At 51.2% G+C, this 47243-nt stretch carries 39 protein-coding genes (1 of these 39 running past the window's edge); 3 read left to right on the top strand and 36 right to left on the bottom strand.

Annotated elements, in window-relative coordinates; all coding sequences use genetic code 11:
• The 3 genes from B5F07_RS05110 to B5F07_RS05100 all read right to left on the bottom strand — a co-directional run.
• A partial coding sequence (locus B5F07_RS05110; protein ID WP_140397983.1) for a helix-turn-helix domain-containing protein occupies positions 1-203 on the bottom strand: 203 nt, incomplete at its 3' end.
• A gap of 309 nt (positions 204-512) precedes the next feature.
• Positions 513-992 (bottom strand): 23S rRNA (pseudouridine(1915)-N(3))-methyltransferase RlmH, encoded by a 480-nt coding sequence (gene rlmH, locus B5F07_RS05105; RefSeq protein ID WP_087160194.1) that lies wholly within the window; start codon positions 990-992, stop codon positions 513-515.
• Between the two features lie 13 nt (positions 993-1005).
• A complete protein-coding gene (locus B5F07_RS05100; RefSeq protein ID WP_087160193.1) occupies positions 1006-3084 on the bottom strand; it encodes a HelD family protein in 2079 nt (692 codons plus the stop codon).
• A 308-nt stretch (positions 3085-3392) separates the two neighbouring features.
• Between B5F07_RS05100 and B5F07_RS22985 the strand changes: the two genes are divergently transcribed.
• Positions 3393-3965, top strand: coding sequence for an FKBP-type peptidyl-prolyl cis-trans isomerase (locus B5F07_RS22985; RefSeq protein ID WP_242972435.1), 573 nt, complete (start codon positions 3393-3395; stop codon positions 3963-3965).
• A 63-nt stretch (positions 3966-4028) separates the two neighbouring features.
• Here the strand turns inward: B5F07_RS22985 and B5F07_RS05090 are convergent, their stop codons facing one another.
• The 15 genes from B5F07_RS05090 to B5F07_RS05015 form a co-directional block, all read right to left on the bottom strand.
• The gene (locus tag B5F07_RS05090) at positions 4029-4742 is read right to left on the bottom strand and encodes a DNA alkylation repair protein (protein ID WP_087160192.1); all 714 of its coding nucleotides are present in this window, start codon (positions 4740-4742) and stop codon (positions 4029-4031) included.
• 15 nt (positions 4743-4757) lie between these two features.
• Entirely contained in the window at positions 4758-6152 is a 1395-nt protein-coding gene (gene gltA / locus B5F07_RS05085) for an NADPH-dependent glutamate synthase (RefSeq protein ID WP_087160191.1), read from the bottom strand.
• Positions 6152-7039 (bottom strand): sulfide/dihydroorotate dehydrogenase-like FAD/NAD-binding protein, encoded by an 888-nt coding sequence (locus B5F07_RS05080; RefSeq protein WP_087160190.1) that lies wholly within the window; start codon positions 7037-7039, stop codon positions 6152-6154. Before B5F07_RS05080 ends, gltA begins: the two co-directional genes overlap by 1 nt.
• 206 nt (positions 7040-7245) lie before the next feature.
• Positions 7246-8427: an iron-containing alcohol dehydrogenase gene (locus tag B5F07_RS05075; protein WP_087160189.1), complete on the bottom strand. Its 1182-nt coding sequence runs from the start codon at positions 8425-8427 to the stop codon at positions 7246-7248.
• Between the two features lie 157 nt (positions 8428-8584).
• Complete coding sequence (locus B5F07_RS05070) at positions 8585-9850, bottom strand: chitobiase/beta-hexosaminidase C-terminal domain-containing protein (protein WP_087160188.1); 1266 nt, start codon at positions 9848-9850, stop codon at positions 8585-8587.
• Complete coding sequence (folD, locus tag B5F07_RS05065) at positions 9847-10701, bottom strand: bifunctional methylenetetrahydrofolate dehydrogenase/methenyltetrahydrofolate cyclohydrolase FolD (RefSeq protein WP_087160187.1); 855 nt, start codon at positions 10699-10701, stop codon at positions 9847-9849. The genes B5F07_RS05070 and folD overlap by 4 nt, the downstream gene beginning before the upstream one ends.
• Positions 10702-10712: 11 nt before the next feature.
• Positions 10713-12383, bottom strand: coding sequence for a formate--tetrahydrofolate ligase (locus tag B5F07_RS05060; protein ID WP_087160186.1), 1671 nt, complete (start codon positions 12381-12383; stop codon positions 10713-10715).
• A gap of 82 nt (positions 12384-12465) precedes the next feature.
• Positions 12466-15054 (bottom strand): FtsK/SpoIIIE family DNA translocase, encoded by a 2589-nt coding sequence (locus B5F07_RS05055; protein WP_087160185.1) that lies wholly within the window; start codon positions 15052-15054, stop codon positions 12466-12468.
• A gap of 47 nt (positions 15055-15101) precedes the next feature.
• On the bottom strand, positions 15102-15752 hold the full coding sequence (locus B5F07_RS05050) for a ClpP family protease (protein WP_442911409.1): 651 nt from the start codon (positions 15750-15752) through the stop codon (positions 15102-15104).
• A gap of 299 nt (positions 15753-16051) precedes the next feature.
• The gene (locus B5F07_RS05040; RefSeq protein ID WP_087160182.1) at positions 16052-17326 is read right to left on the bottom strand and encodes an O-acetylhomoserine aminocarboxypropyltransferase/cysteine synthase family protein; all 1275 of its coding nucleotides are present in this window, start codon (positions 17324-17326) and stop codon (positions 16052-16054) included.
• Positions 17327-17343: 17 nt separating this feature from the next.
• Positions 17344-18075, bottom strand: coding sequence for a YebC/PmpR family DNA-binding transcriptional regulator (locus B5F07_RS05035; protein WP_087160181.1), 732 nt, complete (start codon positions 18073-18075; stop codon positions 17344-17346).
• Positions 18076-18187: 112 nt separating this feature from the next.
• Positions 18188-18535 (bottom strand): type II toxin-antitoxin system PemK/MazF family toxin, encoded by a 348-nt coding sequence (locus B5F07_RS05030; protein ID WP_087160180.1) that lies wholly within the window; start codon positions 18533-18535, stop codon positions 18188-18190.
• 77 nt (positions 18536-18612) lie between these two features.
• Positions 18613-19776, bottom strand: coding sequence for an alanine racemase (gene alr / locus B5F07_RS05025; protein WP_087160179.1), 1164 nt, complete (start codon positions 19774-19776; stop codon positions 18613-18615).
• Positions 19773-21278, bottom strand: coding sequence for an NAD(P)H-hydrate dehydratase (locus B5F07_RS05020; protein ID WP_087160209.1), 1506 nt, complete (start codon positions 21276-21278; stop codon positions 19773-19775). The genes alr and B5F07_RS05020 overlap by 4 nt, the downstream gene beginning before the upstream one ends.
• Before the next feature lie 117 nt (positions 21279-21395).
• Positions 21396-22043 (bottom strand): redox-sensing transcriptional repressor Rex, encoded by a 648-nt coding sequence (locus B5F07_RS05015; protein ID WP_087160178.1) that lies wholly within the window; start codon positions 22041-22043, stop codon positions 21396-21398.
• Between the two features lie 181 nt (positions 22044-22224).
• Between B5F07_RS05015 and B5F07_RS05010 the strand changes: the two genes are divergently transcribed.
• Entirely contained in the window at positions 22225-24240 is a 2016-nt protein-coding gene (locus tag B5F07_RS05010) for an ABC-F family ATP-binding cassette domain-containing protein (protein WP_087160177.1), read from the top strand.
• Between the two features lie 176 nt (positions 24241-24416).
• Here the strand turns inward: B5F07_RS05010 and B5F07_RS05005 are convergent, their stop codons facing one another.
• From B5F07_RS05005 to B5F07_RS04950, 11 genes are all read right to left on the bottom strand, one after another.
• On the bottom strand, positions 24417-25613 hold the full coding sequence (locus B5F07_RS05005; protein ID WP_087160176.1) for an NADP-dependent isocitrate dehydrogenase: 1197 nt from the start codon (positions 25611-25613) through the stop codon (positions 24417-24419).
• Between the two features lie 52 nt (positions 25614-25665).
• The gene (locus B5F07_RS05000) at positions 25666-26331 is read right to left on the bottom strand and encodes a GntR family transcriptional regulator (protein WP_087160175.1); all 666 of its coding nucleotides are present in this window, start codon (positions 26329-26331) and stop codon (positions 25666-25668) included.
• 19 nt (positions 26332-26350) lie between these two features.
• Positions 26351-27739 carry a 2-isopropylmalate synthase gene (locus B5F07_RS04995; protein WP_087160174.1) on the bottom strand — a complete coding sequence of 463 codons (1389 nt, stop codon included), beginning with the start codon at positions 27737-27739 and terminating at the stop codon, positions 26351-26353.
• A gap of 244 nt (positions 27740-27983) precedes the next feature.
• Positions 27984-29144 carry a phosphoglycerate dehydrogenase gene (locus B5F07_RS04985; protein ID WP_087160172.1) on the bottom strand — a complete coding sequence of 387 codons (1161 nt, stop codon included), beginning with the start codon at positions 29142-29144 and terminating at the stop codon, positions 27984-27986.
• A 1-nt stretch (position 29145) separates the two neighbouring features.
• The gene (gene serC, locus B5F07_RS04980; RefSeq protein ID WP_087160171.1) at positions 29146-30228 is read right to left on the bottom strand and encodes a 3-phosphoserine/phosphohydroxythreonine transaminase; all 1083 of its coding nucleotides are present in this window, start codon (positions 30226-30228) and stop codon (positions 29146-29148) included.
• Positions 30229-30268: 40 nt separating this feature from the next.
• On the bottom strand, positions 30269-31945 hold the full coding sequence (gene ilvB / locus B5F07_RS04975) for a biosynthetic-type acetolactate synthase large subunit (protein WP_087160170.1): 1677 nt from the start codon (positions 31943-31945) through the stop codon (positions 30269-30271).
• 22 nt (positions 31946-31967) lie between these two features.
• On the bottom strand, positions 31968-33641 hold the full coding sequence (gene ilvD, locus B5F07_RS04970) for a dihydroxy-acid dehydratase (RefSeq protein WP_087160169.1): 1674 nt from the start codon (positions 33639-33641) through the stop codon (positions 31968-31970).
• 28 nt (positions 33642-33669) lie between these two features.
• A complete protein-coding gene (gene leuB, locus B5F07_RS04965; RefSeq protein WP_087160168.1) occupies positions 33670-34761 on the bottom strand; it encodes a 3-isopropylmalate dehydrogenase in 1092 nt (363 codons plus the stop codon).
• 150 nt (positions 34762-34911) lie between these two features.
• Entirely contained in the window at positions 34912-35187 is a 276-nt protein-coding gene (gene yajC, locus B5F07_RS04960; RefSeq protein WP_087160167.1) for a preprotein translocase subunit YajC, read from the bottom strand.
• Positions 35188-35287: 100 nt separating this feature from the next.
• Positions 35288-36427, bottom strand: a complete 1140-nt coding sequence (gene tgt / locus B5F07_RS04955; RefSeq protein WP_087160166.1) for a tRNA guanosine(34) transglycosylase Tgt — start codon at positions 36425-36427, stop codon at positions 35288-35290.
• A gap of 95 nt (positions 36428-36522) precedes the next feature.
• The gene (locus tag B5F07_RS04950; RefSeq protein WP_087160208.1) at positions 36523-38202 is read right to left on the bottom strand and encodes a L,D-transpeptidase family protein; all 1680 of its coding nucleotides are present in this window, start codon (positions 38200-38202) and stop codon (positions 36523-36525) included.
• Positions 38203-38440: 238 nt separating this feature from the next.
• Here B5F07_RS04950 and aroC point away from each other — a divergent pair, with 238 nt between their 5' ends.
• The gene (gene aroC / locus B5F07_RS04945) at positions 38441-39541 is read left to right on the top strand and encodes a chorismate synthase (protein WP_087160165.1); all 1101 of its coding nucleotides are present in this window, start codon (positions 38441-38443) and stop codon (positions 39539-39541) included.
• Between the two features lie 8 nt (positions 39542-39549).
• Here the strand turns inward: aroC and B5F07_RS04940 are convergent, their stop codons facing one another.
• From B5F07_RS04940 to pap, 7 genes are all read right to left on the bottom strand, one after another.
• Positions 39550-41220: a nucleoside kinase gene (locus B5F07_RS04940; RefSeq protein WP_087160164.1), complete on the bottom strand. Its 1671-nt coding sequence runs from the start codon at positions 41218-41220 to the stop codon at positions 39550-39552.
• Positions 41221-41256: 36 nt separating this feature from the next.
• Positions 41257-42039 (bottom strand): Nif3-like dinuclear metal center hexameric protein, encoded by a 783-nt coding sequence (locus B5F07_RS04935; RefSeq protein ID WP_087160163.1) that lies wholly within the window; start codon positions 42037-42039, stop codon positions 41257-41259.
• Positions 42029-42742: a tRNA (adenine(22)-N(1))-methyltransferase gene (locus B5F07_RS04930; RefSeq protein ID WP_087160162.1), complete on the bottom strand. Its 714-nt coding sequence runs from the start codon at positions 42740-42742 to the stop codon at positions 42029-42031. Before B5F07_RS04930 ends, B5F07_RS04935 begins: the two co-directional genes overlap by 11 nt.
• Before the next feature lie 26 nt (positions 42743-42768).
• The gene (rpoD, locus tag B5F07_RS04925; RefSeq protein WP_087160161.1) at positions 42769-43896 is read right to left on the bottom strand and encodes an RNA polymerase sigma factor RpoD; all 1128 of its coding nucleotides are present in this window, start codon (positions 43894-43896) and stop codon (positions 42769-42771) included.
• 57 nt (positions 43897-43953) lie between these two features.
• A complete protein-coding gene (gene dnaG, locus B5F07_RS04920; RefSeq protein ID WP_087160160.1) occupies positions 43954-45732 on the bottom strand; it encodes a DNA primase in 1779 nt (592 codons plus the stop codon).
• A 73-nt stretch (positions 45733-45805) separates the two neighbouring features.
• Positions 45806-46807, bottom strand: coding sequence for a deoxyguanosinetriphosphate triphosphohydrolase (locus tag B5F07_RS04915; RefSeq protein ID WP_087160207.1), 1002 nt, complete (start codon positions 46805-46807; stop codon positions 45806-45808).
• A 2-nt stretch (positions 46808-46809) separates the two neighbouring features.
• A protein-coding gene (gene pap, locus B5F07_RS04910; protein WP_087160159.1) for a polyphosphate:AMP phosphotransferase crosses the window boundary here: on the bottom strand, positions 46810-47243 show its 3' end. It continues 1135 nt past the right edge of the window; 434 of the gene's 1569 nt are visible here — the last part of the coding sequence; the start codon falls outside the window, past its right edge; the stop codon is at positions 46810-46812.

Genomic DNA, 47243 nt, shown 5'->3' with positions numbered 1-47243 from the left:
ATTTGTTTGTCCTCCTTCAATAATTTATCCAGAGAAATTTCAAACATATCACTCATAGTTACTAACGTATTCAAATCTGGATAGTTTTTTTCATTCTCCCAATTTGATATCGTCTGTCTTGTAACATGGAATAATCCGCCGAATTCCTCCTGTGACATTCCTTTTTCCTTTCGAACATTTAATATTGTTTTTCCAATACTCATCGTTATACCTCCTAAGGACATTATCAGTGGAATGTTACAAACAGAAAAGCAAACATTCTTTTACAGTCCGTTATTTTAAACGCAAAGATTCTTTGACAAGGAAATTTTTATTAGTTTATAGCCTTGAGTCCTGTAAATTCCAATCTGTCGACCTATTTTTACTTCATTATACCATTCGTTTATTTCCCTGTCATTGTCTTTCTTACCCATACGAAAAGAGAGCGGAACATCATCGTCCACTCCCTTTCAAATACTCCACATGATTCATTACTTCATACCATATTACAACTAAATGCGAAAAAACCGCACTTACTTGTGATACGGCTCCCCATTGATTATCCGATACGCCCGATACACCTGCTCCAACAGCACCACCCGCATCAGCTGATGGGGGAACGTCATCTTTGAGAAACTCAGCGCAAAGTCAGACCGTTTCAGCACTTCCTTCCCCAAACCGATGGAACCGCCGATGACAAAGGCAATACTGCTCTTCCCCTGGATTCCGAGCGTCTCGACCTTTTCGGCAAACTCCTCGGAGGAGAGCATCTTTCCTGCGATCTCCAGAGTGATCACATACATATCATCCCGGATATATTTCAGGATGCGCTCTCCTTCCTTCGTCCGAATATTCTCCTCCACAGTCCCGCTTGCCTGGTCAGGCGTCTTCTCATCCGCCACCTCGATGATCTCCAGTTTACAGTACTTGTTCAACCGTTTCGTATACTCTGCGATGGCGTCCCGCAGATATTTTTCTTTGATTTTTCCTACTGTGATTAATGTGATCTTCAAAATAAATCTCCTCTCAGATCGTCTCATACATATACAGCTCGTGCAGTGCCCTCGTAGCACAGATATATTCTGCCTGTTCTTTCAGCGGATTTCCTTCTTTTCCTTTCACCGCAAATACCTGATCGAATTCCAGTCCCTTTGCCAGATAAAATGTAGTCACAGTAAGCCCTTTCTTAAACGCCGAGCTGTCCCTGTCCACATAAGCTGCATCCACACCCATATTCAGCAGAAGACGGTAAATGTCATAAGCCTCCTCTTCCGTCATGGTGATCACTGCGGCGGTCTCAAAGCCGTCTGCTCCCAGATTCAGATGAGCGCGGATTGCCTCAAGCATCGCATCTTCTGTGGAAAATGCCTGCTCAACCACTTCTTTTCCATGCCGCTCCAGAAGTTCAAGCCCTGTTACACCGCTGATTTTCTCTGCGTACTTCGCGATCTCGTAAGTATTCCGGTAGCTCTTGTTCATCACAATTTTCCGGATGTTCTTTCCGAAAATCTTCGGAAGGAATGTAAGCACATCCTGCTGTTCGCTGTCCAGTGTCTGCGCCCGGTCCCCGAGGATTGTCATGCGGCAGTCAAAGAGAGTCTGAAGTACCAGATACTGGATATAAGAATAATCCTGCATCTCATCGATCACCAGATGCTTGATATTCTTGTTACGGCTGCGTCCGGTCAGGCGGTATTTCAGATAAAGCATGGGGAACACATCCTCATACTGAAGCTTTCTGCGCTCATAGGGAACTTCCGGAAGCGGCTCATACCCATATTCTTCCAGGAAACGGCTGTAGATCTCATAGATGTCTTTTGTAGTGTACATCGCATCAAACTTTTTCTGCAGCACTTCCCGGTCTTCATCAGAAATGTCTTTTCCCCGCAGCGTCTCATACTCATCGATGAAATACTCCATCACCGCATCCATTCTTGCAAGGAGCGGCGTTCCAGGAAATTTGAAGTAAAACAGGCGGATCAGTTCCTCCTCGGAGAGCTTCATCCCATGGAAACTGATCTCCCGAAAATCCATCAGGCTGTCCTCGGAAACCGCCAGGAATCCCTCGATCAGTCCTGCAAAATCTGCCGACTGTTTCATCTGGAACTGCTCACGCATCTCAGGATCCGGAAATTTCATCATCCTCTCCAGATGGTCGTAACGGTCCTCGCAGTCAGCGACAACGGTTTTCAGTTCCCGGTACGCAAAGAGATCAAAACTCATCTCCTGAATATTTTCCTCCCCCAGCTCCGGCAGGATATGGGAGATATAATCCGCAAACACACTGTTCGGAGAAAGGATCAGCACATTGGATGATTTCAGGTTTGCCCGGTCGTGATAGAGAAGGTATGCGATCCGGTGCAGGGCGATGGATGTTTTCCCGCTTCCCGCAGCCCCCTGGATAACGAGAATCTTATCCTTCGTGTTGCGGATAATGGCATTCTGCTCTTTCTGGATCGTCCGCACAATGTTTTTCAGGCGGACGTCGCCGTTATTCCCCAGTTCCTGCTTGAGGATCTCGTCATCAATCTTCGTATCGCTCTCAAAGGCATAGACCATCTTTCCGTCCCGGATCTTGTACTGCCATTTGGAGCAGATCTCTCCTTCAATCTGTCCCGCAGGAGCCTCATAGGAAGCAGGGCCCTTATCATAGTCATAGAACAGTCCGCTCACCGGCGCCCTCCAGTCATAGATCAGAGGCGTCATCCCCGCCCGCTCCGCGAAATTCCCGATGCCGATATAAAACGGTTCCGCCTCATCCTCCCCGTCAAAACAGAAATCTACCCTGCCAAAGAACGGGGAATCCAGCATTTTCTCAAACCGGTGTTTCAGCGCAAGCTGATCCTGGTTGGCATTCACCTGATGCAGGAGCGCCTGTTGGTTATCATAGTCCTCGTAGCCGTACTGATCCATCTCCGTATAGTTTTCCCAGTAGTACTCCTGCATGTTTGCAATTTCCTTTGCACCTTCATCCAGTGTATTGTTGATGTCTTCAAGACGCTTCTTCAGTTTTGTCTCTACATTTTCAAGGAATTTTTTTCCTCCCGGATCTGCCGGAGTATCTGTTTCGTTTTCTCTTACTTCTGTATTTATTTTTTCTGTCATCGTTTCTTACTCCCCAAAAATCAATCTATTGTCTGCAATTCTAAATCTTTCTGCTGTTTCTTGTTTGTCTGCTGCTTCTTGTTGGTCTGTAATTTCACATCTGCCGGAAGCAGCCAGGTCACAGTATATAACAGTATACCATGATTTTCCGGTCCGCGAAAGCCCTGCCGAATGTTCAAAGCATACAGGCAGAACAAACCGTTCACGGCATACCATGTATTTTTCGAAAAAAGATCACAGTTTAGTCATACTTTTTCATTAAAATATCAGGTGTTATAACAGTATATATGAAATGAGGGTTGATTGCAATGAAAAAGGAAAACAGAAAAATGGCACAGGAGCGCCGGGCAAAAGAGAGAAGAAAACGGGAGTTCCGCAGGAAATTAAGCAAGATCCTGGCAGTGGTAATTCCTCTGCTTGTCGTTGTTATTATTGTTGTGGCGATCATCGTCTATAACAACTCGCAGTCCGGCAGCGGCGACACTTCCGGAAATGGCACAACCACAGAAAGCAATACCGGAGCAGACGATACGTCAGGCACAGACGATTCTTCTGACGGATCATCCGCAGACAGCACAGATAACAGCAGTACAGCATATTCCACTGACACCTCCCTCACTGTCGAGGACGGCGACACGGTCAATATCGATTATGTCGGTACCGTGGACGGCGTGGAATTTGACGGCGGCAGTACCAACGGCGCAGGTACAGATCTGGTAATCGGTTCCGGAAGCTACATCGATGATTTTGAAGAGCAGCTTATCGGCGCCCACCCGGGAGATACCGTTGAGGTAAACGTCACCTTCCCGGACGATTACACAGCAGATCTTGCCGGACAGGACGCGGTATTTACGGTTACGATCAACGGTATTTACGAATAAAATATATATGCCCTGATGTCGATCCTATATGGGACCGCTATCAGGGCTTTTCGTTTTGTAATATTACCGCGTTTTTCTTTTCAGGAGATTCAGGGCGTCTTTCTCCTCCCGGCTCACCCGGTAGGATTCCCGGATCTTCTGAATCGATTTATTATGGGTAAAATCATCCATTCTATCATTTTCCAGAAATATTCCGGTCTTTTCCGGGAACTTTACATAGCACACGGACACAGCCCATGCGACGCCCATCTTCACATAATAACCATCGTGCCGGATACGGTTACAGTAATCCAGAATGCGGTCAATGTGCTCCTCATCGATAAAATGGGACATCATCGCCACAATCATAAACCGGAGATCGTATTCCTTATCACTGTCCCGGTATTTCTCCAGGTAGGCGAACCAGTAATCGGGATCTTCGGGCATGAACTTACAGCTTGTGACACAGGTGTCGCAGATCGCCCAGTTGCGGATCAGCGGCACAAATCTGTCAAGCCGGATACTGCGCTGCTCCCGGTCCATCTTAAGGCATGAAATTACCAGTCCGTAAAGTGTAATCTCTTCATGCAGCGACTCTGCGTTCAGCGACTTCTCCGCATCATCCAGATAAGCTGTCCCAAACCTCTTCGCAGTCTCCCGAGCCAGTTTCCGGAGCGCTGGGAGACGTACTCCCAGGATCCGTTCCTCTCCCGGCACAATATTCCTGTTAAAACTTTTGTAATCTTCCTCTGCAAGCCCGTAGAGGTGCTCGCGGATCTCTTCTGTTATCCTTCTCATAAAGTGTGATGTGGTTTATTTCTCTTTATTTTTCAGGTACTCGTCGATTCCCTTTGCACCTGCTTTTCCTGCGCCCATGGCAAGGATAACCGTAGCCGCGCCTGTCACAGCGTCTCCACCGGCGAATACGCCCTCTTTCGAGGTCTGTCCGTTCTCTTCATCAGCAACGATACATTTTCTGCGGTTCGTCTCCAGTCCCTTTGTAGTGGAGGAGATCAGCGGGTTCGGGGATGTACCGAGGGACATGATAACCGTATCCACTTCGATATCATATTCAGATCCCGGGATCTCAACCGGACGTCTTCTTCCGGAAGCATCCGGCTCGCCAAGCTCCATCTTGATCACTGTGACGCTTGTGATATTTCCATTCTCATCCACGTTGATCTTCTTCGGATTCCGGAGCAGATCAAAGACAACGCCTTCTTCCTTCGCATGGTGAACCTCTTCCACACGGGCAGGAAGTTCCGCCTCGCTTCTTCTGTAGATAATATGTACGTCAGCGCCAAGACGCAGTGCTGTTCTCGCCGCATCCATTGCCACGTTTCCACCGCCTACGACAGCAACTTTCTTTCCGGCAGCAATCGGAGTATCGTAAGAATCATCGAACGCTTTCATCAGGTTGCTTCTTGTCAGGTACTCGTTTGCGGAGAACACTTCGTTCGCATTCTCTCCCGGGATTCCCATGAACATCGGTAGACCTGCACCGGAACCGATGAACACAGCCTCGAATCCTTCCTCTTCCATAAGCTGGTCAATGGTCGTAGACTTTCCGATTACCACGTTGGTCTCGAACTTCACGCCCAGTTCTTTTACTTTTTCGATCTCTTTTGCCACGACTTTCTGTTTCGGAAGACGGAACTCAGGAATACCGTATACAAGAACGCCGCCCAGCTCGTGGAGAGCCTCAAATACTGTGACATCATATCCCATCTTTGCCAGGTCTCCCGCACATGTCAGGCCGGACGGACCGGAACCGATGACAGCTACCTTGTGTCCGTTCTTTGTCTCAGACACTTCCGGTTTGATATCATGCTCAAGAGCATAATCCGCAACAAATCTCTCCAGCTTTCCGATAGATACCGGCTCGCCCTTGATTCCGCGGATACATTTGCCCTCGCACTGGGACTCCTGCGGGCAGACACGGCCGCAGATTGCCGGGAGCGCACTTGATTTTCCAATTACTTTATAGGCTTCCTCGATATTTCCTTCTTTCACCTGATGGATGAAAGCCGGAATATCGATGGAAACCGGGCATCCCTGCACACATTTTGCGTTTTTGCAGTTCAGACATCTGGTCGCTTCATCCATAGCCTCTTCCAGATTATATCCAAGACAAACTTCGTCGAAATTTGTCGCACGTACTTTCGGATCCTGTTCTCTTACAGGAACTTTCTTTAACATATCTGCCATTATTCGTCACCTCCACAATGTCCGCATCCGCCGTGATGTGTATCGCCCTCCTGGAGTTTAAGCATTGCGCGTCCCTCCTGGGTCTTGTACATCTGGCTTCTCTTCATTGCCTGGTCAAAATCTACCAGGTGTCCGTCAAACTCCGGACCGTCAACACATGCAAACTTGATCTCATCTCCGACCTGGAGACGGCATGCGCCGCACATTCCGGTTCCGTCCACCATGATGGGGTTCATACTGACAACAGTGGGGATCTCAAGTTTCTTTGTCAGAAGGCAGACGAACTTCATCATAATCATTGGTCCAATCGCGATGCAGACATCATATTTCTTTCCTTCATTTACAAGCTCCTCAATCATGCTTGTAACCATTCCTGCGTGTCCGTAGGAACCGTCGTCTGTACACGGATAGTAATTTCCGGACACGGCTTTCATCTCATCCTCAAGAATCAGCATGTCTTTCGTCTTGGCTCCGACGATCACATCCGCCGCAACACCTCTCTTGTGAAGCCATTTTGCCTGCGGATAAACCGGAGCTGCTCCCACGCCTCCGGCAACGAAAAGGATCTTCTTGTTTTTCAGTGTCTCAGGATCCTCATGGACAAGCTCGGAAGGACATCCAAGAGGTCCGACGAAATCGCGGAAGCTGTCTCCTTCCCTGAGCTCTCCCATCTTTGTTGTGGAAGCGCCGACTTCCTGAACAACAATCGTAATCGTTCCTGCCTCTCTGTCGTAATCGCAGATTGTCAGCGGAATACGCTCGCCTTTCTCGTCAATTTTCACGATAACAAACTGACCGGGCTGACAGTGACTTGCGACACGCGGCGCATGTACATCCATCAGAAAAATTCTGTCCGCCAGTTTTTCTGCTTTTAATATCTTATACATGTTTCTCCTCCTTGTAAAAAATCGCCCTTTTTTTATAATACGCCATAAACAGGACATTGGCAAGCACTGATTGTGCTCTTTTGCACTTTCTGCCTGACCGCAGAACGGGCAGGCACCTTAATCAGTGTCTGCCCGTTACTGTTATTTTAAGATATCCTTCAAAGAGCGTTTTTCGTTTCGAAATATTCCTCCCGGAAATCCGTCTCTTAGAAGTCTACCTCTGTTCCGTAATATGTACATGTGAGAAGTTTCTCCATCGTTGCCGGATCGATCGGACGCGGGTTGGAACCTGTACATGCATCACCGACTGCAAGTTCAGCGATCTCCGGAAGTTTCTCCTTGAACTCCTCCTCGTTTACGCCGAAGTCCTTCAGTGTCTTCGGAATGTTCATCTTTGCGTTGAACTCGTTGATCTTCTCTCTTAAGCTGTTGATCAGAGCCTGCTCGGATGTTCCCGGAAGTCCCATTCTGCGTGCGATCTCTGCATATCTGGAAGCAGCTACCGGATCTTTTGCGTTATACTGAATTACATAAGGAAGATAAATTGCGTTTGCGCATCCGTGCGGAATATGTCCTGTGGAGAACGCGGCGCCTGTCTTGTGAGCCATGGAGTGAACGATACCGAGCAGTGCGTTGGAGAATGCCATACCTGCAAGGCACTGTGCGTAGTGCATCTGCTCTCTTGCCTCCATGTTGCAGTCATAAGATGCCGGAAGGTAATCCAGTACCATCTCGATTGCCTGCAGTGCAAGGGGATCTGTAAACGGTCCGTGGAGTGTGGATACATATGCCTCAATCGCATGTGTCAGTGCATCCATTCCTGTGTAAGCGACCTGTTTTACCGGAAGTCCCGATACAAGATCCGGATCGACGATTGCAACATCCGGAGTAATGTTGAAGTCAGCAAGCGGATATTTTACACCTGTCTGATAGTTGGTGATAACGGAGAAAGCTGTTACCTCTGTTGCTGTACCGGATGTGGACGGAATTGCAGCGAATTTTGCTTTCTGTCTCAGTTCCGGGAAGCTGAACGGTGTGATAAGATCCTCAAATGTGATATCCGGATACTCGTAGAATGCCCACATAGCCTTTGCAGCATCGATCGGTGATCCGCCGCCCATGGCAACGATCCAGTCCGGCTCGAAAGCACGCATAGCCTCTGCACCCTTCATAACGGTCTCAACAGACGGATCCGGCTCAACCCCTTCAAAAACCTGTACTTCCATGCCGGCTTCTTTCAGGTAGTTCTCAGCCTTTGCAAGGAAGCCCTGACGTTTCATGGAACCTCCGCCAACAACGAGAATGGCTTTTTTACCCTTCAGGTTTTTCAGTTCCTCCAGGCTTCCTTTTCCATGATAAATGTCCCTTGGTAAACAAAATCTGCTCATCTCAAGCATCTCCTTTATGTATATTGTTATTTTTTTAACGCTTATATTATAGCTCTATATATACAAGAAAGCAACCCTGATTGTGTTAAAATCTGATAAAATTTTAACGCAGACAGGGCTGCTCTGAAAACCGGCGGAAAACGCCTTTTTATCTTCTTTAATCTATTCTGGAAATATAATTTCTCGTCGTAACTGCGGTTGCTTTTCCATTGTTATTATTAATCAGAACTGCGCTGAATATGATCTGCTGGTTCTGGGGCATATCGACAGGTCCGGTGTACTGTGTGGAATCCGCAGTCGGCGTACTTCCGTCTGTCGTATAATATGCGGTATACCCTTCCGGAACAGTAATCGTAATCTGGGTCGGCTCCGTATACTGTCCGGTTGCCGGATTCACAGCCGGCGCGTCAACAAGAGGAAATTCAATGGTGTATTTCGCCGTGGACACTACACTGGGAATATCATTTGCATTGACAGCAATCGCCCGGATCTCTGTAGTTTCTTCTTTCTGCAGAAGGATCGGCTCCGTATACTGAGTGCTCGCCGTCGTCGGATCCGTACCGTCTGTAGTGTAGTAAATGGTTCCTCCCGTCTCGGAGGTAATGGACACCTCCTGCACTTCTTCATAAGTCCCGTCCGCCAGACTGAACGTGGGCGCAGCGGAAACATAATCCGCAACAGCATCCAGCACGCCCTGATCATCGCAGGAAGCAAGGAGTACCGAGATCTTCTCCTGCTGCTCTGTGTCCATATAAAAATCAATGACTGCCTGATAGATCGCCGTGTTTGTAGGCTGGCTCTCAAGCGCTGTCAGAAATACATCTTCCGCACCATCCAGATCATCCTGATCCCGGTATATCTCCGAAAGGCCGATGTAAGCTTCCGCTCTCGAACGGTCCTTTACCACGGCACGGTTGAAATATTCCTCCGCCGTCTCGTAATTTCTCTCCTGCAGGGCACGGTAACCGCTCTTCATCACTCCTGTATAGGAGTTTATGTAGGCGACATAGATCACCACAACAATGAGAACAAGAAGGACAAAAAGAGTAATCAGAAGATTCCTTCTCTTTCTCCTGGCTGCTTCCAGCCGCTTTGCCCTCTGCTGCTGCCGCCGCAGTTCCGTATTTCTCCCGGCGTTTCTGGAGCGCCGGGCCTGCTCTCTTCTCTTTTCCCGGAGCCGGTCCATCTCTTCCTGACTCAGCACCCGGGTCGAATTCCCGTTCTGTGTTCCGCTTTTTCTCTGGTACTTTCTGATATCGTCAGTCTGAATCTGCCTTGTCGCCCCCTCGACGGATCCTCTGACTTCTCGTGTAAGGACATCATCCAGAGGATTGTAGTCCGGTACGATCTGTACTTCCGCGCCACATTCGGGACAAATCATCTGGTCATCCGGAATATTTGCTCCGCAGCGTGTACATCTCATAGCGTATCCTCCCGCCTCCTGACCGTCTCAACACAGTTGTTCATCAGCATGGCAATCGTCATGGGACCGACTCCTCCCGGAACCGGAGTGATCGCCGATGTCTTCGGCGCCACACTGTCAAAATCCACATCTCCGCAGAGGTGGTTGTTCTCGTCCCGGTGCATTCCCACATCGATCACGACAGCCCCTTCTTTTACATAGTCTGCGGTAATGAACTGCTTTTTCCCGATGGCAACAACAAGAATGTCCGCTCTTCGCGTTACTTCTCTGAGATCTTTTGTTCTGGAGTGAGTCACGGTAACTGTTCCGTTCTCACGCAGGAGCAGCGCGGCCATCGGCTTTCCTACGATATTGCTTCTGCCGACAATCACACATTCTTTTCCCTCGATTGCAATGCCGGAACGCTTTAAAAGCTGGATGATCCCCGCCGGCGTGCAGGAGAGGAAGCCTCTCTCTCCGATCCAGAGCCGGCCCACACTGACCGGATGGAATCCGTCCACATCCTTATCCGGGGAAATGGTCCGGATGATCCGGTCTTCATCGATATGCGCAGGAAGGGGAAGCTGAACGAGGATCCCGTTTACTTCCCTGTCCTCATTCAGCCGTTCTACCAGGGCAGTCAGCTCATCTTCTGTCGTCTCTTCCGGCAGCTCATAAGACCGGGATTCGATTCCGATATAGGCGCAGGCTTTCTTTTTATTGTTTACATAGATCGTGGAAGCCGGATCATTTCCGACCTGTACGACTGCAAGACATACGCGGATTCCCGCTTCCTTTAATTTTGCTGTTTCTTCTTTCAACTCGTCTTTGATCTGCTGTGATATCCGTTTTCCGTCGATTAACTGTGGCATTGATTTCTCCTTTAAAACAGTCCTGTGATCTTTCCGTCTTCTGTGACATCGATTCCGTTTGCAGCCGGTACTTTCGGCAGTCCGGGCATGGTCATAATCGCGCCGGTAAGCGCCACCACGAATCCGGCTCCCGCACTCACATACACCTCACGGATATGAATATCGAAATTCTCCGGTCTGCCAAGTTTCTTCGCGTCGTCAGACAGGGAATACTGGTTCTTTGCCATACAGACCGGGAAGGAGGCGAATCCCATTGCCTCAATCTTTGCAATCTGACGCTCTGCAGCCGGCTCATAGACAACGCCCCGGGCACCGTAGATCTCCTTTGCCACTGTCTCGATCTTCTCCTTAATGGAGAGATCATCCGCATAGAGCGGCGCGAAATGGCTCTCTTTGTTTTCCAGAGTATCAAGCACTTTTTCTGCCAGCGCAATACCGCCTTCTCCGCCTTTTGCCCAGACTTCGGAAAGCGCGAACTCGCAGCCTCTCTCCTCACAGAATCTGCGGATAAACTCATTCTCCGCATCCGTATCTGTCACAAATGAGTTGAGGGTGACGATCACAGGAACACCATATTTCTGTATATTTTCTATATGCTTTTCAAGATTGACAATTCCTTTTGCAAGAGCATCCAGATTCTCCTCTGCCAGATCGCTCTTTGCAACTCCTCCATTATACTTCAAAGCACGGACAGTTGCAACAAGAACTACAGCGTCAGGCTTGAGTCCCGCCATCCGGCATTTGATATCGAAGAATTTCTCCGCTCCCAGATCGGCACCGAATCCGGCCTCTGTGATCGTGATATCACTGAGTTTGAGGGCCATCTTTGTGGCACGGACGCTGTTGCATCCATGGGCGATATTGGCAAAAGGCCCGCCGTGTACCAGAGCAGGCGTATGCTCCAGTGTCTGGATAATATTCGGTTTGATGGCATCCTTAAGAAGTGCGGTCATGGCGCCTGTGGCATGGAGATCATCTGCAGTGACCGGCTCTCCGGCGAAGTTATAAGCCACTATGATCCTGCCGAGCCGCTCCTTCAAATCTGCCAGGTTATCTGCCAGACAGAGGATTGCCATGATCTCTGAGGCAACAGTGATCACGAAGTGATCCTCCCTGACCATTCCGTCCGTCTTGTTTCCCAGGCCTACCACAATATTTCTCAGCACCCGGTCATTCATGTCAAGACAGCGTTTCCATACAACCTGGCGCGGATCGATGCCAAGTTCATTTCCCTGCTGGATATGATTGTCCAGCATTGCCGCAAGGAGATTGTTGGCTGATGTAATGGCATGGAAATCTCCGGTGAAATGCAGGTTCAGATCTTCCATGGGAACTACCTGGGCATAGCCGCCACCGGCAGCCCCTCCTTTGATTCCAAAGCAGGGTCCCAGGGAAGGCTCTCTCAGGGCAATCAGTGCCTTTCTGCCGAGCTTTGCCATCGCCTCGCCGAGTCCCACCGTAGTGGTTGTCTTTCCCTCACCTGCAGGAGTGGGATTGATCGCTGTCACAAGGACCAGCTTGCCGTCCTTGTTGTCCTTGATTCTCTCCCAGAGATCATCGGACAGCTTTGCCTTGTACTTTCCGTAAAACTCCAACTCCTCCTCCGGGATTCCGATCTTTGCCGCCACATCCCTGATATGTTCCATTTCTGCTTCCTGTGCGATCTGAATGTCTGTCTTCATCCGTCATTTTCCTCCTTTTATTATCTTCCGTTTATAATCTTCTTTTAATCTTCTATCTATTTTCCTGTTTTCTTCCGTTGTTCTATGAGCCGTTCTCCTCCAGGTATGTATCGAACTCTTCCTTTGTCATCAGTACTTTTCTGGGTTTGGTTCCCTCTTCAGGTCCCACTACCCCGGCTTCCGCCAGCTGATCCATGATCCTTGCAGCCCGGTTGAAACCGATCTTGAACATCCTCTGGAGCATGCCGATGGATGCCTTCTCCTTGTCGATAATCAGTTTTCCCGCCTCGGCAAAATAGGCGTCTCTGTCACTGCCCTCCTCGGCTGCCGGACCTGTTCCCTGAGCGGGAAGGTTCGTGTTCATATGTTCCTCGATCTCCTCGTCGTAGGAGACATTGCCGTTATTGTTGATCAGGTAATCCACCACGCCCTGCACCTCTTCGTCAGAGACAAAGGATCCCTGTACGCGGACCGGCTTCGGATATCCTGACGGATAAAAAAGCATGTCTCCTTTTCCGAGCAGCTTCTCGGCACCGTTCATATCGATGATGGTCCGCGAATCTACGCCTGAAGAAACAGAAAACGCGATTCGTGATGGCATATTCGCCTTGATCAGTCCGGTGATGACATTGACGGAAGGTCTCTGCGTCGCCAGGATCAGATGCAGTCCCGCGGCGCGGGCAAGCTGTGCCAGACGGCAGATTGCCCCTTCCACTTCCCCGGGTGCCACCATCATAAGATCCGCAAGCTCGTCGATAATGATAATGATCTGGGGAAGTTTCTTTTTGATCTCGTCCCCGGTCTCCCCGCGGACGACTTTCTCATTGAATCCCTTCAGGTCACGCACATTATATTCTGCAAAGAGCTTGTAGCGTTTCTCCATCTCAGCCACAGCCCAGTTCAGCGCGCCTGCCGCCTTCTTAGGATCTGTGACAACCGGAATCATCAGGTGCGGGATTCCATTGTAGACACTGAGTTCCACGACCTTGGGATCCACAAGGATCAGTTTGACTTCATCCGGATTTGCCTTATATATGATGCTCATAATCAGTGTGTTGATACACACTGATTTACCCGAACCGGTAGCGCCCGCCACAAGAAGATGTGGCATCTTGCCGATATCCGCAACCACGACCTTTCCGGCAATATCCTTTCCGACGGCAAAGGTGATGGGCGACTTGCTTGCGCGGAACTCTTTGGATTCCAGAAGATCCCGCAGCATGACAGCAGTGTTCTCCTTGTTCGGGACCTCGATTCCCACTGCCGCTTTTCCGGGAATAGGTGCCTCGATTCTCAGATCAGCCACAGCCAGATTCAGCTTGATATCATCGGCAAGTCCCACGATACGGCTCACCTTGACGCCCTGGTCCGGCTGAAGTTCATACCGGGTGACAGACGGTCCGCAGCTCGCATTGGTCACATGTACGCCTACGCCGAAGTTCTGCAGTGTCTGCTCCAGCTTCAGAGCCGTAGCCCGCAGATGGGCATCGGAATCTCCGCCGGATTTCTTTCCCTTCTTCAGAAGCGAGATGGGCGGGAACTGGTATTCCGGTCTGACTGCTTCCTCATGTTCCCGCACGGACTCTGCAACATTCTCCGCCTCAGCTGCCACCTCCGCGGCATCCTGTTTCGATCCGCGGCGTCCTTTCTTAAACGGCTGGACCGTCGCTGCAGCCGCCTGCTCCGGCGCAGATGTGTGCTCCGTCTCGCGGGGCGCCTCCTCACGTGCCGTCTCTGTCTCCGCTCCGCTCTCGCCTTTCGTCTCCGGCTCTTCGGCGCGGTTGATCACAAAATACTCGTCCAGTGACATCTGGGAAGGCTGTGATGCCGGGGAAGACACCGGAACAGCCCCGTCCGGAGTCAGTTCCTGAATCTCCGGGGACTTCCGTCCTCTCTTTCCTCTCCGCCCTTTTGCAGATTCCTCCGGAGCGAGAGTCGTTGCAAATGATACACCGGACACTTTATTGTCCCTGCGTTTCCCGGATCTGCCTCTGTTTCCATCCGCGGCAGTGTCTCCTGCAGTGCCTCCTGCAGCGTTTTCCGCTCTTCGCTGCGCTCTCAGCGCCACTGTCTCCTGATGCTTTTTCCTGGCCTCGTCGTATGCCTTTCTTCCCTGCTTTCCTATCGGCGAGAGCAGAGACCGCTCTGTAATCAGGATCAGGCAGATAACAGAGAGAATCACGAGCACGACATATGTGCCGATCTCTCCGATCAGAGGACAGAGCAGAGTCACTATGCATCCCCCCGCTATGCCTCCGCCGCTTTTTCCTTCCGCGGACATCCGGTAATATGTAAGGACCGGCGTTCCCTGCTCATACTGATTCGTAATCAGTTCCAGAACCGCCGCGATCAGCAGGAACAGGACAATCCCTGCTCCCGTCTTTATATAGGCGTGGGAATTTCCTCTGTTAGAGAGAAGAAACGCCGTCACGCCGAAAAGGACAAACGGCAGAAGATATGCCATCAGTCCGAACAGTCCGAACAGTACGGATGAGACCGCCTCCCCTGCGATTCCACCGAGTCCGAAATTACTCAATACGAGCAGAATACATACCGCCAGTGCGGCAAGAATGAAGATTTCTCCCATAATCTCCGTATTCTGCTGCTGTGCTTTTTTGCTTTTTGGCCTGCTTTTTGTGCTCTTTTTCCGTTTTGTCTGTTTCGCAGCCATCAAATTTCCCCCTTGTTAATTAAACATACTATTTCAATAGTATATCATTATTTGAATTTCCTGTCCAGAGCCCGCCGCTCATCGATCAGCTCCCGGAGCTTGGCAAGCGCCTGGCTGATTCCCCCGACTTCATCGATCAGCCCCTCTTCCACCGCTTCTTTCCCCTCCAGCATGGTTCCCACGTCTTTGACCAGCTGGGTGGAGTCAAGCATCAGCTCAAGAAGACGCTCCTGTGAGATCTTTGAGTGGTCTGCGATAAACCTGGCGATCCTGTCCTGTGTCCTCTCCATGTTCCGGTAGCTCTGAATCACTCCGATGAACATGCCGGTGGAGCGGACCGGATGGACGATCATCGTTCCCGTCGGGACAATAAACGAGTAGTCCGCCGACACGGCCAGCGGGCCGCCGATCGAATGGCTGCCACCGAGAACAAGGGATACCGTCGGTTTGCTCAGAGATGCGATCATCTCCGCGATGGCAAGGCCGGCCTCCACATCTCCGCCCAGGGTGTTGAGAAGAATCAGGATTCCTTCCGTCTCCTCATCCTCCTCCGCCTCCGCAAGCCGCGGCAGCAGGTGTTCGTATTTTGTAGCCTTGGTATTACCCGAAACGGCCTCATGCCCTTCAATCTCTCCGATGATCGTCAGGAGCTGAATTCCCCGTTTTTTTGCTCCGTTCTGCAGAGAAAGAGTTCCCATCTCACGGATTTCTTCATCTTTTCTGTTCCTCTCTTCCTGTACATCTGTATTTTCCCGGTCCGGTTCTTCGCGGTTTTCCTTCTCCATTCATTTTTCCTCCTTGTCAGCAGCTTCTGCTGTCAGCACACTATTTACCGGCAGCATCTTTTCCCTGCTAGTATTTGAACGGAGGCTCTTTTTTATACATGTTCCTTTCCTTTTGTCTTTCATGGATCTGATGTACAGCAGCATGTTTACAGCAGGTTTTCCATGCGCAAAAATGGCATGGATGCAGATTGTATACATCCATACCATTTTCATTAACTCAGTGCCTGTTCCAGATCCGCAATGATATCCTCGATATTCTCGATTCCCAGGCTGAACCGGATCAGATCCGGCTGAACGCCTGCCTCAAGCAGTTCCTGCTCGTTCATCTGACGATGGGTGTGGCTTGCCGGATGAAGCACACAGCTTCTGGCATCGGCAACATGGGTAACGATGGCGATCAGTTTTAACTTGTCCATCATTTCCACGGCTGCCTGTCTTCCGCCCTTCAGGCCGAAGGTGATCACGCCGCAGGTGCCGTTCGGCATATATTTCTGTGCAAGATCATAATATTTGCTGTCCGGAAGGGACGGGCAGTTCACCCATGCCACTTTCTCATGATTTTTCAGATAGGTTGCGGCCTTCACTGCATTCTCACAGTGTCTCGGCATGCGCAGATGAAGCGTCTCCAACCCGATGTTGAGCAGAAATGCATTCTGCGGGGACTGGATGGATCCCAGGTCACGCATAAGCTGCGCGGTAGCCTTTGTAATATAGGCGGCTTTCCCGAAACGCTCCGTATAGACCATGCCGTGATATGTCTCATCCGGCGTTGTCAGTCCCGGGAACTTGTCCGCATGTTCTGTCCAGTCGAAATTGCCGCTGTCCACGATGGCGCCGCCCACACATGCGGCGTGTCCATCCATGTATTTTGTGGTGGAGTGTGTCACAATGTCCGCGCCCCATTCAAAAGGCCGGCAGTTCACCGGTGTCGCAAATGTATTGTCCACAATCAGCGGAACGCCGTGCTCATGGGCTGCCTTCGCGAATTTCTCAATATCCAGGACAACCAGGGCCGGATTGGCAATCGTCTCTCCGAACACCGCTTTCGTATTTTCACGGAAGGCAGCGTTCAGCTCTTCCTCAGAACAGTCCGGATCCACAAATGTGGCATCCACTCCCATCTTTTTGATTGTATGTGCATAAAGATTATATGTACCGCCGTAGAGAGCAGACGCGCATACAATGTGGTCGCCTGCCTGGGCAATGTTCATAACCGCATAGAAGTTTGCCGCCTGGCCGGAAGATGTGAGCATGGCAGCCACACCGCCCTCCAGATCACAGATCTTTGCAGCCACAGCATCGTTGGTCGGGTTCTGCAGTCTGGTGTAGAAGTATCCGGACTCCTCCAGATCAAACAGCCTCCCCATATGCTCGCTGCTTGTGTAACGGAACGTAGTGCTCTGATAGATCGGAAGGATCCTCGGCTCTCCGTCTCCCGGCTGATAGCCGGACTGTACGCATTTTGTTTCAATCCTGTAGTCGCTCATCTGTAAGATCCTCCTTCTTACTCATTCCAGTTGTGGTATACGTCCTGAACGTCGTCGTCCTCCTCGAGAAGATCCAGAGTTTTCTGGATATTTTTAATATCATTCTCGTCGGTCAGTTCTACATAAGTCTGCGGGATCATCGTCACTTCAGCCTCTGCCATCTCAATTCCCGCCTCCTCAAGCTTCAGGCGGACATCGCTGAAAGCCTCCGGCGCCGTGAGGATCTCATAGCTCTCCTCATCCTCCACGAAATCTTCCGCTCCGGCGTCGAGCGCAAGCATCATCAGTTCGTCGGCATCCATGCTGCAGTCTTCCTTCGCCACGAAGATCTGTCCCTTCTCGTCAAACATAAAGGAGACACATCCCGGAGTTCCGACATTTCCGCTTCCCTTTGTAAATGCATTTCTCACATTGGACGCGGTCCTGTTCTTGTTGTCCGTAAGCGTCTTTACGATAATGGCAGTTCCGCCCGGTCCGTATCCTTCATATGTAATATGCTCGTAGTTGTCAGCGGATCCTTCGCCTGCCGCTTTCTTAATATTCCTCTCGATGGTATCGTTGGGCATGTTGTTTGACTTTGCCTTGGCAATCACATCGCGAAGACGGCTGTTATTTGCCGGATCCGGACCGCCGCCCTCTTTTACCGCTACCGCCAGCTCACGGCCGATCTTTGTAAAGATCTTTCCCTTCGCCGCATCATTTTTTTCTTTTTTGTGCTTAATATTTGCAAATTTTGAATGTCCTGACATCTTGCAATTCTCCTCTTTCCTCTTTGTTTTCTATCAGATAAATCACAGTTTCGCTTCAAACTGCATATTATGCCTTACAATTTTATCACTCTTTTTGCGATCTGTAAAGAAATTATGTAGGAAGCTCGAGACTGATCCGGATTGCCTCGTCTACCTTTCTCATCATCCGTGCGTCGATATGGCATACAAATTCTCTCAGCCTCTGCTTGTCAATCGTGCGGATCTGCTCTAGAAGAATCACAGAATTCTTCACGATATTGTAATCCTTTGTGCTGATCTCTATATGGGTCGGAAGCTTCGCCTTGTTCATCTTCGATGTGACCGCCGCACAGATCACCGTGGGACTGTGCCGGTTTCCCACATCATTCTGAATGATAAGCACCGGGCGCACGCCGCCCTGCTCAGACCCTACTACAGGGCTTAAGTTTGCATAATAGATATCTCCGCGTCTGATCACCATCTCATCTACACTCCGATCTCAATTTCGTTTCTGAACTTAAGTATTCCCTGATTTACCGAGTGTATTCAAATGATCTGTCAGAACCAGTCTTTCTGCTCTGTAACCTTTCCGTCGGACAGATACTCCCGTGGAATCCGTTTTCCCAGACAGCAGACGAACTCATAGTTGAAACGTCCGGACAGTGCCGAGAGTTCATCCACGGTGATCTCCTCTTCTCCGTCCTTTCCCACGAGAGTCACCGGATCCATGAACTGTACGCCCGGGATATCCGTCACATCCACCATGAACTGATCCATGCAGACTCTTCCGAGAATCTTCGCCCTCTGCCCGCGGATAAGGACAGCGCCTCTGTTTGACAGTGATCTGGGATATCCGTCTCCGTACCCCACCGGTATCGTGGCGACGCGCATCTTTTTCGGAGCCACAAAGGTACCGCCGTAGCTGATCGACGTGCCCGGTTCCACATCCTTCACAAAAGTAACATGGCTGACAAGGGAGAGCGCCGGCTTTAAGTCCACCGCCTCTTTGTTCACCTCATCGGAGGGATACATGCCGTACATGGAGATTCCCGCGCGGGCAAGATCATGCTTCATATCCGGAAAATCGATAATTCCCGCACTGTTATCGCAGTCAAAGTAGCGGATCGGGACACCTCTCGCCTCCGTCAGGTCTTTCATCCGGAGGAATTTCCGGTGCTGTTCCAGCGTATAGGTCTTATCCGCCTCATCCGCCTTGGAGAAATGGGTAAACATTCCTTCCGTCTCCACACCGGGCAGCCGACTGATCCGGGCAATGGCATCTGCGCTCTCCTCCGTTACAGGAAATCCGATCCGCCCCATGCCCGTGTCGATCTTAATGTGCAGATATGCCGTTTTTCCAAGCCTGACGGCAGCTTCCGACATGCCCCGCGCCATATCTTCCGTGTATACAGCCGCCCGGATACCGTGTTCCGCCATGGCTTCATACTGGTCCGGGAACACGCATCCCAGGACAAGAACCGGCTTGCGGATTCCACTGTTCCGGAGCATAACACCCTCCTCCAGGCAGGCAACCGCATATCCCCATACGTAAGGGACATTCTCAAACATCCGCGCAATGGGAACGGCTCCGTGACCGTACCCGTCAGTCTTTACAACGGCGATGAATTTCGCATTCTCTCCGATCCTGTTTTTCATCTGCTCCATGTTATATGCAATGGCGTCCAGATCAACTCTGGCACATACCCTGTTATACTGTTTCATCTTTCTGTCTGCTCCTTTGATTTTTTCATACACCTCTGAATCCCCGCGATCAGATCCCGGGCAAGCACGCTGTAACTCCCCTTTACATCCCGTGCCTCATCCCCGCCGCAGGCGTGGAGAAACACTCCTGCACACGCAGCCAGGAACGGCTCTGTTCCCTGGGCCAGAAGTCCGGTGATCACGCCCGCCAGGACATCCCCGGAACCGGCTTTCGCCATGGCGGAATTTCCCGCCAGATTGACAAACGGCTGTCTTCCTTTCTCCAGGACCACTGTTCTGCTGTCTTTGAGGACGCAGACAGTCTGGCAGCGCTCCGCAAGTTCCGCCGCGCATCCGATCCGGTCTTCCGCAATCTCCCCCACCGTATGTCCGGTGAGCCGGGACATCTCCATCATATGAGGCGTGAGAATAACAGGCACGCAGGCCCGGTCCAGAAGCTCTTTTCTCCTGCTCAGGAGATTCAGGCCGTCCGCATCGATCACACAGGGAACCTTTGCCGTCTCAAGCGTATGTTCCAGAAGTTTCCCGGATAATCCGCTCTGTCCCAGACCGCATCCGATACAGACCACATCCGCCCACGCAAGAAGCCTGTCAAGCTGCTCCTCATCATAAGTGCCGTAACAGGAAATGATCGCTTCCGGCAGGAGCTGCTGCAGGATCACCCTGTTTTCTTCCGCCGTATAGATCTGCACAAGTCCCGCCCCTGCCGTGTATGCCGCCGCGGCGGAGAGATATGCCGCTCCCGCCATACCCGCGCACCCGGTAATCATGAGTACTTTGCCGTAGGTGCCCTTGTGGGAATCCGCCCTGCGCACCGGAAGAAGCCCTGCCAGATCCGCCCGGTCATAAGTAAAGCAGACCTCCGGACTCTTCCGGAAATATTCCGGATCTATCCCGATGGGAACCGCCACCGTCCTGCCGGAGTACTCCTCTCCCGGATAAAGTACGCTTCCCAGCTTGACACACGCCATCGCCACGGTCAGTTCCGCCCGGAAGGCAGTCCCCAGCACCTGTCCGGTCCGGGAACAGATCCCGGAAGCAATGTCCACCGCCACCTTCCGTCCGCTGCTCTCATTCATCCGGCGGATAATCTCAAGATAGTTCCCTGTAATCTCCCGGCTCAGGCCCACACCGAACACGGCATCTATTACAACAGTATATTCCTTCCCGGGATAACTGGTGAATACCGGAATTCCCTGTCTCTGCGCTATCTGTTTCTGAAGCCGGCACTCTTCGCTCAAAGAACTCTCCTTTCCTGCAAAGAGGACTTCCGCCTCATGCCCTTTTTCCCGGAGTAGCCGGGCTATGGCGAAACCGTCTCCTCCGTTATTTCCGCTTCCGCAGACAACAAGAGCTCTCGAAGTGTCGATTCCGTACTCTTCCATAACCTTCACAGTCTGAAGGGCAGCCCGCTCCATAAGCACCAGGGAGGGGATTCCCACTTCATGAATGGTATGGCTGTCTGCATTTTTCATCTGGTTTCCATCCGGCAGATATCTCATCTTAATCTCTTCCTTTCCCGGAAGCAGCCCTGTCGCGAAACAGTTTTGCCTCTCAAAACCATACCCCGCAGCATGCTGCGGGGTTCCACCTGTGTACACATGTATGTACTTCTCTTTTTATTTATTCTTCTTTCCTTCTTCGCGCTGACTGATATTGTAGGAGAGCTGCATCAGGCTGTCCGAAAGATGGACACTCTCTACAATCACATCTTTGGGAAGATTCAGATCCGTGTGGGCAAAATTCCAGATTGCCCGGATCCCGTTGGCAATCAGAATATCGCACACCTCCACTGCCTTTGACTTCGGGATCGTCAGCGCCGCAATCTCAATCTCGTTGTTCTGAAGGAAATCAACCAGTTCGTCCATCATCCGCACCGGAATGCCGCGGATCGTCACACCCTCCAGCCGGGGATTCACGTCAAACAGGCTCTTCAGGACAAAACCGCTCCGTTCAAAAGATGCGTAATTGGCAAGGGCCTGGCCGAGATTTCCCGCGCCGATAATGATAAAGTTGTGGGTTTTGTTAAGCCCGAGGATCTTTCCGATCTCTGTGTAGAGATACTTCACATTATATCCGTATCCCTGCTGTCCAAAGCCTCCGAAATTATTCAGATCCTGTCTGATCTGAGATGCGGTTACGTGCATCTTCTTGCTCAGATCGTTGGAAGATATCCTCTCAACCCCGCTCTCCAAAAGATCCCCCAGATACCTGTAATATCTTGGCAGTCTTGCAATTACAGCACGTGATATTTTCCTGTGTTCCAAAACTCATCGTCCTCCGTTTCCAGTCTATTACCTATTATATAAAATAGTTAATATTCTGTCAAACTTTATTGTATTTTCCTGGTTTTTCGTTATAATAGTAATTACTGTCCACCCGCCCGGAACGAACAGCGGCGGATAGGATCACACAGAAATATGAATTCGATAAATACGGAGGATACACATGATTCTTGCATGTCACAATATAGAAAAATCGTTCGGGGAGCACGTCATTGTAAAAAACGGCTCATTTCATATAGAGGAACGCGAAAAGGCCGCTCTTGTAGGGATCAATGGCGCCGGGAAGTCCACGATCCTGAAAATGATCATCGGCGAGGAACCTCTGGACGGAGGAAGCGTCGTGCTGGCAAAAGGGAAGACTCTCGGATACCTGGCACAGCACCAGGCCTTAAGTCCGGGAAACACGATTTACGAAGAGATCCGGACCGCCCGCGCCGATATTTTTGAGATGGAACGACAGATCCGCTCCATTGAAATCGAACTCAAAGAACTGTCCGGCGATGCTCTTGTCTCCAGGCTGGAGACATACAACCGGCTCCAGTCCGAGTACGAGGCGCGCAACGGTTATGCCTGCGAAAGTGAAATCGTCGGTGTGCTTAAAGGTCTCGGCTTCTCGGAGGAGGACTTCTCCAAGATGACCGACACCCTGTCCGGCGGACAGAAGACCCGTGTTTCTCTGGGAAAACTTCTGCTCACCAACCCGGATATTCTGCTTCTGGACGAGCCCACCAACCACCTGGACCTGAATTCCATTGCCTGGCTTGAGACTTATCTGCTCAACTACCCGGGAGCTGTTTTCATCGTCTCCCACGACCGGTACTTCCTGAACCGCGTCGTCACCAAGGTGGTGGAGATCGAGCACGGTGAGATCCGGATGTATATGGGAAACTATAAGGCCTATTCAGAGAAAAAACAGCAGATCCGCGACGCGCAGCTCAAAGAATACATAAACCAGCAGCGCGAGATCCGGCACCAGCAGGCGGTCATTGAGAAACTTCGCTCCTTCAACCGGGAGAAATCCATCCGTCGTGCAGAGAGCCGGGAAAAGATGCTGGACAAGATCACACCCGTGGAGAAACCTGCAGAGGTTGCCACGGAAATGCACTTTACTCTGGAGCCCTCCTGCATCAGCGGAAATGATGTGCTCTCCGTAAAAGGACTGTCCAAACAGTTTGACAGCCAGGTGCTTTTTCAGGATATCAGTTTTGAGATCAAACGCGGAGAGCATGTTGCCATTATCGGAGACAACGGCACCGGCAAGACAACCCTGCTCAAAATTCTCAATCAGATCACTCCCGCCGACGCCGGCGAGTTTACACTGGGAGCGAAAGTGCAGATCGGTTACTATGATCAGGAACATCATGTGCTCCACGATGACAAGACGATCTTCGACGAGATCTCCGACGACTACCCGTCTCTGACGAACACGCAGATCCGCAACACACTGGCAGCTTTTCAGTTTACGGGAGACGACGTATTCAAAGAGATCCGCGCCTTAAGCGGCGGGGAGAAAGGACGGGTATCCCTGGCGAAGCTCATGCTCTCCGAGGCAAATTTCCTGATTCTCGACGAGCCCACCAACCATCTGGACATCAATTCCAAGGAGATCCTGGAGGAAGCGCTGAACAATTACAGCGGCACCGTCCTCTATGTCTCCCATGACCGGTATTTCATCAACCAGACTGCCACCCGCATCCTGGAACTGGTCAACCAGACATTTGTCAACTACATCGGGAACTACGATTACTATCTGGAAAAGAAAGACGAACTTACCCGCGCCTATGCTTCCGCGGGGACAGGGAAATCCGCCCTTTCCGGAAATAGTTCCGGCACAGGCAGGAACGCCGGATCTGCCACATCTGGCTCCGGCTCTGCCGCATCCGCCTCGTCATCCGGCAGTACATCCGCCGCTGCACCGGCAGCATCGGAGTCCAAATTAAGCTGGCAGGAACAGAAGGAACAGCAGGCGAGGGAGAGAAAGCGGAAAAACGATCTGAAAAAGACAGAGGATGAGATCGCCCGTCTGGAAGAACGCAATGCTGAAATCGACCGGGAGCTTACACTGGAGGAAGTATACTCGAATTCCGTAAAGTGCCAGGAACTCTCAACAGAGCGGGCGGAGAATGATGAGCGGCTTGAAGAACTGTATGAAGCCTGGGAGGAACTGGCAGAGGAATAACCGCCGTCAGAGAAATAAAAGAAATGTTTGTCCGCCAAAAGAAAAGATCGGGAATCACAGGCATATTTCCATGTCTCCTGTGATTCCTGATCTTTTTTATCTCTTTTTTATCCTGTTGGTGATTTTATTCCGGCTTTTTCAGCCTTCTCATCATCCGGCACTTACGTCTCTTTCTCTTACAGCCTTTTTGCGATCGCCTTAATGAATCCCTCGCTGTTGAGCACCGTCGGATTCTCGATGGTCGTAATCAGAGCCAGATCTTTTGTCATCTCGCCTGCCTCGATGGTATCGATCGTCGCTTTCTCAAGACGGTCCGCGAACTCCATCAGCTCTTTGTTTCCGTCCAGCTCGCCTCTCTTGCGCAGGGCGCCCGTCCATGCAAAGATCGTTGCCACAGAGTTTGTGGAAGTCTCCTCGCCTTTCAGGTGCTTGTAGTAGTGGCGCTGTACTGTTCCGTGCGCCGCCTCGTACTCATAGTATCCTTCCGGAGATACGAGCACGGAAGTCATCATTGCCAGAGAACCGAACGCAGAGGATACCATGTCGCTCATAACGTCTCCGTCATAGTTCTTGCACGCCCAGATGTATCCGCCCTCGGACTTCATAACACGGGCAACTGCATCGTCGATCAGTGTGTAGAAATACTCGATTCCCGCAGCTTTGAATTTCTCATCGAACTCCTTGTCATAGATCTCCTGGAAGATATCCTTGAATGTATGGTCATATTTCTTGGAGATCGTATCCTTTGTGGCAAACCAGAGATCCTGCTTCGTGTCAAGCGCATAGGAGAAGCAGCTTCTCGCAAAGCTCTCGATGGATTTGTTGAGGTTGTGCATGCCCTGCACGATTCCCGGCCCGTCGAACTCATGAACCAGTTCCTTTGTCTGGGTGCCGTCCTCTGCCGTGTACACAAGCTCTACTTTTCCCGGTCCCGGAATCTTCATCTCTGATCCTTTGTAAACGTCACCGTAGGCATGTCTTGCAATAGTGATCGGCTTCTTCCAGTTCTTTACGCAGGGCTCGATTCCCTTTACCACGATAGGCGCACGGAATACGGTTCCGTCAAGAATGGCACGGATCGTTCCGTTGGGGCTCTTCCACATCTCTTTCAAGTTGTACTCGCTCATACGTGCCGCATTCGGCGTAATCGTAGCGCATTTTACTGCGACTTTATATTTCTTCGTCGCCATTGCGGAATCAATGGTCACCTGGTCGTTCGTCTCGTTTCTGTGCTCCAGACCGAGGTCATAATACTCCGTCTTCAGATCGATATACGGCTCAAGAAGATCTTCCTTGATCATCTTCCAGAGAATCCTTGTCATTTCGTCCCCGTCCATCTCGACAAGGGGAGTTGTCATCTTAATTTTTTCCATTGTCTGTCTCCTCCTGTTTCTTTGTTTTCTTCTGCTCTTTTTCTGATGCTGCCTACTCTGCTTCGTAGCCCTGCTTCTTCAGGTTCTGCATAACGTGCAGAATATGTTCGTTGGCGAGCTGCTCTGCCATCTCCGGATCCCGCTCCCTTATGGCCCTCAGGATCTGCTTGTGCTCCCGGATCGACTTTCTGGCGCGGTCTTCCGAGACAATGGATGACTTTCTGGCAGTCTGCACATAGTTGTGAAAATCAGTGAGCACATGGCTCAAAATCCGGCTTCCGGACGCCTCATAGAGAACAGCGTGGAACCTGCCGTCCAGAGCTGCAACCTGGTCGGTACTGAAGCCGCTCTCCTTCTTCATCTGGAATTCCGAGAGAAGGATTGTCTCGTCCAGCTCATCCAGCTGCTCTTCCGTGATATGATCCACGGCCCAGCGGGCACAGAGCCCCTCAAGCATGGAACGGATCACATAGATATCCCAGATATCCTTGTGGGAAATCCCGGTCACGTAGGCTCCGCGGTTCGGTATGATCGTGACAAGCCCTTCCAATTCAAGCTGACGGAGAGCCTCCCTGACCGGAGTGCGGCTCACGCCAAGCTCTTTCCCGATTGTATTTTCCCGGAGTTCGTCGTTTTCCTTATATTTCCCGCTTAAAATATCGCTGCGGATCTTCTGGAACACACGTCCTCCCAGGGAATGGTCCTGATACTCTTCCATCCTGCCTAATTCCTCCTGGTTACAATGTAATGTGAAGCTCCTGGCACACACTGTTTATTTTGGCAACTAATTCCTCATCCGTCAAGACCGTAACACGTCCGTCTTCATATTCTTTGTCTACCCACTCCTTGACTTTGAGCACCAGAGGGGAACTCTTGTCCACCTGACGCTCCTGAGGCAGTCTGTAATAGGCGTTGATCCAGTAGGCAATGCCTGCGGTTCCCGATGTGTTTGAGACTGACACGAGGGCAGGACGGTTCAGGAATTTTTCCGTGTCGAAGATGTTGTAGATCTCCTCGTTTTTCAACATTCCGTCCGCGTGGATTCCGGCTCTTGTGACATTGAAATTCTTCCCTACAAAAGGTGTCCTCTCCGGAATGTGGTAGCCCAGCTCCTTCTCGTAATATTCCGCCAGTTCGGTAATCACTGTAGTGTCCATTCCGTCCAGCGTGCCCCTGAGCTGTGCATATTCAAACACCATTGCCTCCAGAGGCGTATTTCCCGTCCGCTCCCCGATGCCGAACAGAGAACAGTTTACGCCGCAGGCTCCGTAAAGCCATGCGGAAGTCGAGTTCGTTACAGCCTTATAGAAATCGTTGTGTCCGTGGAACTCAAGGAGTTCGCTCTTTACGCCCGCATGGGTCATGAGACCATAGATAATGCCGGGGATGGAACGCGGAATCACCGCGCCCGGGAAATTGACGCCGTATCCCATGGTATCGCAGACACGGATCTTGATGGGAATCTGATATTCATCCATCAGTTTCATCAGTTCCACACAGAACGGAATAACAAAACCGTAAATATCTGATCTCGTAATATCCTCAAAGTGGCAGCGCGGTCTGACCCCTGTCTCCAGACACTCGCGGATTACGGAAAGATAATGCTCCAGCGCCTGCTTTCTCGTCATTTTCAGTTTATAAAAGATATGATAATCGGAACAGCTCACCAGGATTCCTGTCTCCTTCAGGCCGATCTCCTTTACCAGCTCAAAGTCTTTCTTACTTGCCCGGATCCAGCTTGTCACTTCCGGGAATTCGTAGCCTTTCTCCAGACACTGAAAAACAGCATCCCTGTCTTTCTTGCTGTAGAGGAAGAACTCGCTCTGACGGATCTTTCCCTGAGGACCGCCAAGACGGTGAAGGTAATCATAGATCGTGACGATCTGCTCCGTCGTGTAGGGCGCTCTGGACTGCTGTCCGTCCCGGAACGTGGTATCTGTAATCCAGATCTCATCCGGCATATTGTGCGGCACAATCCTGTCATTGAAAGCAATCTTCGGGATCTCATCATAGTGGAAAAGGTTCCGGAACACATTGGGGGTATCCACATCGACCAACGGATACATGTGCTCTTCCAGTTCCAGAAGATTGGTGTGTTTATTTAAAAATACTTTTCTGTCCTGCATGGCGCAGCCACCTCCTGATTGTTTGCTCTCCGCCGGGACCGGTCCGGCTTACCCTGCCCTCTGCAAATCCTTCCCCTGCGGTTTGTATAATTGTATACAATTATACACTTTTTGTCAACCCGGAATCTGCAAAAAGAGCCGGGATCTGTCCGGTTATAAAAAGCCGGAAACAGAAAAAGCCATATCCGGGAACAGAGAGGATAATTGTCACCTTTCCTCCCCGGATATGGCTCTGATCTCATTATCAGAGAATTCTGACTTTCAGAACGCCGTCTACGCCTTCCAACTTCTCTTTCAGATCAGCCGGAACCTCCGCATCGACGTCAATCATTGTATAGGCATACTCCTTACGGCTCTTGTTTGTCATAAGGGAGATGTTGATTCCTTTGTCAGCAAGGATTGTTGTGAACTGTCCGAGCATGTTCGGAATATTCTTGTGAAGGATCGTAATACGCGGTCCCTCTCCTTTCGGTCCCATATCGCAGTCCGGGAAGTTCACGGAATGTGTGATATTTCCGTTCTCCAGGAAATCACGGATCTCCTCCGCCGCCATCTTCGCGCAGTTGTCCTCGGACTCTTCCGTGGAAGCGCCCAGATGCGGGATAACGATTGCGCCCTTCACGCCGACGATCTCCTTGGTCGGGAAGTCCGTTACATAGCAGTGTACCTTTCCTGACACGAGTGCGTCCACGATATCCTCCTGGTTCACGAGGGCATCTCTTGACAGGTTCAGGATCACAACGCCCTGTTTCATCAGGCTGATGGCATTCTTATCGATCATTCCCTTTGTATCCTCTGTTGCCGGAACATGAATGGTGATGTAATCACATTCTTTGTACAGTTCGTCAACCGTTTTCGCATGGTGGATATTTCTGGACAGTCTCCATGCGGAATCGACAGATACATAGGGATCGTATCCGTACACTTCCATTCCCAGATGAGTCGCTGCATTTGCCACCAGAACACCGATGGCTCCAAGTCCGATGACGCCCAGCTTCTTGCCGCTGATCTCGGTTCCTGCAAATGCTTTCTTCTTCTTCTCCGTGATCTTGGCGATATCGCCGTCTTCCTCATACTCCTGCACCCAGTTGATGCCGCCGATAATATCGCGGGCTGCCAGAAGCATTCCGGCGATCACGAGCTCTTTTACACCGTTGGCGTTGGCTCCCGGTGTGTTAAATACAACGATTCCCTGCTCCGCACATCTGTCAAGCGGGATATTGTTTACGCCTGCGCCTGCGCGGGCAATAGCTTTCAGACCCGGTGCAAACTCCATCTCATGCATCTTGGCGCTGCGCACCAGGATGACGTCCGCGTCCTCTGCCTGGTCTGTGTTCACATAATTCTCGTCTAACTGGCCCAGTCCCACCGGTGAGATCGGGTTCAGGCAATGATATTTAAACATATTACAGATTCTCCTCTTCGAATTTTTTCATGAAATCAACAAGTGCAACAACGCCCTCATACGGCATCGCATTGTAAATACTTGCGCGCATTCCGCCTACGGTACGGTGTCCTTTCAGGTTCTCAAGACCTGCCTCTTTTGCTTCTTTGACGAATTTCGCGTCAAGATCCGCGTCTCCTGTCACGAACGGAACGTTCATGAGAGAACGGTCTTTCTTCTCTACCGTGCCTTTGAACAGTTTGCTCTGGTCAAGGAAATCGTAGAGCACTTTGGCCTTCTTCTCATTTCTCTCTTTCATGACAGAAAGTCCGCCCATGTCCTTGAGCCACTTAAATACTTTTCCGCAGATGTAGATTCCATATGCCGGAGGAGTATTGTACAGAGATTTTGCATCCGCATGTGTCTTATATGTAAGCATGGTCGGTGTTCCCGGGAGCACATCCTCTGTGATCAGATCTTCACGGATAATTACGATAACCACGCCTGCCGGTCCGATATTCTTCTGGACACCTCCGTAGATCAGTCCGTATTTGGTCACATCAACCGGCTCCGAGAGGAAGCAGGATGAAACGTCCGCCACAAGTGTCTTTCCTTTTGTGTTGGGAAGTTCTTTAAACTTTGTTCCATAAATCGTGTTGTTCTCGCAGATATATACATAGTCTGCGTCCTCGGAGATCGGAAGGTCTGAGCAGTCCGGAATATAGGAGAACGTCTTATCCTCGGATGAGGCAACCCGGTTCACCTTTCCGTATTTCTCTGCTTCTTTCGCCGCTTTCTTCGCCCACTGTCCTGTGATAATATAGTCTGCAACTCTGTTTTTCATCAGGTTCATGGGAATCATTGCAAACTGCTGGGAAGCGCCGCCCTGAAGGAACAGCACCTTGTAGTTGTCCGGGATGTTCATCAGATCACGGAGATCCTGCTCCGCTGTGGTGATAATCTCCTCAAACGCCTTGGAGCGATGGCTCATCTCCATCACGGACATGCCGGTTCCATTGTAATCCAGCATCTCTGCCGCCGCCTCTTTCAGCACTTCTTCCGGCAGGACTGCAGGTCCTGCTGAAAAATTGTAAACTCTGCTCATTTTCATTACCTCCTGAATCTCATTTATTCATACGGCAAACTTACTCTGCCATATCTTCCTCATCAAATGCCTGGCTGATCGCGTCTCCCGGCGCCACCATCGGCCATACCTTGTCATCGCTGCCGATCTGACAGTCAATGACCACCGGACGGTTCAGTGTCAGCGCTTTTGCAAACGCTTCCTTAAACTCATCTTGTGTCTCCACATGGATGCCTTCCGCTCCCATCGCCTCCGCAAGCTTTGCAAAATCAACGGCATCGCGCAGAACCGTAGCGGAATATCTCTCATCATAGAAGAGATCCTGCCACTGGCGGACCATACCGAGCACATGGTTGTTCACAACCACCTCGATAACCGGAATGTTGTGTCTGACCGCAGTCGCAATCTCATTCATATTCATGCGGAAACAGCCGTCTCCTGCTATATTGACAACCGTCTTCTCCGGACGTCCCGTCTTTGCTCCGAGAGCAGCTCCCAGGCCGTACCCCATGGTTCCGAGGCCGCCGGAAGTCAACAGTGTGTGGGGCTTTGTGAATTTATAGTACTGCGCCGCCCACATCTGATGCTGTCCTACCTCGGTGACAATCAGGGCGTCCCCGTTCGTCTGTCTGTAGATCTCCTCTACAATGAAAGGACCTGTCAGAACATCATGGTGGTATTTCAACGGATATTTCACCTTGTACTCTTCCACCTTGTCAAGCCACTCTTTATGCTCCTGCTGCGGAAGCTTTGCATTAAGTTTCTTTAAAACGGTTTTGATATCGCCCTCGATGCCCAGATCAATAATCACATTCTTGTTCATCTCGGCGGGATCGATATCGATCTGCAGGATCTTTGCGTTCCGTGCGAATTTCTCTGTGTTTCCGGTCACACGGTCACTGAATCTTGCGCCTACAACGACGAGCAGATCACACTCGCTGACTCCAAAGTTGGAAGCTTTTGTACCGTGCATGCCGAGCATGCCCGTGTATCTGGGATCTGTTCCCGGGAATGCGCCCTTTCCCATAAGGGAATCCGTCACAGGCGCGTCCATCCGGTTTACGAACTCCATAAGCTCCTCACTTGCCCCGGAAAGTACTGCGCCGCCCCCCACAAAGATAAAGGGTTTCTCTGCCTTTTCGATCATGGACACAGCCGCGTCAAGCTTCTCTTCATCAATATGGGATTCGTCTGGGAAATATTCCTCAATTTCCTGGCGTACATACTCGGTAACATTTGATGTGACATCTTTCGGAATATCCACAAGGACCGGCCCCGGTCGTCCGGAGCGGGCGATCCGGAATGCCCTGCGGATCGTATCTGCAAGATTCGTTACATCCTTAACAATGAAATTGTGTTTTGTAATCGGCATTGTGATCCCGGCGATGTCAATCTCCTGGAAGCTGTCCTTTCCCAGAAGGGAGACTCCCACATTGCAGGTGATCGCCACGATCGGGATCGAATCCATATAGGCTGTGGCGATTCCGGTTACGAGATTGGTCGCTCCAGGGCCGCTTGTAGCCAGACAGACACCCACCTTTCCTGTTGCTCTGGCATATCCGTCAGCCGCGTGGGACGCTCCCTGTTCGTGGGAGGTCAGGATATGACGGATCTCGTCTCTGTGGGCATAGAGCGCATCATATACGTTGAGGATTGCGCCGCCCGGATATCCGAAAACAGTGTCCACGCCCTGTTCCTTCAGACATTCGATTACTATTTCTGCTCCATTTAACTGCATGGTGCATTTCCTCCATCTCTCTTTAGTTCTGTTTCGGCACTTCCAGGATCGCGCCCCGGTTTCCGGATGTCACCATGGCGGCGTATCTCGCCAGATATCCGGTTGTCACCTTCGGCTCTCTCGGCTGCCATTTTGCTCTTCTTGCTGCCATCTCTTCGTCGGAAATGTCCAGTTCAAGCTTCAGCTCCGGTATATTGATCTTGATGATATCTCCTTCTTCCACAAGGGCGATGGGACCGCCCACTGCCGCTTCCGGAGAAACGTGTCCGATGGAAGCCCCTCTGGAAGCTCCGCTGAACCGTCCGTCTGTGATCAGGGCGACGCTGGAACCCAGGCCATAGCCTGCAATCGCGGATGTGGGGTTGAGCATCTCTCTCATACCCGGTCCGCCTTTCGGTCCCTCATAGCGGATCACGATGACATCACCCGGATTGATTTTACCGCTCTTGATAGCTGCTGTTGCCTCTTCATCGCTCTCGAAGATCCTTGCCGGACCTTCGTGTACAAGCATCTCGTCGCAGACAGCGGAACGTTTTACCACGCTGCCGTCCGGAGCCAGATTCCCCTTCAGGACAGCAAGACCGCCTGTCTCGGAGTATGGATGGTCGATGGGACGGATAACTTCGGGATTCTTGTTCTCGCACCCGGCGATGTTCTCTCCGATGGTCTTTCCGGTCACGGTCATGCAGTCCGTGTGGATCAGTCCCTTTTTATTCAGTTCATTCATCACCGCGTAAACACCGCCCGCCTCATTGAGGTCCTCAATGTAGGTGTGTCCTGCCGGTGCAAGGTGGCAGAGGTTAGGTGTCTTCTCGCTGATCGTATTGGCGAAATCGATCTCAAAATCCATGCCGATCTCATGGGCGATAGCCGGAAGATGCAGCATGCTGTTGGTGGAACATCCCAGAGCCATATCAACCGTAAGGGCATTGAGGATAGCGTCCTCCGTCATGATATCCCGGGGACGGATGTTTTTGCGCACCAGTTCCATCACCTGCATTCCCGCATGTTTTGCGAGCTGGATTCTTGCGGAGTAGACAGCCGGGATGGTTCCGTTTCCGCGAAGTCCCATGCCCAGCGCCTCGGTCAGACAGTTCATACTGTTTGCCGTGTACATTCCGGAACAGGATCCGCAGGTCGGGCATGCTTTGTTTTCAAATTCACAGAGTTCTTCGTCGCTGATCTTTCCTGCAGCATGGGCTCCTACCGCCTCAAACATACTGGAGAGGCTGGTCTTCTCACCTTTCACATGGCCGGCAAGCATGGGACCGCCGCTGACAAATACTGTAGGGATATTGACGCGGGCCGCAGCCATCAGAAGTCCCGGCACATTCTTGTCGCAGTTGGGGATCATGACAAGTCCGTCGAACTGATGAGCCATGGCAAGCGCCTCTGTGGAATCCGCAATCAGATCTCTCGTCACAAGCGAGTATTTCATTCCGATATGCCCCATGGCGATTCCGTCGCACACCGCGATAGCGGGAACCATAATCGGGGTTCCACCTGCCATTGCAACTCCGAGTTTTACTGCTTCTGCAATTTTATCCAGATTCATATGTCCCGGCACGATCTCGCTGTAGGAGCTGACCACGCCGATCAGGGGACGTGAAAGTTCTTCCTCGGTAAGTCCGAGCGCATTAAAAAGAGAACGGTGGGGTGCCTGCTGTACGCCTTTTGTAACTGTATCACTTCTCATGGTAATTCCTCATTTCTATTTTGATTTTTTATTGTCTGCTGATATAGGAACAGATCCGGTCGCCCATCTCTTTCGTGCCGATCTGCTTCATTCCTTCGGACATGATGTCGATCGTCCGGTATCCGTCTCTGAGGACGCTCTCAACCGCGCGTTCAATCGCCGAAGCCTCCTCGTCCAGATCAAAGGAGAACCGCAGCATCATGGCAGCGGACAGGATCGTGGCGATCGGATTGGCAATGCCTTTTCCTGCAATATCCGGTGCGGAGCCGCCGCTTGGTTCATAGAGACCGAACTTCGTCTCATTCAGGCTTGCGGATGCCAGCATACCGATGGAGCCCGTCACCATGCTCGCCTCATCAGAAAGGATATCTCCGAACATGTTCTCTGTCAGAATCACATCGAACTGCGCCGGATCTTTCACCAGCTGCATTGCACAGTTGTCAACCAGCATATGTTCCAGCTCGACTTCCGGATAATCCTGCGCCACTTCCTCCACGACTTTTCTCCAGAGCCGGGAAGAATCCAGGACGTTGGCCTTGTCCACGCTTGTCACTTTTTTCCTGCGCTTCATGGCGATGTCGAAGGCCCGCTTTGCGATTCTGCGGATCTCATTCTCATTGTATGTAAGCTCATCCCGGGCAGTCATGACGCCGTCCACCGGTTCCGTACTGCGCTTTCCGAAATAAAGCCCGCCGGTCAGCTCCCGCATAATCATCAGGTCGAATCCCTGGTCCGCGATCTCTTTCTTCAGCGGGCAGGCGTCTTTGAGCTCCTCATAGAGCACTGCCGGACGCAGGTTTGCAAAAAGATTCAGTCCCTTGCGCAGCTGCAGAAGCCCTGCCTCGGGTCTTTTTGACGGTTCCAGTTTATACCAGGGAGAAGTCTTCGCGTCTCCGCCGATGGATCCCATCAGGACAGCGTCGCTTTTCTTCGCCTGCCCCAGTGTCTCATCCGTCAGCGGAACTCCGTTCACATCGATGGATGCGCCTCCCATAAGAAGCTGTGTATAGGAGATGGAATGTCCGTATGCTTCTGCTGTCCTGTCCAGAACTTTCATCGCTTCATCCACAATCTCCGGACCGATCCCGTCCCCCTTGATAACTCCGATTTTCATGTCCATTACAAATCATCCTTCCAAATTCAGAAATACTATTGTCTATCATACCTCATTTCGCTGTTTGTTTCAAGTATTCCCGTCAAAAAAATAGAGGGCGCTCTAAAATGTATATTTTAAAAAACGGAGGACATAATCTGTCCTCCGTCTGCGCATTTACTCTGCGTTCGGTTTTTCAATCTGAGCGATCGCTGATTTCTGCATCGGGATACGGCAGTTCTTATTGTTGCCGAATTCCACAATCACATCATCGTCGGTAATATCAATGATCACACCGTAAAATCCGCTTGTCGTCAGGGCTGTGTCGCCTACTTCCATCGTGGAAAGCATGGCCTGAACCCTCTTCTGCTCCTTTTTCTGGGGACGCATAAGCAGGAACCACATTCCTCCGATCACAACGACATAAAGTACGATAATGCCAACTAAATCCATTATAATTTCCTCCTAACTGCTAAAGTTACCGCAATAAAATAACTATACACAAAAATGGCAGAATCTTCAAGAGTATTTTGGAAAATATTATGGACAGATGTTATTTCTGCATCATCCCTTCCAGTTTTTTCTTCTTATATTCCTGAAACTGTCCCGCGTCAATGGCATCCCGGATCTCCTCCATCATGGTGTTGTAGAAATAGAGGTTGTGCAGGACGCAAAGCCGCATGCCGAGCATCTCCTTTGCTTTCAGGAGATGACGGATATAGGCGCGGCTATAGCTTCTGCAGGCCGGACATCCGCATCCTTCCTCGATGGGCCGGTCATCCAGTTCATATTTTGCATTGAAAAGATTCATCTTTCCATGGTTTGTATATACATGTCCGTGGCGCCCGTTCCGGCTGGGATACACACAGTCAAAGAAGTCCACGCCCCGCTCCACGCCTTCCAGAATATTGGCAGGTGTACCCACACCCATCAGGTAGGTCGGTTTGTCCTCCGGCAGATATCCCACCACTGCGTCCAGGATCCGGTACATCTCCTCATGGCTCTCGCCCACGGCAAGTCCGCCGATGGCATACCCGTCCAGATTCAGTTCGGAAATCTGCTGTGCATGTTCGATCCGGATATCCTCGTAAACTCCGCCCTGATTGATGCCGAAAAGCATCTGATGGGGATTGATCGTATCCGGCAGCGAGTTCAGTCTTGCCATCTCATCTTTGCACCGTTTCAGCCAGCGTGTCGTGCGCGCCACCGAGTTGGCGATATATTTCTTATCCGCCACACTGGAAGGGCACTCGTCGAACGCCATGGCGATGGTGGACGCCAGATTAGACTGGATCTGCATGCTCTCCTCCGGTCCCATAAAGATCTTTCGCCCGTCAATATGGGAATTAAAGTGTACGCCTTCCTCCTTGATCTTCCTTAAGGAAGCCAGGGAAAACACCTGGAAGCCGCCGGAGTCCGTGAGGATCGGCCTGTCCCAGTTCATAAACCGGTGAAGTCCGCCCAGTTTCTTTACAATTTCATCCCCGGGACGGACATGCAGGTGATAGGTATTGGAAAGTTCCACCTGGGTCCTGATCGTCCTCAGATCATCTGTGGAAACTGCCCCTTTGATGGCGGCTGCCGTCCCCACGTTCATAAACACGGGGGTCTCTATGGTTCCGTGGACCGTGTGAAGGCGCCCCCGCTTCGCCAGTCCGTCCTTTTTCAGTAGTTCATACGTATTTATACTCATATTCTGTCCTTATCATAATATATAATAATCATACGATCATGCCTGATAAGCCTATGCATCAGGCAAAGTAGTACTCAAAGCCGTGCGCTGTATCATCAGTAATGCACAATCGCCGGAGTGTGCATCTCCAGCATATCATAGAGCTGCGCTGCCTTGTCCAGAGGCATGTTGATACAGCCGTGAGAACCATGGTTCTGGTACCAGTCTCCTCCGAATTTTGCCTGCCATGTTGCGTCATGGAAACCGATTCCCGTCCAGGTGATCCGCATCCAGTAGGATACCGGTGTCTCGTACTCCGGTTTTCCTGTAGCGGGATCAATGGAACCGCGAAGCACTTTGTTTCTCATTTTCTCGACCACAGAATAGACTCCCTGCGGCGTCTCTCTGTCCGGCGTGGGCCGTCCTGTAACCACGTCGGTCTCAAGCACAACGGAACCGTTCACAATATACCACATATGCTGGGCGCTCATGTCCACTTCCAGATACGTGTTTCCCCAGTCCTGGGCTCCGCGGGAAGCCGCCGTCTGCTTGTAGGCAGGTTCCCTCTCCACCACTTCCGCGTTCTGGATACTGTTGATCAGATCCTGTGTCTCCTGATCCTCATTCACCGACCAGCCGTATGTACCGCCGGATACCTGGGCGGTCTTCCCGGTGGGCGTGGTGATCGTCCTTGTAGTTCCCACAGTGTCGTAGGTTTTTCCGAACTCACGCATCCATGCGCGGACAGAATCATAGTCCACAGATACCTGCATGTCATCGCTGCATGTCAGCCAGGTGGAGATCAGCGTCTTGTCAACCACCACATCTTTATCCATGGTATAGGTGATACTCGCCTGGCAGTACCGGTTCATGGTATCGCAGGCCTCCTGCACCTCAGCAGAATTCTTTGTATATGTGGGCATAATATAGCAGGACTCATCCATCAGGCGTAGTTCTGTCTTAAATTCCGTAATATACTGTTTTACCTTTTCCGTCAGCACTTCCAGATCCACCGCTGTCCCGTAAGTCTCCGGCTGGATCACGAAAGAGTTCCCGTCATACTTGGGATACGCCGAAGTCGGCTGGGTCTGCTCTTTTGTCACTGCTTTCAGCGACTGGATCTTCTCCGTCAGAGCCGCCTCATCATATCCCACTTCCACCGTCACGTCCGTTGAGGACTGTGAGAAGAGTGCAGAAGGCCACAGAAGCGGATTCTGACTGTCCAGCGCATTCCGGATATCATCATTTTCCACATAAGTCAGGGAAATATCTGCCCCGCTGATCACATCCGTCTCATTGTTCTGTTCCCGTACTGTCAGGGAATATCCGGAAACCTGCTGTTTCAGATAATCTTCCACATCACTGACGGTTTTTCCGGAAAAATCCTGTCCGTTAATCATCGTATTAAAGTAAAAGTGGCTGATAAAAAACGCGGATATACCGAGATAAATTACAAGAAGCCCGCCGACAATGCCGCCTGCTATAATAAACGGCTTCTTTCCCCAGTCTTTCTTCGCCCTGTTTCTGCGTCCCCGGCCTCTGCGGCGTCCGCGGCGCCTTTTCCGGTCTTTCCCGGCAGATTCTTCGCCAGGCGTCCCCTCGTCTGCTGCCCTGCCCTCTGCATCCGCTTCAGGATGTGTTTCTTCCTCTCCGGTATTTTCATCTGTTCTATCTGCTTTATCTGCGGAGACGGAATCTTCTGTCCCTTCTCCAGTCAGTTCTGGTTCTGTCTGTGCGTTAAGCATCTCTTCTTCCGGAGTAAGTGCATCACTGCTGTTCTTTTTTTCGCTGTTCATATTGATGTCCATCTCTCCTTTTCCAGTATCACGCATCATTATAGTACGAAACCGGAAAAATGTACAGAAAAATAAAATTTCTTAAAACATTTTTAAGGATATAAAGCCGCCCGTGCTTGCACGACCGGGTAACTTCATATATAATTATGTCCGTGTGCAGACGGAACCGCCTGTCAGCCGGTCCGTTTTCTGCACTGCCCTTTTCTAAAAAGTATGACTCAGAAAGGAGTATTTTATAATGAGTGGTTCATCATTTGGAAAGTTATTCCGTATTACATCATGGGGAGAATCCCACGGTTTGGCGGTAGGCGTGGTGATCGACGGATGCCCGGCAGGTCTTCCCCTGGAGGCAGAGGATATCCAGCGCTATCTGGACCGCCGCAGACCGGGACAGAGCAAATACACTACCCGGAGAAACGAATCCGATACTGCGGAGATTCTCTCCGGCGTGTTCGAGGGAAAGACAACCGGCACGCCTATCTGTATCGCCGTCTACAACAAAGACCAGCGTTCCAGAGATTACGGAGAGATCGCATATACATTCCGTCCGGGACACGCAGATTATCCATTTAAGGAAAAATACGGTTTCCGGGATTACCGCGGCGGCGGACGTTCCTCCGGACGCGAGACGATAGCGCGTGTTGCGGCGGGCGCTGTGGCCTCCCTTCTTCTGAAGGAACTCGGAATCAAAGTCATGGCTTACGCAAAAGCGATAGGTCCGGTGACAATACCGGAAGAAGAATACAGACTGGACGAGATCAATGAGAACAGTTTCTACATGCCGGGAAATGCCTACGCGGAAAAAGCCGGAGAGTATGTTTCCTCCCTGATGTCGCAGACAGACTCCTGCGGCGGAATTATCGAATGCCGCGCTGACGGGCTTCCCGTCGGGCTTGGAGAGACGGCTTTCGACAAGCTTGACGCCCTGCTCGCCCAGGCGGTCATGTCCATCGGTGCAGTGAAAGGTGTGGAAATCGGTGACGGTTTTGCAGCGGCAGCCTCCACAGGAAGCCGCAATAACGATCCTTTCTATATGAAAGACGGCAAAGTATGCAAGAAGACCAACCACTCGGGAGGAACCCTCGGCGGTATGAGCGACGGCTCTCAGCTGATCCTGCGGGCGGCAGTCAAGCCCACCTCTTCCATTGCGAAGAAACAGCACACCGTTAATGAATCCGGTGAAGACGTGGAGATCTCCATTCACGGACGCCACGACCCGGTGATCGTTCCCCGGGCCGTAGTCGTCGTCGAGTCCATGACCGCCGTCACCCTGGCAGACCTTCTGCTCCAGAATATGGGCGCACGAATGGATCATCTCCGGAAAATCTATCTGCCGTAAGGCTTATTCTATACGCGGAAGCATCCCCCGCCGATGAATTCCCTCAACAGGGAGTTCGTCGGCACATTTTCGCTTCCGATCCCCACAAAATAATCGAAAAACTTCAGCAGTCTCTTTGCCTCCAGGTACTCTTCCGTATCTTTGTCTACTCCGAACAGAAGAGGTTCCACATACTGCTTAAGCACGGCAAGCTCGTAGAGCAGGGAGGAATTGAACATCACATCCGCCTGCTCCTGGAAGGGGAAGATATTCCTCTCCTCTCCCCGCCTCACCGAAGGCCACATGGATATGGTTCTTGTGGCGGAAGCTCCCCGCGTCCTGGCGTCCCGCACAATCCTGCGGATCAGCCGCCCGTCTGTGGATGGGATCCGGTTATGCTCGTCAATATTGAGCTGGGTCAGGGCGCTGATATAGATCCGGAATTTGTTATCGTCATCCAGCATCTCTGTCAGCTTCGGATTCAGACAGTGAATCCCTTCTATCACAAGGATATCCTGGGGACCAAGTTTCTTCGGATGGGTCATGGTGCTCCGTTTTCCCGTAGTAAAATCAAAGACCGGCAGATACACTTCTTTCCCGTCCAGAAGAGCCTCCATATCCTCGTTGAACTTCGGGACATCGATAGCCTCCAGACACTCAAAATCATAGTTTCCGTCCGCATCCCTGGGCGTATGTTCCCTGTCCACGAAATAATTGTCCACTGCGATGGGATGGGGCTTCATCCCGTTGACCCTCAGCTGGATGGAAAGCCGGTGTGAAAATGTAGTCTTTCCGGAGGAGGAAGGTCCGGCGATAAGAACGCACTTCACATTTCCCCTCTCTGCGATCTGCCTGGCAATCTCTCCGATTTTTCTTTCCTGGTAAGCTTCCTGGACCAGCACAACCTCCCGCATGTCCTGGTGGGTTACCATGTCGTTGAGGGCTCCTACCGTATCGATCTCCTGACTGTCCCCCCACGCCACGGATTCCCGGAGCACATGGAACAGTTTCGGCCATGGATTGAATTCCGGCACCTTTTCCGGATTCTCCCGGTCCGGCATCTGCAGGACGAATCCTCTTTCGTAGAGATGGAGGGAAAAATATTTCAGGCACCCCGCATCCGGCACCATATATCCGTAGTAGTAGTCTTCAAACTCATTGATACTGTAGATGTTCACCTTTGACACCCGCCGGTACTCGAAGAGACGTTCCTTGTCATACATCCCGTGTCTGTGGAACAGTTCCACTGCCTCATCGGTATGAATCGACCGTTTTTCAATGGGAATTCTCTGATCAGACAGTTCATGCATCCGTGACGCGACCTTTTCCAGAAAGGCTTCGTCCAGGCTGACGTCACCTTCTACTGTACAGTAGTACCCTTTTCCCAGGGAAAAGTGAATCCTCACCCGTTCGATCCTGTCATGTCCCGCCACATCATGCACGGCTTTCACAAGGAGAAAACACATGCTCCGCTTATATGTCTCATGTCCGATGGGGTCTCCCGTCGTCACGAAAGACAGCTCACAGTCTTTCTGCAGCGTTTTTCTCAGCTCCTGAAGATGGAACCGGTCCGCAAACACAAGTACAATCTGATGCTCATACTGATCCTGAAAATCCCGGGCAATCTCCTGATAGGACGTACCTTCGGGATATTCTCTTTTCACGCCTTCTACCGTAACCGTGTATGTTGTCTCTGCCATTGTGCTCCTCCTTTAATGCCTTTTCTTTCTGCTTACTCAGATCACCTGGAAAGGATGAATCACCGGCGCCGTCTCCACTTCCAGCCCCGGCAGCTTCTCCGCGAAAAACCGCTTCATATCATCAATGAAAATATATTCTGTTCCGTAGTGGCCTGCATCGATAACCGCAAGTCCCTGTTCCACTGCATCGATACCGTCATGATGTCCGATATCCCCCGTCACAAGAACATCCGCGCCTTTCTGGATGGCAGGCTTAATGGCAGACTTCCCGGATCCGGGTGAAACCGCCAGCGTTCTGACGCGCCGGTTCATATCGCCGAACACCTTGATGCTTCCCAGGTTCAGTTTATGCTTGACATAGACACAGCATTCCTCCAGGCTCATCTCCCGTTCCAGCCTGCCGATCCTGCCGATGCCTTCCTCTCTCTCCCCGTCTGCACCCGTCACATCCAGCACCTGCGTGTCCCGGATATCCAGAATCTTTTCCGCCAGTTCTGCCATCCCGAGAACGTCATAGTTGGTGTGCATGGCATAATAGGAAATATCATTCTGAATCAGCCGCATAACCCTGCGGCTTACGAAATCTTCATCCGTCACTTTTTTCAGAGGTGAAAAGATCAGCGGATGGTGGGTCACAAGCATATCCGCTCCGGCTTCCACCGCCCGTGTGATAATCTCATCCGTCGCATCCAGTGCGAGATAGACCCGGTTCACTTCCTTTTCGCTTCGCCCTGCGAGAAGCCCCACATTGTCAAAATCAAGCGCCGCATTTCTCGGATACGTCGCTTCTATCACCTGTATAATCTCTTTACAAAGCATAGTATTCCATCCCTTTCTCTGCATATGTAAGTTCTTTCTGAAGTTCATCCCTTCTACGGCGGATCTGCTCCCCTTCTCTGCCTGCAAGCGCAGAGAGAATCTCCTTTTTCAGACGGATCTCCCGCTCCAGGAACGCACGCAGAACAGAATTCCTGTCCCTCAGGAGAAGCCTGCCGTAGCGCAGTTCCACCGGTGACCACCTTTCACGGCTGCAGGTATCTTTCTGCCCCGGCGGCGCCACCTTCATCATGGGATAATATTTTCCATCGTCCAGGACCATATCTTCCCGGATAAACAAAAAACCTTCCTCTAAAAGAAAGGCTCTCACTTTTTCAATCTCCGACTGGGGCTGAAGAATGCACTCCTGAAGGGTATTTACCACATCAGCGCCCTCTTTCAGGATCCGCATCATCAGGCCGCCTCCCATGCCCGCAAGCACAGCGCTCTGCACCTCTCCCCGCTCCAGCCCGGCAAAGCCGTCCGAAAGCCGCAGGGAGATCTGCTCTTCCAGCCCGTGTTCGCGGACATGCTCTCCCGCTCTCTCGAGAGGTCCTTTGTTCACATCCATGGCGACTGCCCCGGGATTCTTACCGCTCTCCACAAGACAGATAGGAATATAGGCGTGATCTGTCCCGATGTCGGCAAACTTTAATCCGGCGGTCACAAGATCTGCGACCGCCTGTAATCGAATCGATAATTCCATCTCCTGTTCTCCTGTCCGGGAAGTAATCAGTCCAGATAGTCCCGCAGTTTCCGGCTTCTGCTCGGATGACGCAGCTTTCTCAGCGCCTTCGCTTCAATCTGACGGATACGCTCTCTCGTAACATCAAACTCCTTGCCCACCTCTTCCAGGGTGCGCGCCCTGCCGTCGTTCATTCCGAACCGCAGACGGAGCACTTTCTGTTCCCTCTCCGTCAGGGTGTCAAGCACCTCGTCAAGCTGCTCTTTGAGAAGTGTCTGCGCGGCAGCCTCCGCAGGTACCGGGACATTGTCGTCCTGGATAAAGTCTCCCAGGTGGCTGTCCTCCTCTTCTCCGATGGGAGTCTCCAGGGAAACCGGTTCCTGGGAGATCTTCAGGATCTCGCGGACACGGTCCACCGGCATGTCCAGTTCTTTGGCAATCTCCTCCGGGAGCGGCTCTCTTCCCAGCTCCTGAAGCAGCTGTCTCGAGACACGGATCAGCTTGTTGATCGTCTCCACCATATGAACCGGGATACGGATCGTCCTTGCCTGGTCTGCAATGGCTCTCGTGATCGCCTGGCGGATCCACCATGTCGCATAGGTACTGAATTTGTAACCTTTATGGTAATCAAACTTTTCCACAGCCTTGATCAGGCCCAGATTTCCCTCCTGGATCAGATCCAGAAAAAGCATGCCTCTTCCCACATACCGCTTGGCAATGCTGACTACAAGACGCAGGTTGGCCTCGGCGAGTTCCTTCTTCGCATCCTCGTCGCCTTCCTCCATCCTTCTTGCGAGCTCAATCTCACGCTCTGCGCTCAGAAGGGGGACTTTTCCGATCTCTTTAAGGTACATACGGACCGGATCCTCGATGCTGACGCCCTCCGGAACTGACAGGTCGATATTTTCCATATCCACCTCTTCCTCGTCCGCCAGAATATCATCCAGATTCATGTCCATATCCATATCCACATCATCGGTATCTCCGCTGATGCGCAGGACATCGATATTATTCGACTCAAGATAATCAAAGACTTTCTCCATCTGATCGGCATTGAGTTCCATGTCCGTAAAAAAGTCATTGATCTCCTGAACGTCCAGTATGCTCTTTTTCTTCTTTCCCAGGGCAACCAACTGTTTCAGTCTCTCCAGAAATTTCTGTGTGTTCTCTTCCATGTGTCCATCCTTCCTTCGCCGGCGCACAAACGCAGGCTATCATGTTTTATTTTATCCTCAATCAATAGAAATATGCAGTTTCTTCAGGTCTTCCAGCTTTCTCTTCTCCTCCATCAGGTGCTGCAGGCCGGCAAGGTCGTCCGGGGAGAGGTTCATGGTCTTCACGTCGATGCTGTGGCTCTTCACCCGCAGAATCGTCTCCTTGAGCGCCTGTTCCCTTTCTTCCTTCGTCTTGAGCTCCCGGATTCTCGTGTGAAACAGAGAAGCCGCCTGTCGGTGTTCTTCCTCTTCCGTAAAATGATTCAGAATCTGCGCCGGATTCAGTTCCCCTTTCTGTCTCTGTTCGTAGAGCAGCCCGGCAACTTTCCGGTAGATCTCCCCTGTGAAATCATCGGGGGTTATGTATCTGCTGATTTTATCATATAGAGAAGCATCGTCGATCATCCACGTCAGGAGCGCTTTCTGGGAGACCAGGATACCGTCTTCCTTCTGCTGCTTCTGCGTCCCGTCCGCGCGTTTCGGACGTGCCACCGGACGCGCCATCCCGGCACTTACCGCCTTCTTTGCGACCAGTTTTTTCAGGCTTTCGGGCGTCACTTTATACTCGGAGGCAACCGCCTCGATATAGTTGTTACGCTCCAGTTCATCCTCAAACGCAAGGAGTCTTGCCGCAGCCTCGTTGAAAAACTCGGTCTTTCCTTCCGGGGAATTCATGTCATAATCCCTGGCAAGCATGGCGATTGTAAACATAAAACCGTTGCGGGCATCTTCGATCCGCTTTTCATACTCTTCGGCTCCCAGATTCTTGATAAACTCATCCGGATCCTTATAGGGGGCCATGCGGATTACCTTAGCCTGGATCCCCGCTTCCCTCAGAATCGGCACCGCACGCAGCGCAGCCCGTGTTCCCGCATCATCGCTGTCATACGTAAGATAGACTTCCTTCACATAACGCTTGATCAGGGAGGCATGTCCCGCTGTCAGCGCAGTTCCAAGAGACGCCACCGCGTTTGTGAATCCCGCCTGGTGCAGGGAGATCACATCCATATATCCCTCGCACAGGAGGAAATACGGTTTTCTTGAGGTCCTTGCCCGGTTCAGCCCGTACAGATTGCGGCTCTTGTCAAACACCGCCGTCTCCGGTGAGTTCAGATACTTGGGTTTCGCATCGCCCATCACCCGGCCGCCAAATCCGATGACCCGGCTGTTTACATCCATGATAGGGAACATAACCCGGTTCCAGAACTTATCATAGACGCCCTGACGCTCATCCGTATTAATCAGCCCTGCCTGGCGGATCAGATCCTCGCTGTATCCCTTCTGCCGCAGATATTTATACAGGTCGTCGCTGAATTTATTCGAATATCCCAGACCGAATGCGGTGATCGTCTCATCCGAGAGTCCCCGGTTCTTCAGATATTCATATGCGGTCTTTCCCCGCTCGGATTTCAGCTGTACGTAAAAATATTTTGCAGCCAGTTTGTTCACTTCCAGGATCGATGACCTCAGATCAGCCCGTTCCTTTGCTTCTCTCGAGTATTCTTCCTCCGGGAGGGCAATTCCCGCCCTGTCTGCCAGAAACTTCACTGCCTCCATAAATGAAAAGTTCTCGTACTGCATCAGAAATGTGAAGACATTTCCTCCTGCGCCGCAGCCGAAACAGTAATACATCTGCTTCTGCCGGCTCACGGAAAACGAGGGTGATTTTTCATTGTGAAACGGACACAGCCCGAAATAATTGCTTCCTTTCTTCTGCAGCCGTACATAGCCGGAAATCACGTCCACAATATCATTTCTTGTCCTTATCTCTTCGATCAGTTCATCCGAATAATACATGTCAGCCTCCTCTGGAAAGAGTAAAGTAAAGAATACCCTATACTATATATTCGACAAAAGATTTTGATTTCCTTTAAATTTTCCACGATTCGGGGACAAAAAATTCTTCAAACTTCTTGACGGCATAGGAGTCTGTCATTCCGGCAATATAATCGCAGACAATCTGTTCCCTGCTGTTGTCCGGATTTGACAGGGCGTCCAGAAACTGCTGCGGCAGCAGTTCCAGATGTTTTACATAGTATGTATAGAGCTGTTCAATCATATGTACAGCCTTATCTTCTTCTCCTTTTGCCTTTGGATTGAGATAGACATTCTGAAACATAAACTTTCTTAGATCGGTCATCGCCTCGCCCACAGCCGGCGACATGCAGATCTCGGGGCGATCCATGCTGTTCGTAATCACATCGTGGACCAGACAGTTCAGCCTTGCCCGGCAGGTCTCGCCCAGGACGCTCCGGAACTCTGCCGGAATATCCTCCTCCGTCAGAATTCCTCCCCGGATAGCATCATCCATATCATGATGGATATAGGCAATCTTGTCCGAGAGACGGACCACCTGCCCCTCCAGAGTGTGAGGATGTCCGGCAGTCTGATGATTTAAGATGCCGTCCCTCACTTCCCAGGTCAGATTCAGTCCCCGTCCCCCTTTTTCAATGCACTCCACCACCCGCAGGCTTTGCCGGTGGTGGGAGAAATGATAGACATGATTGAGGGCCTTCTCCCCTGCATGTCCGAAAGGGGTATGCCCCAGGTCATGTCCCAGGGCAACCGCCTCCACCAGATCCTCGTTCAGCCTCAGCGCCTTGGCGATGGTCCGGGCGATCTGGGACACCTCAAGGGTATGTGTCAGCCTTGTCCGGTAATGATCGCCCTTGGGCAGAAGAAAGACCTGCGTCTTCTGCTTGAGCCTGCGGAATGCCTTGCAGTGCAGAATCCGGTCCCTGTCTCTCTGGAAAACAGGACGGATGTCACACTGGGGTTCCTCCCGCTCTCTGCCGCGGGTATTCCTGCTCAGCGTTGCATACGGGCTTAAATATTCCACTTCCCGCTCTTCGATCTGTTCTCGGATGGTCAGGCTCATGGCTGTTTCTCCTTTTCTTTCAGTCTTTTCTCAATGGCATCGACTACGGTTCTGAGTACCTTTACCCGGGCATAATACTTGTCGTTGCCCTCCACAACCACCCATGGAGCATAATCCGTGGATGTGCGCAGGAGCATCTCATTTACCGCATCTTCGTACTGATCCCACTTTGCCCGGTTACGCCAGTCCTCATCGGTGATCTTCCACTGCTTCTCGGGATTCTGCTCTCTCTCCCGGAAACGCCTCTCCTGTTCATCCTTGTCGATATGCATCCAGAATTTGATCACAATCGCTCCCGAATCATAGAGATCTTTCTCCATATCGTTGATCTCCTTGTAGGCTCTCTGCCATTCTTCCTTTGTGCAGAAGCCCTCGATCCGCTCTACCATAACACGTCCGTACCAGGTCCGGTCAAAGATGGCCACATGTC

The organism is Lachnoclostridium sp. An169 (assembly GCF_002160525.1).
Classification (GTDB): domain Bacteria; phylum Bacillota; class Clostridia; order Lachnospirales; family Lachnospiraceae; genus Mediterraneibacter; species Mediterraneibacter cottocaccae.
The sequence above is the reverse complement of the archived record's forward strand: the minus strand, read 5'-3'. Positions and strand labels throughout refer to the sequence as shown.

Excerpts from the sequence above, each read along its gene's own strand:
- B5F07_RS05010 (WP_087160177.1), top strand. The coding sequence starts at position 22,225 with ATGATTCTTGCATGTCACAATATAGAAAAATCGTTCGGGGAGCACGTC.
- B5F07_RS05070 (WP_087160188.1), bottom strand. The coding sequence starts at position 9,850 with ATGAGATGTACACGCTGCGGAGCAAATATTCCGGATGACCAGATGATT.
- serC (WP_087160171.1), bottom strand. The coding sequence starts at position 30,228 with ATGAGCAGAGTTTACAATTTTTCAGCAGGACCTGCAGTCCTGCCGGAA.
- B5F07_RS05075 (WP_087160189.1), bottom strand. The coding sequence starts at position 8,427 with ATGAGCAGATTTTGTTTACCAAGGGACATTTATCATGGAAAAGGAAGC.
- leuB (WP_087160168.1), bottom strand. The coding sequence starts at position 34,761 with ATGGACATGAAAATCGGAGTTATCAAGGGGGACGGGATCGGTCCGGAG.
- B5F07_RS05080 (WP_087160190.1), bottom strand. The coding sequence starts at position 7,039 with ATGTATAAGATATTAAAAGCAGAAAAACTGGCGGACAGAATTTTTCTG.
- dnaG (WP_087160160.1), bottom strand. The coding sequence starts at position 45,732 with ATGTATTATTCGGATGAACTGATCGAAGAGATAAGGACAAGAAATGAT.
- B5F07_RS05050 (WP_442911409.1), bottom strand. The coding sequence starts at position 15,752 with ATGGGAACTCTTTCTCTGCAGAACGGAGCAAAAAAACGGGGAATTCAG.
- B5F07_RS04930 (WP_087160162.1), bottom strand. The coding sequence starts at position 42,742 with ATGGAATTATCGATTCGATTACAGGCGGTCGCAGATCTTGTGACCGCC.
- yajC (WP_087160167.1), bottom strand. The coding sequence starts at position 35,187 with ATGGATTTAGTTGGCATTATCGTACTTTATGTCGTTGTGATCGGAGGA.
- B5F07_RS04995 (WP_087160174.1), bottom strand. The coding sequence starts at position 27,739 with ATGCAGGACAGAAAAGTATTTTTAAATAAACACACCAATCTTCTGGAA.
- aroC (WP_087160165.1), top strand. The coding sequence starts at position 38,441 with ATGAGTGGTTCATCATTTGGAAAGTTATTCCGTATTACATCATGGGGA.
- gltA (WP_087160191.1), bottom strand. The coding sequence starts at position 6,152 with ATGGCAGATATGTTAAAGAAAGTTCCTGTAAGAGAACAGGATCCGAAA.
- B5F07_RS05000 (WP_087160175.1), bottom strand. The coding sequence starts at position 26,331 with ATGGAAGAGTATCAGGACCATTCCCTGGGAGGACGTGTGTTCCAGAAG.
- ilvB (WP_087160170.1), bottom strand. The coding sequence starts at position 31,945 with ATGCAGTTAAATGGAGCAGAAATAGTAATCGAATGTCTGAAGGAACAG.
- B5F07_RS05035 (WP_087160181.1), bottom strand. The coding sequence starts at position 18,075 with ATGTCAGGACATTCAAAATTTGCAAATATTAAGCACAAAAAAGAAAAA.
- B5F07_RS05040 (WP_087160182.1), bottom strand. The coding sequence starts at position 17,326 with ATGAGCGACTACAGGATTGAAACAAAATGCGTACAGTCCGGCTATCAG.
- rpoD (WP_087160161.1), bottom strand. The coding sequence starts at position 43,896 with ATGGAAGAGAACACACAGAAATTTCTGGAGAGACTGAAACAGTTGGTT.
- B5F07_RS04935 (WP_087160163.1), bottom strand. The coding sequence starts at position 42,039 with ATGCTTTGTAAAGAGATTATACAGGTGATAGAAGCGACGTATCCGAGA.
- B5F07_RS05090 (WP_087160192.1), bottom strand. The coding sequence starts at position 4,742 with ATGAGAAGGATAACAGAAGAGATCCGCGAGCACCTCTACGGGCTTGCA.
- B5F07_RS05100 (WP_087160193.1), bottom strand. The coding sequence starts at position 3,084 with ATGACAGAAAAAATAAATACAGAAGTAAGAGAAAACGAAACAGATACT.
- B5F07_RS22985 (WP_242972435.1), top strand. The coding sequence starts at position 3,393 with ATGAAAAAGGAAAACAGAAAAATGGCACAGGAGCGCCGGGCAAAAGAG.
- B5F07_RS05005 (WP_087160176.1), bottom strand. The coding sequence starts at position 25,613 with ATGGAAAAAATTAAGATGACAACTCCCCTTGTCGAGATGGACGGGGAC.
- B5F07_RS04940 (WP_087160164.1), bottom strand. The coding sequence starts at position 41,220 with ATGGCAGAGACAACATACACGGTTACGGTAGAAGGCGTGAAAAGAGAA.
- tgt (WP_087160166.1), bottom strand. The coding sequence starts at position 36,427 with ATGAGTATAAATACGTATGAACTACTGAAAAAGGACGGACTGGCGAAG.
- B5F07_RS04950 (WP_087160208.1), bottom strand. The coding sequence starts at position 38,202 with ATGAACAGCGAAAAAAAGAACAGCAGTGATGCACTTACTCCGGAAGAA.
- folD (WP_087160187.1), bottom strand. The coding sequence starts at position 10,701 with ATGCCACAGTTAATCGACGGAAAACGGATATCACAGCAGATCAAAGAC.
- B5F07_RS05020 (WP_087160209.1), bottom strand. The coding sequence starts at position 21,278 with ATGAGATATCTGCCGGATGGAAACCAGATGAAAAATGCAGACAGCCAT.
- B5F07_RS04985 (WP_087160172.1), bottom strand. The coding sequence starts at position 29,144 with ATGTTTAAATATCATTGCCTGAACCCGATCTCACCGGTGGGACTGGGC.
- B5F07_RS05055 (WP_087160185.1), bottom strand. The coding sequence starts at position 15,054 with ATGGCTGCGAAACAGACAAAACGGAAAAAGAGCACAAAAAGCAGGCCA.
- B5F07_RS05060 (WP_087160186.1), bottom strand. The coding sequence starts at position 12,383 with ATGAAGACAGACATTCAGATCGCACAGGAAGCAGAAATGGAACATATC.
- B5F07_RS05030 (WP_087160180.1), bottom strand. The coding sequence starts at position 18,535 with ATGGTGATCAGACGCGGAGATATCTATTATGCAAACTTAAGCCCTGTA.
- alr (WP_087160179.1), bottom strand. The coding sequence starts at position 19,776 with ATGAAACAGTATAACAGGGTATGTGCCAGAGTTGATCTGGACGCCATT.
- ilvD (WP_087160169.1), bottom strand. The coding sequence starts at position 33,641 with ATGAGAAGTGATACAGTTACAAAAGGCGTACAGCAGGCACCCCACCGT.